Source organism: Pseudomonas sp. B424 (assembly GCF_055408345.1).
Genome location: NZ_JBUZTL010000007.1, coordinates 57106 through 114776, shown reverse-complemented (window position 1 = coordinate 114776; position 57671 = coordinate 57106). Strand labels below are relative to the sequence as shown.

At 56.0% G+C, this 57671-nt stretch carries 50 protein-coding genes (2 of these 50 only partly in view); 37 read left to right on the top strand and 13 right to left on the bottom strand.

Annotated elements, in window-relative coordinates; translation table 11 throughout:
• On the bottom strand, positions 1 to 293 hold the 5' portion of the coding sequence (locus ACZRMS_RS10900; protein WP_463995355.1) for a lysophospholipid acyltransferase. It extends 595 nt beyond the left edge of the window; 293 of the gene's 888 nt are visible here — the first part of the coding sequence; the start codon lies at positions 291 to 293; its stop codon lies off the left edge, out of view.
• Between the two features lie 140 nt (positions 294 to 433).
• The gene (locus ACZRMS_RS10895; RefSeq protein WP_463995354.1) at positions 434 to 991 is read right to left on the bottom strand and encodes a DNA-3-methyladenine glycosylase I; all 558 of its coding nucleotides are present in this window, start codon (positions 989 to 991) and stop codon (positions 434 to 436) included.
• Between the two features lie 81 nt (positions 992 to 1072).
• Between ACZRMS_RS10895 and glyQ the strand changes: the two genes are divergently transcribed.
• From glyQ to ACZRMS_RS10875, 4 genes are all read left to right on the top strand, one after another.
• Entirely contained in the window at positions 1073 to 2026 is a 954-nt protein-coding gene (gene glyQ / locus ACZRMS_RS10890; RefSeq protein ID WP_019828634.1) for a glycine--tRNA ligase subunit alpha, read from the top strand.
• Positions 2023 to 4077 (top strand): glycine--tRNA ligase subunit beta, encoded by a 2055-nt coding sequence (glyS, locus tag ACZRMS_RS10885; RefSeq protein WP_463995353.1) that lies wholly within the window; start codon positions 2023 to 2025, stop codon positions 4075 to 4077. The genes glyQ and glyS overlap by 4 nt, the downstream gene beginning before the upstream one ends.
• Positions 4078 to 4087: 10 nt before the next feature.
• Positions 4088 to 4621: a D-glycero-beta-D-manno-heptose 1,7-bisphosphate 7-phosphatase gene (gene gmhB, locus ACZRMS_RS10880; RefSeq protein WP_463995352.1), complete on the top strand. Its 534-nt coding sequence runs from the start codon at positions 4088 to 4090 to the stop codon at positions 4619 to 4621.
• A gap of 77 nt (positions 4622 to 4698) precedes the next feature.
• Positions 4699 to 5469, top strand: coding sequence for a lysophospholipid acyltransferase family protein (locus tag ACZRMS_RS10875; protein ID WP_463995351.1), 771 nt, complete (start codon positions 4699 to 4701; stop codon positions 5467 to 5469).
• Positions 5470 to 5851: 382 nt separating this feature from the next.
• Here ACZRMS_RS10875 and ACZRMS_RS10870 read toward each other — a convergent pair whose 3' ends face one another.
• The 3 genes from ACZRMS_RS10870 to ACZRMS_RS10860 all read right to left on the bottom strand — a co-directional run bounded on the left by ACZRMS_RS10870 (position 5852) and on the right by ACZRMS_RS10860 (position 10937).
• Entirely contained in the window at positions 5852 to 7069 is a 1218-nt protein-coding gene (locus ACZRMS_RS10870; RefSeq protein ID WP_463995350.1) for a class I SAM-dependent methyltransferase, read from the bottom strand.
• Positions 7070 to 7562: 493 nt separating this feature from the next.
• Positions 7563 to 9185, bottom strand: a complete 1623-nt coding sequence (locus ACZRMS_RS10865) for an MFS transporter (protein WP_463995349.1) — start codon at positions 9183 to 9185, stop codon at positions 7563 to 7565.
• Between the two features lie 90 nt (positions 9186 to 9275).
• Positions 9276 to 10937: a GMC family oxidoreductase gene (locus ACZRMS_RS10860; protein WP_463995348.1), complete on the bottom strand. Its 1662-nt coding sequence runs from the start codon at positions 10935 to 10937 to the stop codon at positions 9276 to 9278.
• Between the two features lie 132 nt (positions 10938 to 11069).
• Here ACZRMS_RS10860 and ACZRMS_RS10855 point away from each other — a divergent pair, with 132 nt between their 5' ends.
• The gene (locus tag ACZRMS_RS10855) at positions 11070 to 11957 is read left to right on the top strand and encodes a LysR family transcriptional regulator (RefSeq protein ID WP_463995347.1); all 888 of its coding nucleotides are present in this window, start codon (positions 11070 to 11072) and stop codon (positions 11955 to 11957) included.
• An 83-nt stretch (positions 11958 to 12040) separates the two neighbouring features.
• On the opposite strand, the gene gyrB is transcribed toward ACZRMS_RS10855, so the two are convergent.
• From gyrB to dnaA, 4 genes are read right to left on the bottom strand one after another with little or no spacing between them, the layout of a single operon-like run.
• Positions 12041 to 14458: a DNA topoisomerase (ATP-hydrolyzing) subunit B gene (gene gyrB / locus ACZRMS_RS10850; protein ID WP_463995346.1), complete on the bottom strand. Its 2418-nt coding sequence runs from the start codon at positions 14456 to 14458 to the stop codon at positions 12041 to 12043.
• Positions 14459 to 14463: 5 nt separating this feature from the next.
• Positions 14464 to 15567 carry a DNA replication/repair protein RecF gene (recF, locus tag ACZRMS_RS10845; RefSeq protein WP_019828642.1) on the bottom strand — a complete coding sequence of 368 codons (1104 nt, stop codon included), beginning with the start codon at positions 15565 to 15567 and terminating at the stop codon, positions 14464 to 14466.
• Positions 15568 to 15588: 21 nt separating this feature from the next.
• Positions 15589 to 16692, bottom strand: coding sequence for a DNA polymerase III subunit beta (gene dnaN / locus ACZRMS_RS10840; RefSeq protein WP_003437977.1), 1104 nt, complete (start codon positions 16690 to 16692; stop codon positions 15589 to 15591).
• A gap of 38 nt (positions 16693 to 16730) precedes the next feature.
• The gene (dnaA, locus tag ACZRMS_RS10835; RefSeq protein WP_463995345.1) at positions 16731 to 18239 is read right to left on the bottom strand and encodes a chromosomal replication initiator protein DnaA; all 1509 of its coding nucleotides are present in this window, start codon (positions 18237 to 18239) and stop codon (positions 16731 to 16733) included.
• A gap of 563 nt (positions 18240 to 18802) precedes the next feature.
• Here dnaA and rpmH point away from each other — a divergent pair.
• The 22 genes from rpmH to glmS all read left to right on the top strand — a co-directional run bounded on the left by rpmH (position 18803) and on the right by glmS (position 40884).
• Positions 18803 to 18937, top strand: a complete 135-nt coding sequence (rpmH, locus tag ACZRMS_RS10830) for a 50S ribosomal protein L34 (RefSeq protein ID WP_003213577.1) — start codon at positions 18803 to 18805, stop codon at positions 18935 to 18937.
• A 16-nt stretch (positions 18938 to 18953) separates the two neighbouring features.
• Positions 18954 to 19355, top strand: a complete 402-nt coding sequence (rnpA, locus tag ACZRMS_RS10825) for a ribonuclease P protein component (protein ID WP_019828646.1) — start codon at positions 18954 to 18956, stop codon at positions 19353 to 19355.
• Entirely contained in the window at positions 19348 to 19581 is a 234-nt protein-coding gene (gene yidD, locus ACZRMS_RS10820; RefSeq protein ID WP_019828647.1) for a membrane protein insertion efficiency factor YidD, read from the top strand. The genes rnpA and yidD overlap by 8 nt, the downstream gene beginning before the upstream one ends.
• 13 nt (positions 19582 to 19594) lie before the next feature.
• A complete protein-coding gene (yidC, locus tag ACZRMS_RS10815) occupies positions 19595 to 21280 on the top strand; it encodes a membrane protein insertase YidC (RefSeq protein WP_463995344.1) in 1686 nt (561 codons plus the stop codon).
• 80 nt (positions 21281 to 21360) lie between these two features.
• Positions 21361 to 22728, top strand: coding sequence for a tRNA uridine-5-carboxymethylaminomethyl(34) synthesis GTPase MnmE (gene mnmE / locus ACZRMS_RS10810; RefSeq protein ID WP_463995343.1), 1368 nt, complete (start codon positions 21361 to 21363; stop codon positions 22726 to 22728).
• Between the two features lie 190 nt (positions 22729 to 22918).
• Positions 22919 to 24535: an ABC-F family ATP-binding cassette domain-containing protein gene (locus tag ACZRMS_RS10805; RefSeq protein ID WP_463995342.1), complete on the top strand. Its 1617-nt coding sequence runs from the start codon at positions 22919 to 22921 to the stop codon at positions 24533 to 24535.
• Positions 24536 to 25038: 503 nt separating this feature from the next.
• Positions 25039 to 26931 (top strand): tRNA uridine-5-carboxymethylaminomethyl(34) synthesis enzyme MnmG, encoded by a 1893-nt coding sequence (gene mnmG / locus ACZRMS_RS10800; protein WP_463995341.1) that lies wholly within the window; start codon positions 25039 to 25041, stop codon positions 26929 to 26931.
• Entirely contained in the window at positions 26928 to 27572 is a 645-nt protein-coding gene (gene rsmG, locus ACZRMS_RS10795) for a 16S rRNA (guanine(527)-N(7))-methyltransferase RsmG (protein ID WP_463995340.1), read from the top strand. Before mnmG ends, rsmG begins: the two co-directional genes overlap by 4 nt.
• Positions 27573 to 27590: 18 nt before the next feature.
• A complete protein-coding gene (locus ACZRMS_RS10790) occupies positions 27591 to 28382 on the top strand; it encodes a ParA family protein (protein ID WP_463995339.1) in 792 nt (263 codons plus the stop codon).
• Positions 28383 to 28391: 9 nt separating this feature from the next.
• On the top strand, positions 28392 to 29264 hold the full coding sequence (locus tag ACZRMS_RS10785; protein WP_463995338.1) for a ParB/RepB/Spo0J family partition protein: 873 nt from the start codon (positions 28392 to 28394) through the stop codon (positions 29262 to 29264).
• A gap of 148 nt (positions 29265 to 29412) precedes the next feature.
• Positions 29413 to 29820 (top strand): F0F1 ATP synthase subunit I, encoded by a 408-nt coding sequence (locus ACZRMS_RS10780; protein ID WP_003437994.1) that lies wholly within the window; start codon positions 29413 to 29415, stop codon positions 29818 to 29820.
• 16 nt (positions 29821 to 29836) lie between these two features.
• Positions 29837 to 30706, top strand: coding sequence for a F0F1 ATP synthase subunit A (gene atpB, locus ACZRMS_RS10775; protein WP_463995337.1), 870 nt, complete (start codon positions 29837 to 29839; stop codon positions 30704 to 30706).
• Positions 30707 to 30826: 120 nt separating this feature from the next.
• Positions 30827 to 31084, top strand: a complete 258-nt coding sequence (gene atpE / locus ACZRMS_RS10770; protein WP_002555987.1) for a F0F1 ATP synthase subunit C — start codon at positions 30827 to 30829, stop codon at positions 31082 to 31084.
• 57 nt (positions 31085 to 31141) lie between these two features.
• On the top strand, positions 31142 to 31612 hold the full coding sequence (locus tag ACZRMS_RS10765; protein ID WP_003437998.1) for a F0F1 ATP synthase subunit B: 471 nt from the start codon (positions 31142 to 31144) through the stop codon (positions 31610 to 31612).
• Positions 31613 to 31624: 12 nt separating this feature from the next.
• Positions 31625 to 32161, top strand: a complete 537-nt coding sequence (locus ACZRMS_RS10760; RefSeq protein WP_463995336.1) for a F0F1 ATP synthase subunit delta — start codon at positions 31625 to 31627, stop codon at positions 32159 to 32161.
• Positions 32162 to 32182: 21 nt separating this feature from the next.
• Entirely contained in the window at positions 32183 to 33727 is a 1545-nt protein-coding gene (gene atpA, locus ACZRMS_RS10755; protein ID WP_463995335.1) for a F0F1 ATP synthase subunit alpha, read from the top strand.
• A gap of 50 nt (positions 33728 to 33777) precedes the next feature.
• Positions 33778 to 34638, top strand: a complete 861-nt coding sequence (gene atpG, locus ACZRMS_RS10750; RefSeq protein ID WP_048362225.1) for a F0F1 ATP synthase subunit gamma — start codon at positions 33778 to 33780, stop codon at positions 34636 to 34638.
• A gap of 27 nt (positions 34639 to 34665) precedes the next feature.
• Positions 34666 to 36045 carry a F0F1 ATP synthase subunit beta gene (gene atpD / locus ACZRMS_RS10745; RefSeq protein WP_463995334.1) on the top strand — a complete coding sequence of 460 codons (1380 nt, stop codon included), beginning with the start codon at positions 34666 to 34668 and terminating at the stop codon, positions 36043 to 36045.
• A 56-nt stretch (positions 36046 to 36101) separates the two neighbouring features.
• A complete protein-coding gene (locus ACZRMS_RS10740; RefSeq protein WP_133075339.1) occupies positions 36102 to 36521 on the top strand; it encodes a F0F1 ATP synthase subunit epsilon in 420 nt (139 codons plus the stop codon).
• 114 nt (positions 36522 to 36635) lie between these two features.
• The gene (gene glmU / locus ACZRMS_RS10735) at positions 36636 to 38003 is read left to right on the top strand and encodes a bifunctional UDP-N-acetylglucosamine diphosphorylase/glucosamine-1-phosphate N-acetyltransferase GlmU (protein WP_463995333.1); all 1368 of its coding nucleotides are present in this window, start codon (positions 36636 to 36638) and stop codon (positions 38001 to 38003) included.
• Between the two features lie 268 nt (positions 38004 to 38271).
• Positions 38272 to 39039, top strand: coding sequence for a DeoR/GlpR family DNA-binding transcription regulator (locus ACZRMS_RS10730; RefSeq protein WP_016782880.1), 768 nt, complete (start codon positions 38272 to 38274; stop codon positions 39037 to 39039).
• Positions 39040 to 39048: 9 nt separating this feature from the next.
• The gene (gene glmS, locus ACZRMS_RS10725; RefSeq protein WP_463995332.1) at positions 39049 to 40884 is read left to right on the top strand and encodes a glutamine--fructose-6-phosphate transaminase (isomerizing); all 1836 of its coding nucleotides are present in this window, start codon (positions 39049 to 39051) and stop codon (positions 40882 to 40884) included.
• Between the two features lie 206 nt (positions 40885 to 41090).
• On the opposite strand, the gene ACZRMS_RS10720 is transcribed toward glmS, so the two are convergent.
• Positions 41091 to 42053 carry a bifunctional GNAT family N-acetyltransferase/nucleoside diphosphate kinase regulator gene (locus ACZRMS_RS10720; RefSeq protein ID WP_463995331.1) on the bottom strand — a complete coding sequence of 321 codons (963 nt, stop codon included), beginning with the start codon at positions 42051 to 42053 and terminating at the stop codon, positions 41091 to 41093.
• A gap of 280 nt (positions 42054 to 42333) precedes the next feature.
• On the opposite strand from ACZRMS_RS10720, the gene ACZRMS_RS10715 reads away from it, so the two are divergent.
• The 7 genes from ACZRMS_RS10715 (at position 42334) to cfaB (ending at position 52120) form a co-directional block, all read left to right on the top strand.
• Complete coding sequence (locus ACZRMS_RS10715; RefSeq protein WP_463995330.1) at positions 42334 to 43248, top strand: LysR substrate-binding domain-containing protein; 915 nt, start codon at positions 42334 to 42336, stop codon at positions 43246 to 43248.
• 101 nt (positions 43249 to 43349) lie between these two features.
• Positions 43350 to 44684: a serine hydrolase domain-containing protein gene (locus ACZRMS_RS10710; protein WP_463995329.1), complete on the top strand. Its 1335-nt coding sequence runs from the start codon at positions 43350 to 43352 to the stop codon at positions 44682 to 44684.
• Between the two features lie 209 nt (positions 44685 to 44893).
• Positions 44894 to 46828, top strand: coding sequence for a protease modulator HflK (gene hflK, locus ACZRMS_RS10705; protein ID WP_463995328.1), 1935 nt, complete (start codon positions 44894 to 44896; stop codon positions 46826 to 46828).
• A gap of 12 nt (positions 46829 to 46840) precedes the next feature.
• Positions 46841 to 47854, top strand: coding sequence for a protease modulator HflC (gene hflC / locus ACZRMS_RS10700; protein WP_463995327.1), 1014 nt, complete (start codon positions 46841 to 46843; stop codon positions 47852 to 47854).
• Complete coding sequence (locus ACZRMS_RS10695; RefSeq protein ID WP_463995326.1) at positions 47851 to 48909, top strand: SPFH domain-containing protein; 1059 nt, start codon at positions 47851 to 47853, stop codon at positions 48907 to 48909. Before hflC ends, ACZRMS_RS10695 begins: the two co-directional genes overlap by 4 nt.
• A complete protein-coding gene (locus tag ACZRMS_RS10690) occupies positions 48906 to 50822 on the top strand; it encodes a heavy metal translocating P-type ATPase (protein WP_463995325.1) in 1917 nt (638 codons plus the stop codon). Before ACZRMS_RS10695 ends, ACZRMS_RS10690 begins: the two co-directional genes overlap by 4 nt.
• Before the next feature lie 113 nt (positions 50823 to 50935).
• A complete protein-coding gene (gene cfaB, locus ACZRMS_RS10685) occupies positions 50936 to 52120 on the top strand; it encodes a C17 cyclopropane fatty acid synthase CfaB (protein WP_463995324.1) in 1185 nt (394 codons plus the stop codon).
• 53 nt (positions 52121 to 52173) lie between these two features.
• On the opposite strand, the gene cls is transcribed toward cfaB, so the two are convergent.
• Positions 52174 to 53613, bottom strand: a complete 1440-nt coding sequence (cls, locus tag ACZRMS_RS10680) for a cardiolipin synthase (protein ID WP_463995323.1) — start codon at positions 53611 to 53613, stop codon at positions 52174 to 52176.
• A gap of 124 nt (positions 53614 to 53737) precedes the next feature.
• On the opposite strand from cls, the gene ACZRMS_RS10675 reads away from it, so the two are divergent.
• Positions 53738 to 54256, top strand: a complete 519-nt coding sequence (locus ACZRMS_RS10675) for a DUF3617 domain-containing protein (protein WP_463995322.1) — start codon at positions 53738 to 53740, stop codon at positions 54254 to 54256.
• Here ACZRMS_RS10675 and ACZRMS_RS10670 read toward each other — a convergent pair whose 3' ends face one another.
• Together ACZRMS_RS10670 and folE2 are read right to left on the bottom strand one after the other, a co-directional pair.
• Positions 54257 to 54817 carry a gamma carbonic anhydrase family protein gene (locus tag ACZRMS_RS10670; RefSeq protein WP_463995321.1) on the bottom strand — a complete coding sequence of 187 codons (561 nt, stop codon included), beginning with the start codon at positions 54815 to 54817 and terminating at the stop codon, positions 54257 to 54259.
• The gene (gene folE2 / locus ACZRMS_RS10665) at positions 54814 to 55710 is read right to left on the bottom strand and encodes a GTP cyclohydrolase FolE2 (protein ID WP_463995320.1); all 897 of its coding nucleotides are present in this window, start codon (positions 55708 to 55710) and stop codon (positions 54814 to 54816) included. Before folE2 ends, ACZRMS_RS10670 begins: the two co-directional genes overlap by 4 nt.
• A 149-nt stretch (positions 55711 to 55859) precedes the next feature.
• Between folE2 and zigA the strand changes: the two genes are divergently transcribed.
• Positions 55860 to 57068 carry a zinc metallochaperone GTPase ZigA gene (gene zigA, locus ACZRMS_RS10660; protein WP_463995319.1) on the top strand — a complete coding sequence of 403 codons (1209 nt, stop codon included), beginning with the start codon at positions 55860 to 55862 and terminating at the stop codon, positions 57066 to 57068.
• On the top strand, positions 57068 to 57671 hold the 5' portion of the coding sequence (locus tag ACZRMS_RS10655; protein ID WP_463995318.1) for a DUF1826 domain-containing protein. Its footprint extends 47 nt past the window's final position; the window shows 604 of its 651 coding nt (coding positions 1-604); its start codon is at positions 57068 to 57070; its stop codon lies off the right edge, out of view. The genes zigA and ACZRMS_RS10655 overlap by 1 nt, the downstream gene beginning before the upstream one ends.

The window sequence follows — 57671 nt, the reverse complement described above, 5'->3', positions numbered from 1 at the left end:
ACTTCACGCACCAGGTCGATGGAACGCTGGGCCGGCCAGATCCAGGCGCAAGCGCTTTCGGTCAGGCTTTTGCCGATGTCCTTGAGGCTTTGGCCTACCAGTTGCTCGCGGGCGACCGGGTCCATCTCGGGGAAACATTTGGCCAGGTTGATCCGCACCACATCGCGCGAACGATTGGGCAGTTTCCACATCAGCCAGCCGATGGCGGAACCAACGCGCTGCACCGCGCCCCACGGGAGCATGGCAAACAATCGCAAAGCCCCGACCAGCAAGGTGCCTTTAAACTTTTCCACAGGGTTTTCCCACAACAAATAATGACTTTGTGGGAGCGGGCTTGCTCGCGATCGCATCACTGCGGTCTTTCTGACAGACCGTGTTGCCTGCATCGCGAGCAAGCCCGCTCCCACATCAGGTTTTGCATATGGCCAGTATTCTAACCGCCGTTTGCCAGTTCGGCGTAACGGTCACAATACGTGGCGTGGTCCATGACCATCCCGCTGGCCTGCATGAAGGCGTAGCAAATGGTCGGGCCGACGAACGTAAATCCGGCTTTTTTCAGGGCTTTGCTCATGGCTTCAGCCTGGGGCGTAACCGCCGGGAACTCATGACGTTCGGTGAAATGGTTGATCTGCGGCTTACCGCCCACAAACGACCATAAAAACTCGACCGGGTTGTCCAGCGCCAGCCAGGCCCGGGCATTGCGCCGGGCGCCAGCCACCTTGAGACGGTTGCGGATAATCCCCGGATCGAGCAACAGTGCCTCTATTTCGGCGTCAGTCATGACCGCCAAACGCTGCACATCGAAGCCGAACATCACCTTGCGATAGTGTTCGCGCTTCTTTAAAACGGTGATCCAGGACAAACCCGCCTGGAACCCTTCGAGCAATAACAACTCGAACAGCCCATGCGCATCGCGCAACGGCACGCCCCACTCTTGATCGTGATACGCCACATACAGCGGGTCTTCTGAACACCAGAAACAACGTGCCATATAGGCTCCAAAGGGTGGAGGCGCGACCGAATCGGGTATACTCCCGCTCTTTAAATCGCAGCCCAAGAAACAGGTGAATTTGTGAGCCAGCCTACGCCAGCAGTGCGTACCTTCCAAGACTTGATCCTCGCCCTCCAGCAATACTGGGCCGAGCAAGGTTGTGTGGTGCTTCAGCCCTACGATATGGAAGTGGGCGCCGGCACATTCCATACCGCTACGTTTTTGCGCTCTCTGGGCCCAGAAACCTGGAACGCCGCTTATGTGCAGCCCAGTCGTCGCCCGACTGACGGCCGCTACGGCGAAAACCCGAACCGTTTGCAGCACTACTACCAGTTTCAGGTGGTATTGAAGCCAAACCCGCCCAACTTCCAGGAGCTGTACCTGGGTTCGCTGAAACATATCGGCCTGGACCCGCTGGTTCACGACATCCGTTTCGTCGAAGACAACTGGGAATCGCCAACACTGGGCGCCTGGGGTCTGGGCTGGGAAATCTGGCTCAACGGTATGGAAGTCACCCAGTTCACTTACTTCCAGCAAGTAGGCGGCATTGAGTGCTACCCGGTTACCGGCGAAATCACTTACGGCCTTGAGCGTCTGGCGATGTACCTGCAGGGCGTAGATTCCGTCTACGACCTGGTATGGACTGACGGCCCGTTCGGCAAAGTAACTTACGGCGATGTGTTCCATCAGAACGAAGTCGAGCAATCGACCTACAACTTTGAACACGCCAACGTCGACAAACTGTTCGAGCTGTTCGATTTCTACGAAAGCGAAGCCAAGCGCCTGATCGAGCTCGACCAGCCGCTGCCGTTGCCGAGCTACGAAATGGTGCTCAAGGCGTCCCACACCTTCAACTTGCTGGATGCTCGCCGGGCCATTTCCGTGACCGCGCGTCAACAGTACATCTTGCGTGTGCGTACCCTGGCCCGTGCCGTGGCGCAGGCCTATCTCGAAGCTCGCGCCAAGCTGGGCTTCCCGATGGCTCCACCTGATTTGCGTGATGAAGTGTTGGCTAAGTTGGAGGCTGCGCAATGAGTGCTCAAGATTTTCTGGTTGAACTGGGCACTGAAGAACTGCCGCCAAAAGCCCTCAATACCCTGGCGGATGCATTCCTGGCCGGGATTGAAAAAGGCCTGCAAAGCGCAGGTCTGAACTTTAGCGCCAAAAAAGTCTACGCCGCACCGCGTCGTCTGGCCGTGCTGCTGACCCAGCTCGAAACCCAGCAACCGGACCGCAGCATCAACATCGACGGCCCGCCACGCCAGGCAGCGTTCGATGCTGAAGGCAACCCGACACAAGCAGCCCTTGGTTTTGCCAAGAAGTGCGGCGTTGAGCTGAGCGAAATCGATCAGAGCGGCCCGAAACTGCGTTTCAGCCAGGTGATCGTCGGCAAGCCGACCGCCAGCCTGCTGCCGACCATCGTTGAAGACTCGCTCAATGACCTGCCAATCCCCAAGCGCATGCGCTGGGGTGCTCGCAAGGTCGAGTTCGTGCGTCCAACCCAATGGCTGGTCATGCTGCTGGGCGATGAAGTGATCGACTGCACGATCCTCGCGCAAAAATCGGGTCGTGATTCCCGCGGGCACCGTTTCCACCATCCGGAAAACGTGCGCATCACCGCGCCGGCCAACTACCTCGAAGACCTGCGCAAAGCCTACGTGCTGGCGGACTTCAACGAGCGTCGCGAGCTGATTTCCAAGCGTGTGGCCGAGCTGGCGACGATGCAGGAAGGTACTGCAATCGTGCCGCCAAGCCTGCTCGACGAAGTGACCGCCCTGGTTGAATGGCCGGTGCCGCTGGTGTGCTCGTTTGAAGAACGCTTCCTGGATGTGCCGCAAGAAGCCCTGATCACCACCATGCAGGACAACCAGAAGTATTTCTGCCTGCTGGACGTTGATGGCAAGTTGCTGCCGCGCTTTATTACCGTGGCCAACATCGAGAGCAAAGACCCTCAGCAGATCGTCTCGGGTAACGAAAAAGTGGTTCGCCCACGCCTGACCGATGCCGAGTTCTTCTTCAAGCAAGACAAGAAACAGACGCTCGAAAGCTTCAACTTGCGCCTGCAGAACGTGGTGTTCCAGGCTCAACTGGGCAGCGTTTACGACAAGGCCGAGCGCGTTTCCAAACTGGCGGCATTCATTGCCCCGCGCATTGGCGGCGATGCATCGCGCGCAGCCCGTGCAGGCTTGCTGTCCAAGTGCGACCTGGCCACTGAAATGGTCGGCGAGTTCCCGGAGATGCAAGGCATTGCCGGCTACTACTACGCCCTCAACGACGGCGAGCCAGAAGACGTTGCACTGGCGCTGAACGAGCAGTACATGCCGCGTGGCGCTGGCGCCGAGTTGCCAGGCACCCTGACCGGTGCTGCGGTGGCCATCGCCGACAAGCTCGACACCCTGGTGGGCATTTTCGGCATCGGCATGTTGCCGACCGGCAGCAAAGACCCGTACGCACTGCGTCGTGCCGCGCTGGGTATCCTGCGCATCCTGATCGACAAAAAACTCGACCTCGACCTGACTGAAGCCGTGAAGTTTGCGGTCAGCGCGTTCGGGGCCAAGATCAAGCCGGCCGGCTTGGCGGATCAGGTACTGGAATTCATCTTCGACCGCCTGCGTGCGCGTTACGAAGACGAAGGCGTGGACGTGGCCACTTACCTCTCGGTACGTGCCCTCAACCCGACTTCGGCGCTGGATTTCGATCAGCGAGTACAAGCCGTTCAAGCCTTCCGTCAATTGCCGGAAGCTGCTGCCCTGGCCGCTGTGAACAAACGTGTGTCGAACTTGCTGAGCAAGGTTGAAGGCACGGTTTCAACTCACGTTGAAGCCCGTTATTTCGACAATGCCAGTGAGTTCTCGCTGTTCTCGGCCATCCAGAAAGCCGACGAAGCCGTGCAGCCAATGGCGGCAGCTCGTCAGTACAACGAAGCCCTGACCCGTCTGGCTTCGCTGCGCGAGCCGGTGGATGCGTTCTTTGAAGCGGTGATGGTCAACGCTGAAGACGCGAGCGTGCGGGCTAACCGCTACGCATTGTTGGCGCGCTTGCGCGGTCTGTTCCTGGGCGTTGCCGATATTTCACTGCTGGGCTAAGGGGTTACCGTTGAAACTGCTGATTCTCGATCGGGACGGAGTGATCAATTACGACTCCGACGCTTACATCAAGTCAGTCGAGGAGTGGATCCCGCTCCCCGGCGCGATCGAGGCCATTGCGCAGTTGAGCAAGGCCGGCTGGACAGTCGCCATCGCGACCAACCAGTCCGGCATTGCCCGCGGCTATTACGATGTCGCCACGCTGGACGCCATGCACGCCCGTTTACGGGCGCTGGTGGAAGAGCAGGGTGGCGAGGTCGGGTTGATCGTTTATTGCCCCCACGGTCCCGACGAGGGCTGTGCATGCCGCAAGCCCAAGCCAGGCATGTTGCAAACAATTGCCACGCATTACGGCGCTGATTTGGCCCAATGTTGGTTTGTCGGTGACAGTTTGGGTGACTTGCAGGCTGCACAAACCGTCGATTCTCAGCCCGTTTTGGTAAAAACCGGAAAAGGCCTACAGACTCTGGCCAAAGCATTACCGGTTAATACCCTAATATTTGACGATCTGGCGGCAGTTGCCGCAGAACTTATCCACAAATAGAGCAGGTTTGAATACTCGCCAACACTCTGTGTAGCGGGCTGTTCAGTCGTGCTTTATCCGCAACGGTAAAAGTCGCTATGTCGATCCTGCAGGCCATCAGAACCTTCTTCTTTTACCTGCTGCTGGGCACCAGCTCTCTGCTGTGGTGCTCGCTGAGCTTTTTTGTCGCCCCTTTTTTGCCATTCCGTGCGCGTTATCGGTTTATTAACGTGTACTGGTGCCGCTGCGCGCTGTGGCTGACGCGGGTGTTTTTGAAAATTGACGTTCGCGTGACGGGTGCAGAAAACATCCCGCAGCAGCCCTGCGTGATTCTGGCCAACCACCAAAGTACCTGGGAGACGTTTTTTCTCTCGGCCTACTTTCAGCCGTTGAGCCAGGTACTCAAGCGTGAGCTGCTGTACGTGCCGTTTTTTGGCTGGGCGATGGCCATGCTGCGCCCGATTGCCATCGATCGCGACAACCCCAAGGCGGCGCTCAAACACATAGCCAAAAAGGGTGACGAACTGCTCAAGGACAACATCTGGGTACTGATCTTCCCGGAAGGCACCCGCGTACCGTTTGGCCAAGTGGGCAAGTTTTCCCGCGGTGGTACGGCATTGGCGGTCAACGCCGAGCTGCCGGTGCTGCCGATTGCCCACAATGCTGGCAAGTACTGGCCCAAGACCGGCTGGGCTAAAAAGCCCGGTACGATTGAGCTGGTGATTGGCGAACCGATGTACGCCAACGGCACTGGCCCACGTGCGATTGCCGAGCTGAACGACCGGGTTCAAGCCTGGAACGAGCAGACTCAGCGAGACATGGGCTCCCTGCCCCCACTGGCTGCACGGGCTGAGACGATTGTGAGCTAAGCAAATTGTGGATAACTTGTGCACAAGTTTTGTATTTTTTCCGAAAAACAGTCGTAAGCCCATGATTTAGATGCTTATTTCAAGTAGAGACTTTTTAACGAAAAACGTGCATAAGTTTTTCTAAGAACCATTTGGAAGTAGGGAATCATCCACGCTGAGCATTCGGCCAGCGAGGTTGAGGCCATGAAAATTAGCCTCGGAGCGTCAGATAGTTTGCCTCGGTTGAATGCCGTCCTCCCGCATAAGCTCGCACACTGCAGATCTGCAACCTCAACAATGGCACTGCACATTAAGGGGCCTTAAGGCTCCATGAATCTGGAGCCATAAGCGCTGAGCACTGTTTAAAAAGTAACCAGACCATCGCCAAATCTGCTCATTTTAATCAGGAGAAACTATTGCTACGCGTCAAATTCGGAATGGATGTAGTTTGGTATTTCAATTGATCGGATTTGAGTGTTGAGGCCGGATACACCAAGGTTTCCAGTTGCCGCGTGTTTTCGATCATTTTCTGATCACCTTTCACAAAATTTATCGAATACGCATTGTCTGGGCCCAAGCTGGTACGGGTGACCGTTACCGGAGTAAATCCGGCCTTGGAAGCCATGGAGATCAGCCTTTCTTGAGACATATAGTTAGCGGGTGTCTCAGCCTCCATATATTGATTGTATGTTCGTTCCAAATTATGGACCGATATGTCCGGAGAGTCGTGAAGCTTCTTATACAACTCAATAACTACATGCATCAGATCAATGTCGTCCCCACTTAAACGACTGGAGTGTTCCGTGATGGTGAGCACCCCTCCTTCTTTAAGAAGGTCAGCAGCTTGCTTAATACTGTACTGCTGAACTTCATCGGATGGAAAATGATGCAATGAATGCTGGTACATGACACAGTCAAACTTGTCACCTTCTACCAATGGGTTTTCTGAAGCACTACCAATTACTTTGCCACTGTTTATATCTGTGCCGTCATAAATGATCTTTTTGACGGGAGCACAATTTTTGTGGATGTCCAACTGGGCCGTTTTGCTATTTTCGTCCCACGTCGTTTCAGTATCAACTTCCAAGACATAAGGTTCGACATAGATACCTTTTGCTTCCGCCAAACTGGCTGACACGTAAGAGGTCAGCTTGCCGTCATTCCCGCCAATATCCAGAACCCTGATTTTGTTCGACCCACGGCCCAGCTCAGGATTCACCTCCATAACCATGGTGGCAATATCATTACCCTTTTTGCTGATATGCTTTGTCACATCAGCAGTAACTGACTGTTTGTTTAGTGCTGTTGCAGCTTTATACCACTCGCATAGCTTTTCTATAAAGACAGCGTTTGGGAGCTTGCGAGGGACATCTTTTGCGAGGGCAACCATGTCAGTGATCAGTTTTTCTTTGTATTCATTACTGATTGAAAATGAATCCGGATCGCAATGGTAGGTCAATATCTTGGCAAGGTCGGTGTTTCGGCCGATATTCTCGCCATGCAGGACTAAATAATCGTGGATGAAAAAATCGCTTTTTGAATCAAGCCTATACTGCACGGGCTCAAATTTTTCCAATGGCCGGTTGTATGTAGTTTGTAAGTTTGGAATAAGCTGTAACATACAGAGTTCCTTATTGACTCATCATTGTATTTAGTTCAATACCCGTGTGTATTTATCAAGGCGATAGAATCCAAATCAGAGTGTGTTAGTTTTAGTTCTTGCCTTAAGTTTTTTTCCCGAGCCCGCATGCCCAGGCCCGGCGTTTTTTGAGAAATGCTCGGAGGAGGGTATTGGGTTGGACCAGATCTGGATATAAAAACAAGCTCATGACCTCTCAAATACTTTGTATTAGGAAGTCATGTGCTTACTTCGATATAAACGACACGTCTACACCCAGATAGTAGATCCCTCAATACATGCAGCCTCCACTACATACCTGGGTATCAGTGGTATCGGCAACAAAGAAGGTTCCACCAAGTTTTGGCAGTTAACCAAAGGCCCTGGACGGTCCTGTAGCAATGCCAGAGAGGCGGGAAAGGCGGGAAAGGCGGTGATGCTATCGCGAGCAAGGCGAATTGTTGCACCACCGCTCCCTCAGTGAAAAAGGGTATCGCTATACCTTATCGATATCCACGTTCCTGGTCTCCTTGAGACACAGCAGGCCCACCACCAGGCTGACCCCGGTAATGACCACCGGGTACCACAGGCCGTAGAAGATATCCCCGGTGTAGACCACCAGCGCAAACGACACCGTTGGCAGGAAGCCACCAAACCAGCCATTACCAATGTGGTAAGGCAGGGACATTGAGGTGTAGCGGATGCGGGTCGGGAACAGTTCAACCATCACCGCGGCCAGCGGGCCGTATGTCATGGTGGCGATAAGGGTCAGCAGCACCATTATCAGTACCACCATCGGCTGGTTCACCATGCCTGGATCAGCCTTGGCCGGGTATCCCGCCTCGGTGATCGCCGCGCGCATGGCGGCCTCGTCAAAGCCCTTGATCTGTTGCTCACCCACCGAGACCATCACTTCAGACCCGGACGCGACGGACTGGGAGGTGTACGGCAACCCCTGTTTCACGAGGAAGGTTTTGACCTTGTCACACGGGCTGTCAAAACGCGCCTTGCCTACCGGGTCGAACTGGAAAGTGCAGGTGGCCGGGTCGGCCATCACCACAATCGGCGACTGGCGGCTGGCAGTGTCGATTTGCGGGTTGGCGTAATGGCTCAGGCCTTTGAACAACGGAAAATACAGCACTGTGGCCAGTAACAGGCCAAGCATCAAAATCGGTTTGCGGCCCACCTTGTCCGATAGCCAGCCGAAGAAGATAAAGAACGGCGCACCGATGATCACACTGATAATCAGCAACATGTTGGCCTGGGCCGGGTCAATCTTGAGCATCTGCGTGAGGAAGAACAGCACGTAAAACTGTGCGGTATAGAAGGTCACGGCTTGGCCGGCGTTGATCCCGAACAGCGCAATCAACACGATCTTCAGATTTTCCCATTTGCCGAACGACTCACGGATCGGCGATTTGCTGGTTTTACCTTCGGCCTTCATTTTCACGAACGCCGGCGACTCATGCATGCTCATCCGAATCCAGGTCGAGATGCCCAGCAGCACGATGGACAGCAGGAACGGCAGGCGCCAGCCCCAGACTTCAAACTGGTCACCGGTCAGGTAGCGGCAGCTCAGTACAACCACCAACGAAAGCAACAGGCCCAGTGTGGCAGTGGATTGAATCCAGCTGGTGTTAAAACCGCGCTTGCCGGGAGCGGCGTGCTCCGCCACATAGGTAGCGGCGCCACCATATTCTCCGCCCAGCGCCAGCCCTTGGAGCATGCGCAGCACCACCAGCATGATCGGGGCCGCGATGCCAATGCTGGCGTAAGTGGGTAGCAGGCCGACAGCAAAGGTCGATAAGCCCATCAGAATGATGGTCATGAGAAATGTGTATTTACGCCCGATCATGTCGCCCAATCGGCCAAACACCAGCGCCCCGAACGGTCTGACCAAAAAGCCTGCGGCGAAGGCCATCAAGGCAAAAATGAACGCTGTGGTGTCGTTTACGCCCGCAAAAAACTGCTTGCTGAGCACGGTCGCCAAAGCGCCATACAAGAAAAAGTCATACCACTCGAAAACCGTCCCGAGGGATGACGCAAAAATGATCTTTCGTTCTTCACGACCGGTTGTTGCCTTGGCGGGAGCCGCTTGTTCTGCAATTGCGTCTGACATGTTCAATGTCCTCAGCCCTGTGGGCCACAGTGATTATTGTTGTTGTCCACTGTCGGTTCCGGATGACTGCGCCCGAAACCACGATCGCGTTCAGGCGACCGGTGTTACTGCCGCGCGGCTAACGCCTGCTGATTTCTCCTGCGCGTCATGCAACGTTTGCAGAATTAACTGCGCGGCTTTTTCGCCAATCATCAGGGTCGGTGAACAGGTATTACCCGACACGATGTTCGGCATGATCGATGCGTCCGCCACCCTTAAACCCTCGACACCATGGACGCGTAATTGAGCATCGACCACTGCCTCGGCGTCCTGGACCATGCGGCAGGTTCCCACCGGGTGAAAAATAGTCGTACCAATACGGGCGGCAGCTTCGTACAGCTCTTGCTCAGTTTGCAGATCCTTGCCCGGGAGGTATTCCTCGGGCGTAAAGGCCTGCAGGGCAGGGCGGGTCACGATACGCCGGGTCAGGCGAATCGCATCTGCTGCGACCTTTAAATCGTCAGGGTGGCTCAGGTAATTGGGGTCGATCAGCGGCGCGTCATCGGGGTTGGCCGAACTGATGTCGACCCGGCCCCGGCTTTTAGGCCGCAAATTGCACACTGAAGCCGTAAAAGCTGGGAAGGTGTGCAGCGGTTCGCCAAAGCGCTCAAGGGACAGCGGCTGAACGTGGTACTGCAAGTTGGCCGAGGGCTGATCAGGGTCGGACTTGATAAACGCGCCCAACTGACTTGGCGCCATGGCCAAAGGACCACTGCGATCGTAGGCATACCGCAGGCCCATGCCGACTTTGCCCCACAGGCTATTGGCCACCTGGTTCAGGGTGCGGGCTTTGGTCAGTTTGAAAATCAGCCGCAGTTGCAGATGGTCCTGCAGATTGCCACCCACGCCGGGCAGTTCGTGCTGCACAGTTATCCCCAGGCTTTCCAGCAGGGACCGCGGGCCAATACCCGAGCGCTGCAAGATCCCCGGAGAACCAATGGAGCCCGCGCACAAGATAATCTCGCGACCCGCCGCGAAGCGATGCTCGGCACCTTGCCAGCAAGCGCTGACATGCGTCGCCCGGCCGTTCTCAAGCAGCACTTTATCGACCTGAACATCGGTCAATACGGTCAGGTTCGGACGTTTAAGCACCGGACGCAAAAAAGCCTTGGAAGCATTCCAGCGCACACCGGATCGCTGGTTGACCTGAAAGTATCCACAGCCTTGATTGTCGCCGCCGTTGAAGTCGCTGACGCTGGCAATCCCGCTTTCGGCGGCCGCGTCACGAAACGCATCCAGAATGGGCCAGGTATAACGCTGTTGTTCCACCCGCCACTCGCCATCGCTGCCATGCAGGTCGGAGTTGCCGGCAAAGTGTTTTTCACTGCGTTTGAACAGAGGCAGAACTTCTTTCCAAGACCAGCCTGTATTGCCTTGCTCGGCCCAGCGGTCGTAATCGCCCGCTTGGCCACGCATGTAGATCATGCCGTTGATCGAGGAACTGCCGCCCAACACCTTGCCCCGAGGATAACTCAGGCTGCGACCCTGCAAGCCGGCCTGCGCCTGGGTTTTGAAGCACCAGTCGGTGCGCGGGTTACCGATGCAATACAGGTAACCCACAGGGATATGAATCCATGGATAGTTATCTTGCCCACCCGCCTCGAGCAGCAACACGCTGTGACGGGGGTCGACAGACAGCCGATTGGCCAGCACTGAGCCTGCTGGCCCGGCGCCCACGACGATAAAGTCGTACACCTTCTTGGCTGATGGCATCCATCACCTCGCCTTTTATTGTTCTTGTCTTGCCTCATCGTATTGATTATTTTCGAGTTTGAAACGCGTGATTTCACCCATGGCTTGTGCGTTTTTGCACAGCCCGTTTACCACTATCGCTTGGGGGATGGCATGTTCGACTGGAATGACATGCGCTACTTTCTGGAGCTGCAGCGCAGCGGGCGTCTGCTGACGGCCGCCAAGCGCCTGAACACGACCCACAGCACCGTCGCCCGGCATATTGAAAGCATCGAGCAGCACCTTGGCGCAGCGCTGTTTGTGCAAAACGCCCAGGGCTACGAACTGACGCCCGCTGGCCAAACGCTACTCAAGCACGCCGAAGCCATGGAAAATGCCGCATTGTTGGCGCAGGAAGAAATCACCCAGGCCATCGCCCCCATGGGGAAGATCCGCCTTGGCGTAACTGAAGGTATCGGGATCATGTTCATCACTTCGCGGCTGCGCGGGTTATTTGAGCGCTACCCGGGGCTGGAAGTGGAACTGGTGGCGGTACCGCGCTTTGTCAGCATCCTCAACCGCGAAGCTGAAATCAGCATCCATCTGGACCGACCCAACGCTGACCTGTTGATCACTCGCAAACTCACCGACTACAGGCTCGCGCTGTATGCCAGCCGCCTTTACCTCGACAAGGCACCGCCCTTGAACAGCCGTGAGGACCTGGCCAATCACTACTGGATCGGCTACGTCGACGACCTGCTGTTCAGCCAGGAGCTGCTGTTCCTCAACAACTTCTGTCGCACCCCGACCGTGACCTTTCGCAGCACCAGCGTCATTGCGCAACAACAAGCAGCGCGTGCCGGGCTGGGCATCGCGGTGTTGCCCAACTACATGGGCAGTAACGACCCGGAGCTGGTGCGCGTGTTGCCCGAAGAGTCGGTGCAACGCAGCTACTGGATCAGTACCCGCCGCGAATTGCACAAGTCGGTGAGGTTGCGGGTGGTGTGGGATTTTTTGCTGGAGTTGTGCAAGGAAGAGCAGGGGGTTTTGCTGGCGCCGTAGCAAAAAAAAGCCCGCCAGGTCGTGAGACATGGCGGGCTTTTTTATTGGATTGAGGCCAAGGATCTGCCCCTACCCATCACACATCAGAAGTCCAGGTTGGACACTGCCAGTGCGTTGCTCTCGATGAATTCGCGGCGCGGTTCTACGGCGTCGCCCATCAAGGTGTTGAAGATCTGGTCGGCGCCGACCGCGTCTTCGATAGTTACCTTGAGCATGCGACGCACGCTTGGGTCCATCGTGGTTTCCCAGAGCTGATCCGGGTTCATTTCGCCCAGACCTTTGTAGCGCTGGATGGTGTGACGCTTGGTGCTTTCTGCCATCAACCATTCAAGTGCTTCCTTGAACTCGGTCACGGCTTTTTTGCGCTCGCCACGTTGGATGTACGCGCCTTCGTCCAGCAGAGTGCTCAGTTGAGCGCCCAGGGTGACTACGGTTTTGTAGTCGTTGCTGCCGAAGAAGTCGCGGTTGAACGTGATGAAGGTCGAGTGGCCGTGGGAGATCAGTTCGACCTCTGGCAACCAGACATTACGCTCATGGTCTTCACGCAAGCTGGCTTTGTATACCAGACCCGACTTCTCGACCAAACGCAGACGGTCTTCGAACTTGGCCATCCAGTCTTGCATGGCCGCGTGATCGCCCAACTGCTCAAGGGTAACGGCTGGCAGGTAGATGAAGTGCTCGGTCAGCTCCTGAGGGTACAGGCGTGACAAACGCTTGAGAGTCTTCATCACCATGCGGAAGTCGTACACCAGACGCTCCAGCGCCTCACCCGAGATGCCCGGGGCTTCGTCGTTCAAGTGCAGGCTGGCGTCTTCAAGGGCCGACTGGGTCATGTACTCTTCCATGGCCTCGTCGTCTTTGATGTACTGCTCTTGCTTGCCCTTTTTCACTTTGTACAACGGCGGCTGAGCGATGTAGATGTAGCCACGCTCGATCAGCTCCGGCAACTGACGGAAGAAGAACGTCAGCAGCAGGGTACGGATGTGCGAACCGTCGACGTCAGCATCGGTCATGATGATGATGTTGTGATAGCGCAGCTTCTCGATGTTGTACTCGTCGCGGCCAATGCCGCAGCCCAGCGCAGTGATCAAGGTGCCAACTTCTTGCGAAGAGATCATCTTGTCGAAGCGCGCCTTCTCAACGTTGAGGATTTTACCTTTCAACGGCAGGATGGCCTGGGTACGGCGGTTGCGCCCCTGCTTGGCGGAGCCGCCAGCAGAGTCACCTTCCACGAGGTACAGTTCAGACAGCGCCGGGTCCTTTTCCTGGCAGTCAGCCAGTTTTCCCGGCAAGCCTGCGATGTCCAACGCACCTTTACGGCGGGTCATTTCGCGGGCTTTACGCGCGGCTTCACGGGCGCGGGCGGCGTCGATCATCTTGCCAACAATCAGCTTGGCTTCGTTCGGGTGTTCCAGCAGGAAGTCGGAGAAGAACTTGCCCATTTCCTGTTCAACAGCGGTCTTCACTTCGGAAGAAACCAGCTTGTCTTTGGTTTGGGAGCTGAACTTCGGATCCGGTACTTTCACCGAAATGATCGCCGTCAGGCCTTCACGGGCGTCATCACCGGTGGTGGCGACTTTGTGCTTCTTGGCCAGGCCTTCTGCTTCGATGTAAGTGTTGAGGTTACGCGTCAGGGCAGAGCGGAAGCCCACCAAGTGCGTACCACCATCGCGCTGCGGAATGTTGTTGGTGAAGCACAACAGGTTCTCGTTGAAGCTGTCGTTCCACTGCAGTGCGATTTCTACGCCAATGCCGTCTTCACGTTGAACATTGAAGTGGAACACCTCGTTAACCGGAGTCTTGTTGGTGTTCAGGTAATCCACGAACGCACGCAGGCCGCCTTCGTACTTGAACAGTTCCTCTTTACCGCTGCGCTCATCCTTGAGGACGATGCCGACACCGGAGTTGAGGAAGGACAGTTCACGAATCCGCTTGGCCAGGATGTCCCAGCTGAAGTGGATGTTTTTGAAGGTCTGATCAGATGGTTTGAAATGGATCTGAGTACCGGTGGTTTCGGTTTCGCCGACGATAGCCATCGGTGCTTGCGGAACACCGTGGACGTAGGTCTGTTCCCAGATCTTGCCGCTGCGACGTACTGTCAGCACCAGTAGTTCGGACAGGGCGTTTACCACCGAAACACCTACACCGTGCAAGCCGCCGGATACTTTGTAGGAGTTGTCATCGAACTTACCGCCAGCGTGCAGCACGGTCATGATGACCTCTGCGGCGGAAACGCCTTCTTCTTTATGCACATCAACCGGAATACCACGGCCGTTATCGCGCACGGTGATGGATTCGTCCGGGTGGATGGTGATGGTGATGTCGTCGCAATGACCAGCCAGCGCTTCGTCGATGGAGTTGTCGACTACTTCAAACACCATGTGGTGCAGACCGCTGCCATCGTCAGTATCACCAATGTACATACCGGGACGTTTGCGTACGGCATCAAGGCCTTTCAGCACTTTAATGCTCGTTGAGTCGTACGTGTTTTCTTCGCTCAATGCCTTCACTCCCGATGGTCGTGGGTCTGGGTGATACAGCCCTGTTCCACGTGGAACAGGGCAACTGGCGTTTCCGTCTGCCAGCCTTCCCTCAATAATTCGTGGTCTACACAGGTAATAAATACCTGGCAGCGTAAGTCTTCCAACAAGCGACACAATGCATTGCGATGCTGCTCGTCCAGCTCGGACGGCAAGTCATCCACCAGATAAATACATTGGCCACGCCGGGCTTGGCTGACCAAGTGCCCCTGAGCAATGCGCAGCGCACAGACCACCAACTTCTGCTGCCCCCGCGACAAGATGTCTGCGGCGTTGTTTGCCCCCAGTTTAAGGCGCAAATCAGCACGTTGTGGCCCGGCCTGGGTATGACCCATTTGCTGGTCCCGGTGGACAGATGCGGCGAGTACAGCACTCAGCTCACGGTCTTTGTCCCAACCACGGTAATAGCTCAGCGTTAACCCTTCGAGATCAAGCAACTCACTCAGGGTCTGCTCAAAGACTGGTTTCAAGGCTTTGATGTAGGCGCGGCGGTATTCATCAATTTCAGCACTGGCCAGGCACAGTTCCCGGTCCCAGGCCGCTTGTGAAACGGCGTCAAGTGTACCATGCCGCAGCCATGAGTTCCGCTGCCGCAGGGCCTTCTGTAGCCGCTGCCAGGTCGACATGAAGCGCGGCTCTACATGAAACACGCCCCAGTCAAGAAACTGCCTGCGGATCTTTGGGGCCCCTTCCAACAGGCGAAAGCTGTCAGGGTTAATCAATTGCAGTGGCAAGATCTCAGCCAGTTGCGCAGCACTGCGCGCATTCTGGCCGTCGATACGAATCTGGAACTCCCCTTGCCGGTCCCGCGAAATGCCCAGCGCACTATGGCCGCCTTCCGCCAGTTCGACCTGGCCAAAAACAGTGCAACTCTGCTGTTCGTGTTGAATCACAGGGTTTAGCCGCACGCTGCGAAACGAACGCGCCAGCCCCAGCAAGTGGATAGCTTCCAGCACGCTGGTTTTTCCGCTGCCGTTGGCGCCGTACAGGATATTAATGCGGGGGGAGGGGGAGAAGGTCACCGGGTGCAGGTTACGCACCGCGGTGACTGTGACACGACTGAGGGACATCTAGCGTGGGCTGTGCATAAGTTACAGGCGCATCGGCATAACAACGTAGGCCGAGTCGTCGTTGTCCGACTCTTGCACCAGGGCGCTGCTGTTGGAGTCCGACAGGATCAGACGCACTTGTTCAGTGGTCATCACGCCCAGCACATCCAGCAGATAGCTCACGTTGAAGCCAATTTCCAGCGAGCCGCCGTTGTAGTCGACGCCCACTTCTTCTTCCGCTTCTTCCTGCTCCGGGTTGTTGGCCTGGATTTTCAGTTGACCATTGGCCAATTGCAGGCGGATACCACGGTATTTCTCGTTGGACAAAATCGCGGTACGGCTGAACGCTTCACGCAGTGCCTGACGGTCACCGATAACAATCTTGTCGCCACCTTTAGGCAGCACGCGTTCGTAATCCGGGAACTTGCCGTCTACCAGCTTGGAGGTAAAGGTGAACTCACCGGTGGTGGCACGGATATGGTGTGCGCCCAAGACGATGCTCACTTCGCCGTCCGGCTCGGTCAGCAAGCGGGCCAGTTCCAGAATGCCTTTGCGCGGCACGATGACCTGGTGACGGTCCGGTTGGCCGATATCGGCTTTCATCGAGCACATGGCCAGACGGTGACCGTCGGTGGCCACGGCGCGAATGATCCCGGCCGATACTTCCAGCAGCATGCCGTTGAGGTAGTAACGAACGTCCTGCTGGGCCATGGCGAAGCTGGTGCGCTCGATCAGGCGACGCAATTTGCTTTGCTGCAGGTTGCAGGTCAGCGAACCCGGGCCTTCTTCAACCGTCGGGAAGTCGTTGGCAGGCAAGGTGGACAAGGTAAAGCGGCTACGTCCTGCTTTGACCACCAGCTTGTTGTCGTCCAGCTTGATGTCGATCAGGGCATCGTTGGGCAGGCTTTTGCAGATATCCATCAGCTTGCGCGCAGGCACGGTGATTTCGCCTGGCTCGGCCGGCTCTTCAAGCTGCACACGGCCGACCAGTTCGACCTCAAGGTCGGTACCGGTCAGCGACAGCTGCTGGCCATCGACAACCAACAGCACGTTGGACAATACCGGCAAGGTCTGGCGGCGTTCAACGACGCCTGCGACCAGTTGCAGGGGTTTCAACAGGGCTTCGCGTTGAATGGTGAAATGCATGGTCTAGTCCCTTGCCTTAATAAGCTGCGCTGGTGTCATCAGGTTGTCAGTGTACGCAGCAGGTTCTTGTAGTCCTCACGGATGTCCGCGTCGGATTCCTTGAGCTCGTTGATCTTGCGGCATGCGTGCAAGACCGTGGTGTGATCGCGACCGCCAAACACGTCGCCGATTTCCGGCAAGCTGTGGTTGGTCAGTTCTTTGGACAGTGCCATGGCAACCTGACGTGGTCGTGCTACCGAGCGCGAGCGACGCTTGGACAGCAGGTCCGAAATCTTGATCTTGTAGTACTCAGCCACAGTGCGCTGAATGTTATCCACAGAGACCAGCTTGTCTTGCAGCGCCAGCAAGTCTTTCAGGGACTCACGGATCAACTCGATGGTGATATCGCGGCCCATGAAGTGCGAGTGAGCGATCACGCGCTTGAGCGCGCCTTCGAGTTCACGCACGTTGGAACGAATACGCTGGGCAATAAAGAACGCAGCATCGTGGGGCAGATCGACCTTGGCCTGATCAGCCTTTTTCATCAGGATCGCGACCCGGGTCTCAAGCTCTGGCGGCTCGACGGCTACCGTCAAACCCCAGCCGAAACGTGACTTGAGGCGTTCTTCGAGACCTTCGATTTCTTTCGGGTAACGGTCGCTGGTCAGAATCACTTGCTGACCACCTTCAAGCAGGGCGTTGAAGGTATGGAAAAACTCTTCCTGGGACCGCTCTTTGCGCGCAAAGAATTGAATGTCATCGATGAGCAAGGCGTCTACCGAGCGGTAGAAACGCTTGAACTCGTTGATAGCGTTGAGCTGCAGGGCCTTGACCATGTCGGCTACAAAACGCTCGGAATGCAGGTAAACAACCTTGGCATTCGGGTTCTTCTTTAACAGGTGGTTACCCACCGCGTGCATCAAGTGAGTCTTACCCAGGCCAACGCCTCCATAAAGGAAGAGCGGGTTGTAACCATGCTTGGGGTTATCCGCCACCTGCCACGCCGCAGCGCGAGCCAGCTGGTTGGATTTGCCCTCAACGAAGTTTTCGAAGGTAAAGGTGCGGTTCAGGTAGCTGGTGTGCTTGAGCGCACCTTCAACTTGAACGGTGCGCTGTTCGGCACGCACAGGCGCTTGCTGCGAGCTGGCGCCAGCCATTGGATCGAAGCTGGCTCGCGAAGGCTCTTCGCTCGCCTGAGCCGCCTGTTTAGGGGCCGGGGCGGGAGCAGAGGCTTGGCTGGTCGATGGACTCGCAGGCACAGGCGCTTGTTGGGAAGCCGCTGCGGCCAGTGGCGCATTGGGGGCAGCACGAGGCGCCGAGCTGCGTTTGCTGCCTATTAATAAGGACAACGCTGGCGCCATGCCATTGCTGTGCTCGTTCAACAGTTCAAGCAAACGGCTCAGATACTTTTCGTTAACCCAGTCGAGAACGAAACGGTTGGGTGCATACACGCGCAACTCGTCGCCTTCGGCTTCGACCTGTAGTGGACGGATCCAGGTGTTGAATTGCTGGGCAGGCAGCTCATCGCGCAAAAGCTCCACGCACTGCTGCCAAAGTTCCACTGACACGGATATCCCCTAAGTTGAAAGCCGGTGAGGCAAAAACAGGCGCCATTGTAACGGCCGCTGGCCTACTTATCCACATGTAGGTTGCCTGCAAATAAGGAGGAATCCGGCTTTTTACGGTAAACAAAGCGACAAATGGTATGTGCATAAGGTCTGTGGATAAGCGGGCCTAAGCCCATTGCACAAGTGGGGTCGAAACTCTGTGCATAACTGGCCTGTGGATAAGTAGGCCTTTCATGCACAGCTTATCCGCGGGTGCAGCACAGGCAGAGCACGGTTTTTGGACAACCTTTCTGATCGCTGAAAGCCTTTACCTGTAAGGGCTGTATCAAGTTATCCACAGAAAATGACTCCTGTAAGAGTAGTTACATCTTTAAAAGAGCTTTAAATACTTCATTTTTTTATTTCTATAGTTGGCAGGCGAAAGGCTTGTGCAAAACGCCAAACATCTATTTACCGGGAAACGTTGGTTGGAAATTGACCTATCGGCTTGCTTTCTCTAGAATCGCCGGTCTCTTAAAACGGGGGCCATTCCGGCCCGTTGTGGACGAACCAGGTAGCACGACATGAAACGTACTTTCCAACCAAGCACTATCAAACGCGCCCGCACTCACGGTTTCCGTGCACGCATGGCTACTAAAAACGGCCGTGCAGTCCTGTCGCGTCGCCGCGCCAAAGGCCGTGCACGTCTGGCAGTTTGATAATCAGACAATGGTGGTGAGTCAGGACTTCAGTCGGGAAAAGCGGTTACTCACTCCCCGACATTTCAAGGCAGTCTTTGACTCCCCCACCGGCAAGGTTCCGGGGAAAAATCTCCTGCTCCTTGCGCGTAGCAACGATCTTGATCACCCCCGCCTTGGGTTAGTGATCGGGAAAAAGAGCGTAAAGCTCTCCGTTGAGCGCAATCGCCTTAAGCGTTTGATGCGTGAATCGTTTCGTCTCCACCAGGATTTACTGGTTGGTTGGGATATCGTTATCGTCGCGCGCAAAGGTTTGGGTGACGTAGAGAACCCCGAATTGATTCAGCATTTCGGCAAACTCTGGAAGCGTCTGGCCCGTAATACGCCAGTTCCAGCAGTAAAAACCGAAACTGTAGGGGTAGGCAGTCCTGATGCGTAAACTGGCGCTCGTTCCGATCCAGTTTTATCGCTATGCCATTAGTCCTTTGATGGCCAGCCACTGCCGTTTCTACCCCAGTTGTTCCTGCTACGCGTTGGAAGCCATCGAAAATCATGGCCTTCTACGCGGCGGCTGGCTGACCTTTCGTCGTTTAGGTCGCTGTCACCCGTGGAATCCCGGTGGTTACGACCCGGTTCCACCTATCCCTACCTCCCGTTCTTCTTGATGGCCGAGTAATCATGGATATTAAACGCACGATCCTGATCGTCGCTCTCGCAGTCGTGTCCTACGTTATGGTTCTGAAATGGAACCAGGACTACGGCCAAGCTGCCCTGCCGACTCAGAATGTTGCCGCCAGCAGCACAACCGCGCCGGCTTTGCCCGACACGGCTTCAGGTAACAACGCTTCGAACAGTGCCGATGTACCCAGCGCCAATACTGATACCAGCACACCGACTGAAACTCCGGTGGCTGCAAGCAAAGATCTCATCCACGTAAAAACGGATGTTCTGGACATTGCAATTGATCCACAGGGTGGCGATATCGCCCAGTTGCGTCTGCCGCTTTATCCACGTCGCCAGGATCACCCGGACGTTCCGTTCCAGTTGTTTGATAACGGCAACGAACGCACCTATCTGGCCCAAAGCGGCCTGACAGGCGTTGATGGCCCGGATGCCCGCTCCACTGGTCGCCCGGTTTTCAGCACAGACAAAAAGACTTATGAACTGGCCCCAGGTCAGGATCAGGTCGTCGTTGATCTGAAATTCAGCGAAAACGGCGTCAACTACATCAAGCGCTTCACGCTCAAGCGTGGCCTGTACGATGTACAAGTCAGCTATCTGATTGATAACGAGAGCGGCAAGCCGTGGAACGGCAACCTGTTCGCGCAATTGAAGCGTGACGCCAGCTCCGATCCTTCTTCCAGCACCGCCACCGGCACCGCGACTTACCTGGGCGCTGCCCTGTGGACAAGTTCGGAGCCGTACAAAAAAGTGTCGATGAAAGATATCGACAAGGGCCAGCTGAAAGAAACCGTTCAAGGTGGCTGGGTTGCCTGGTTGCAACACTACTTTGTGACCGCGTGGATTCCACAGAAAGGCGATAACAACGTCGTTCAGACCCGCAAAGACAGCCAAGGCAACTACATCATCGGTTTTACTGGCCCAACCTTGACCGTTGAGCCGGGCAAAACTGCTGAAACCAGCGCTACGTTGTACGCCGGTCCAAAAAGCCAGGGTGTGCTCAAAGAGTTGTCCCCAGGCCTGGAGCTGACGGTCGACTACGGCATTCTGTGGTTTATTGCCCAGCCTATTTTCTGGCTGCTGCAACATATCCACAGCCTGGTGGGTAACTGGGGTTGGTCGATTATCTTCCTGACCATGCTGATCAAAGGGATCTTCTTCCCTCTGTCGGCCGCCAGCTACAAATCGATGGCTCGCATGCGCGCCGTGGCACCAAAACTGGCTGCTCTGAAAGAGCAGTTCGGTGATGACCGCCAGAAAATGTCGCAAGCGATGATGGAGCTGTACAAGAAAGAGAAGATCAACCCACTGGGCGGCTGCTTGCCGATTCTGGTGCAGATGCCGGTCTTCCTGTCCTTGTACTGGGTACTTCTGGAAAGTGTTGAAATGCGCCAGGCGCCGTTCATGCTCTGGATTACCGACCTGTCGATCAAAGACCCGTTCTTCATTCTGCCGATCATCATGGGCGCAACCATGTTCATCCAGCAGCGTCTGAACCCGACTCCGCCGGATCCGATGCAGGCCAAGGTGATGAAGCTGATGCCAATCATCTTCACCTTCTTCTTCCTGTGGTTCCCTGCTGGTCTGGTGCTGTACTGGGTTGTGAACAACTGCCTGTCCATCGCTCAACAGTGGTACATCACGCGTAAAGTTGAAGCTGCTACCAAAAAAGCAGCCGAGTAACTTACTCTGGTAAGCACCACTCAAAACGCCCCCTAGTGGGGCGTTTTGCTATCCGTCACTTTTGTTTTGAGGCCTGTTTTATGAGTGTTCCGGCTGAAACCATTGCCGCAGTAGCGACAGCCCAAGGCCGAGGTGGTGTGGGGATCGTACGTATTTCCGGCCCGCTCGCCAGTGTTGCGGCGCAAGCGTTCAGCGAACGCGAACTGAAACCGCGCTACGCCCACTACGGCCCTTTTTACGGTGAAAACCGTGAAGTCCTGGATGAAGGCATTACGTTGTACTTCCCGGGGCCCAACTCGTTTACCGGCGAAGACGTGCTGGAACTGCAAGGCCACGGCGGACCTGTGGTTCTTGATATGTTGCTGCAGCGTTGCATCCAGCTGGGTTGCCGCCTGGCTCGCCCGGGTGAGTTCAGCGAGCGCGCTTTTTTGAATGACAAACTCGACCTGGCCCAGGCCGAGGCCATTGCCGACCTGATCGAGGCAAGTTCTGCACAGGCTGCGCGCAACGCTTTGCGCTCCTTGCAAGGCGCATTCTCACAGCGTGTGCATAACTTGACCGAACAGCTGATCGGTTTGCGCATCTATGTCGAAGCCGCGATTGATTTTCCGGAAGAAGAAATCGACTTTCTTGCCGATGGCCATGTGCTTGGCATGCTGGACAAGGTTCGCGAAGAGTTATCCACCGTTCAGCGTGAAGCCGGGCAGGGTGCCTTGCTGCGTGATGGCATGACCGTGGTAATTGCCGGCCGGCCCAATGCTGGCAAATCGAGCCTGCTCAACGCCCTTGCCGGACGTGAGGCGGCCATCGTGACCGAGATTGCCGGCACAACCCGTGACGTCTTGCGCGAACATATCCACATCGATGGCATGCCGTTGCATGTGGTGGACACCGCAGGCCTGCGGGATACCGATGATCAGGTCGAGAAAATCGGCGTGCAACGGGCGCTTAAGGCCATTGGCGAAGCCGATCGGGTCTTGCTGGTGGTAGATGCAACTGCGCCTGAAGCCGATGACCCGTTTGCGCTGTGGCCGGAGTTTCTGGAACAGCGCCCGGACCCGACTAAAGTCACGTTGATCCGTAACAAAGCGGATCTGAGCGGCGAGAGCATCGGTCTGCAGGTGTGTGAAGATGGCCACGTGACGATAAGCCTGAGCGCCAGATCAACGGATGGCCTGGATTTGCTGCGTGAGCACCTCAAGGCCTGCATGGGTTATGAGCAGACCTCTGAAAGCAGCTTCAGCGCGCGCCGCCGCCACCTGGAGGCGTTGCAGCACGCCAGCAAGGCACTTGAGCATGGCAGGGCACAACTGACCCTGGCAGGCGCCGGGGAGTTGCTGGCTGAGGATTTGCGCCAGGCGCAACATTCCCTGGGCGAAATTACCGGGGCATTCAGCTCCGATGACCTGCTGGGGCGGATCTTCTCCAGCTTCTGTATCGGCAAGTAAGCCTCAGACCCCTGTGGGAGCTGGCTGCAGCTCCCCAGGTTTGCATTGTTCTGGTATCGACCTATAATTTTGGCGATCCATATTCCTACGAGGTATTAGTCCAATGCGCCATTGATGCCGCCGCGATGCTTGCGGCCAGTTCTTAATTCCCCTGCAACAGGGGGTAGATCTGTGCATCTCTGGAGTGCGTATGGCTCACGTTACCTGTTTAACGCTGGAAAGCGTTTCTTATCATCTGCCTGATGGCAGCCCGCTGTTCACAAACCTTGATCTGCATCTCGACCAACGACGTACCGGCATGGTCGGGCGCAATGGTGTGGGCAAAAGCCTATTGGCGCGTCTGATGGCTGGGGATATCTTGCCCTCCACAGGTCGCTGCATACGTAGTGGCACGGTGCATTACCTGACACAGCAAATCAGCCATGGACCTGACCAGACTGTTGCTGATCTGGTCGGTGTCCAACCTGTCCTCCGGGCACTTGAGCGTATTGAACAGGGCAGCACTGACCAAGCCGATTTTGACTGTGTGGGTGATCGATGGACTATCCGGCAACAACTGCTCGATCAGTTAGCCCAAAACAACCTCACTCACCTCACACCTTTCACCCCCACGTCGGCCCTCAGTGGGGGTGAAGCCATGCGCGTTGCCCTGTTGGGGGCTTTCTTGTCGCAAGCGGACCTGCTGATCCTGGATGAACCCACCAACCACCTGGATCGCCAACACCGGCTCGCCCTCCATGAGCAGCTGAAGCAATGGCCCAACGGATTGCTTGTGATCAGCCATGATCGTGACTTGCTTGAACACATGGAGCGCATTATTGAGCTCTCATCCCTGGGGCTAGTCAGCCATGGCGGTGGCTTCTCGTTTTATGCACAGGCCAAAGCCCGGCAACTCCAGGCGGCGCAGCAACAGCTGGCGTCTGCCAAGCTTGAGCGCAAGCGCGAAGAGCAAGCCTTGTGCGAGCAAAGGGAACGTCTTGAGCGCAGACAGGCCCGTGGAGACAAACAGGCCAACGATACAAATCAGGCAAAAATTCTGTTGGGCCGACAAAAGGAGCGTAGCCAGGCCAGCAGCGGCAAGCTGCGGGTACAACATGATGCAGCCCGTGAGCAATTGTCTGCCCTGGTTCGTCAGGCTGCGAACCAGGTAGAAGAGCAGCAGGCCATCTTTGTCTATCCGCCCCAGGTTTGTCTGAGCGCGCCGGGTCAAATCGCCGAGTTGATAGATGCTCGTCTGCCGCAGGGTCTGGAGCATCTGCGCGGGATCAATCTCACCATCACGCGCGGCCAGCGCATTGCCTTAACGGGCCCAAACGGCTGCGGAAAGTCGACCTTGCTCAAGGTCCTGGCCGGGCAACAGCCAGTTGTTTCAGGCCTGGCCCGAACCTTTGTAACCACCGCTTATCTCGACCAGCATCTGAGGCTTTTAGAGCCTGAGCGATCAGTTCTTGCACAGTTGCAGTCACTCAACCGCCAGCTCAATGAAGGTCAATTACGCACCCGTCTCGCTCAATTGGGTCTCAATGCGGATCGAATCAGCCTGCCCTGCAAGCAACTCAGTGGCGGTGAGCGCTTGAAAGCCGCCATGGCTTGCGTGTTTTATGCCGAATCCCCGCCACAGCTGTTATTGCTCGATGAACCGGACAATCATCTGGATCTGCCTTCGATTCAGGCGCTGGAAAGCATGCTCAAACTGTATCCAGGGACTTTGGTTGTCACCTCGCACGATGAGGTATTTCTGGCTGCTATTGGAATTACCCACAGGCTCCAGGCATCACCCACAGGCTGGCTGAATAGCCCTGTCTAAGGGCATTGGTTTGTACCGTTCATCACTTAAATTACTGACCGATCGTCCGCCTGCTTGATGGATTCACTCTGCAAGCGGCTTTCGGCTGCCTGTTTATTGGCTAAGTACACCGTAATCGATGGAATAAGCCCTGTGCATAAGTGCCCCTTAGCTCAGTGGGTAAGTAGGCTTGAAAACTGAAGATAACCACCCCTGTGGATAAGAACCTTCTTTATCCACAAGCTTAAAGCACTTATCCAAACCCCTCACAGGCACCTAACCACAGATTTTTGAATCTCTGTACAGTACGTAATTAAAGGCTTGTAGCAATCTATCCACAGATATGGCGCTCAGTAGTAATAAACATAAAAACAAAGCTTTATAAATTTCTTCTCTATTTATTTATCTATCTTGCCTTATCCACAGCTGGTTAAATTTTGTGCAAAGGGTTCTTTAAGAAGGGCGAAGTCCCTATACTTTGCGGTCTATCCAAAAAACCCCTAGAAACAGGCACGAGGTGCGTGGTGAATTTCCCTTCCCGTTTTGCAGTGATCGTCATCGGCGGCGGTCACGCCGGAACCGAGGCTGCACTTGCTTCAGCACGCATGGGCGTAAAAACCCTGCTGTTGACCCACAACGTGGAAACCCTCGGGCAAATGAGCTGCAATCCTGCGATTGGCGGGATTGGTAAAAGCCATCTGGTTAAAGAAATCGACGCCCTTGGCGGCGCGATGGCGATTGCCACCGATAAAGGCGGTATCCAGTTCCGTGTACTCAATGGCCGTAAGGGCCCGGCAGTGCGGGCAACCCGTGCACAGGCTGACCGCATTCTTTACAAGGCGGCGGTACGCGAAATTCTGGAAAACCAGCCCAACCTGTGGATATTTCAACAGGCTGCTGATGACCTGATCGTTGAACAGGATCAGGTGCGTGGCGTAGTGACCCAAATGGGCCTGCGTTTTATGGCTGATGCCGTGGTTTTGACGACGGGCACTTTCCTCGGTGGACTTATCCACATCGGAATGCAGAACTACTCGGGCGGCCGAGCCGGCGATCCACCTTCGATCGCCTTGGCACAGCGCCTGCGTGAACTGCCTCTGCGAGTGGGACGCCTGAAAACCGGTACACCACCGCGTATCGATGGTCGATCTGTGGATTTCTCGGTCATGACCGAGCAACCGGGCGATACACCGATTCCAGTGATGTCGTTCATGGGCAACAAAGAACAGCACCCGGCCCAGGTCAGTTGCTGGATCACCCATACCAACGCCCGCACCCATGAAATCATTGCATCTAACCTCGATCGCTCACCGATGTACTCGGGAGTGATCGAAGGTATTGGCCCGCGTTACTGCCCGTCGATCGAAGACAAGATCCATCGCTTTGCCGACAAGGAAAGCCATCAGGTCTTTATCGAGCCGGAAGGTTTGACCACACACGAGCTGTACCCGAACGGGATTTCCACTTCCTTGCCGTTCGATGTGCAAATCCAGATCGTGCAATCGATTCGCGGTATGGAAAACGCCCACATCGTGCGGCCCGGCTATGCCATCGAATATGACTACTTCGATCCGCGCGACCTGAAATACAGCCTCGAAACCAAAGTGATTGGCGGTTTGTTCTTTGCAGGACAAATCAACGGCACTACCGGTTACGAAGAAGCCGGAGCTCAAGGCTTGCTGGCTGGCGCCAACGCGGCATTGCTCGCACAGGGCAAGGAAAGCTGGTGCCCGCGTCGCGATGAGGCGTACATCGGAGTATTGGTCGACGACCTGATTACCTTGGGTACTCAAGAACCGTACCGGATGTTCACCTCCCGTGCCGAATATCGCCTGATCCTGCGCGAAGACAACGCCGACATGCGTTTGACCGAAAAAGGCCGCGAACTGGGCCTGGTCGACGATGCCCGCTGGGCGGCGTTCTGCACCAAGCGCGAAAGCATCGCGCTGGAAGAGCAACGACTCAAAAGTACCTGGGTTCGCCCGGGGACTGAGCAGGGTGATGCGATTGCGGCCAAGTTCGGCACGCCGCTGACCCATGAGTACAATTTGCTGAATCTGCTGACTCGCCCAGAAATCGACTATGCCGGTCTGGTTGAAGTGACCGGGCATGGCGCCGAAGATCCGTTGGTCGCCGAACAGGTTGAGATCAAAACCAAGTACGCCGGTTATATCGATCGTCAACAAGACGAAATTGCCCGTCTGCGCGCCAGTGAAAACACCAAACTGCCTGTGGATATCGATTACACGAACATCTCCGGACTGTCGAAAGAGATCCAGAGCAAGCTGGGGGCAACCCGTCCAGAGACCCTGGGTCAGGCTTCGCGTATCCCAGGCGTCACGCCAGCGGCGATTTCCCTGTTGATGATTCACCTGAAAAAGCGCGGCGCTGGCCGCACGTTGGAGCAAAACGCTTGAGTTCGCTGGTTACCGCACAACACGCCGAAGAGTTATCCACAGGTGCACGCCAGTTGGGCGTCGCACTGACCGAAAGCCAGCACCAGCAATTGCTGGACTACTTGGCCCTGTTGATCAAATGGAACAAGGCCTACAACCTCACGGCTGTGCGTAACCCGGACGAAATGGTGTCACGCCATTTGCTCGACAGCCTGAGCGTGATGCCCTTCATCGAAAATGGCCGCTGGCTGGATGTGGGTAGCGGTGGCGGTATGCCCGGCATACCTCTGGCGATCCTGTTTCCTGAGTCGCAAGTGACCTGTCTGGACAGCAACGGCAAGAAAACCCGTTTTCTGACCCAGGTCAAACTCGAGCTCAAGCTGGACAACCTGCAAGTTATCCACAGTCGCGTCGAAGAGTTTCAACCTGAACAACCATTCAATGGAATTGTTTCCAGGGCTTTCAGCAGCATGGAGAACTTCAGCAACTGGACGCGCCACCTGGGCAACAGCGAAACTCGCTGGTTGGCAATGAAGGGCGTTCATCCGGCCGACGAGCTGGTAGCATTGCCGTCTGATTTTCGTCTAGATAGCGAACACGCCTTGACCGTTCCAGGTTGCCAAGGCCAACGCCATCTGCTGATACTGCGCCGCACGGCATGATTGGGAACGCAAGCAAGAATGGCTAAGGTATTCGCAATAGCGAACCAAAAGGGTGGCGTGGGTAAAACCACCACCTGTATCAACCTCGCAGCATCGCTGGTCGCTACCAAGCGACGCGTGCTTCTGATCGACCTTGATCCACAGGGCAACGCCACCATGGGTAGCGGTGTGGATAAACATGGTCTCGAGAATTCGGTGTACGACCTGTTGATCGGCGAATGCGACCTGGCTCAGGCCATGCACATCTCCGAGCACGGGGGTTACCAGCTGCTACCGGCCAACCGCGATTTGACCGCGGCCGAAGTCGTGCTTCTCGAAATGCAGATGAAAGAAAGCCGTCTGCGCACGGCGCTGGCGCCGGTACGCGAAAGCTACGATTACATTCTGATTGACTGCCCGCCATCGCTGTCGATGTTGACCCTGAACGCTCTGGTTGCTGCTGACGGGGTAATTATCCCCATGCAGTGCGAGTACTTCGCGCTTGAAGGTTTGAGTGACCTTGTGGATAACATCAAGCGCATTGCCGAGCTGCTCAACCCGAACCTGAAGATCGAAGGCCTGCTGCGGACCATGTACGATCCGCGGCTGAGCCTGATGAACGATGTATCGGCCCAGCTCAAGGAACACTTCGGCGAGCAGCTGTACGACACAGTGATTCCGCGCAATATCCGTCTGGCCGAAGCGCCGAGCTACGGCATGCCGGCACTGGCCTACGACAAAAACTCCCGTGGTGCGATTGCTTACCTGGCCCTGGCGGGTGAAGTGGTTCGTCGTCAACGTCGCACCTCCCGTACGCCTCAGCCAACTTAAGGAAATCCCATGGCCGTCAAGAAACGAGGTCTCGGACGCGGACTGGATGCACTCCTGAGTGGTCCGACAGTCAGCTCGCTGGAAGAGCAAGCGGTCAAGGTAGATCAAAGCGAACTGCAACACTTGCCACTGGACCTGATCCAGCGCGGCAAGTATCAGCCTCGTCGCGACATGGACCCGCAAGCACTCGAAGAGCTGGCGAACTCGATCAAGAGTCAGGGCGTGATGCAACCGATCGTGGTACGCCCGATCGCCGGCAACCGCTTTGAGATCATCGCCGGTGAACGCCGCTGGCGCGCAAGCCAGCAGGCGGGCAAAGACACTATCCCGGCGATGGTCAAAGACGTCCCGGATGAAACCGCCATCGCCATGGCGCTGATCGAAAACATTCAGCGTGAAGACCTCAATCCAATTGAAGAAGCCGTGGCCTTGCAGCGCTTGCAGCAAGAATTCCAGCTGACTCAGCAACAAGTGGCCGACGCTGTGGGTAAGTCCCGGGTGTCTGTGGCTAACTTGTTGCGATTGATTTCCTTGCCGGAAGTGATCAAGACCATGCTGTCCCACGGTGACCTGGAAATGGGTCATGCGCGGGCATTGCTCGGTTTGCCCGAAGCTCAGCAGGTTGAAGGGGCGCGACACGTTGTCGCACGAGGCCTGACAGTACGTCAGACCGAAGCCCTGGTTCGCCAGTGGCTCAGTGGCAAACAAGAGCCGACTGAACCGGTTAAACCCGATCCGGACATTGCCCGGCTCGAACAGCGTCTGGCTGAGCGCCTAGGCTCTGCGGTGCAGATTCGTCACGGAAAGAAGGGAAAAGGCCAATTAGTGATTGGTTACAATTCTCTTGATGAGCTTCAAGGCGTGCTTGCTCACATCCGCTGAAACAATTCCTCTTGTAGCGCGCAGTCGGAAATCACTACCTGACAGTTGAATAGGGGCTTAAGCGCCCCTATACTCTGCGCGCATTTTGTCGGCACAAATTATGCCAAGTTTTTCACTTTTGGTAGCCGACCTTTGAGGAGCAGTTGTGATGGAAACCCGCACGCCAAACCGCTTGCCGTTCCATCGCTTGGCGGTTTTTCCGGTTTTGCTGGCTCAATTTGTCGTTTTATTGCTGGCTGCTTTGGGGCTCTGGCAATGGCATGGAGTCGTCGCCGGATATTCAGGACTCTGCGGAGGACTGATAGCTTTGCTACCCAATGTGTATTTTGCTCACAGGGCTTTTCGGTTTTCCGGCGCCCGAGCAGCGCAAGCCATCGTCCGGTCGTTTTACGCTGGCGAGGCAGGCAAGTTAATTTTGACGGCAGTGCTGTTCGCGCTGACGTTTGCAGGTGTGAAGCCATTGGCGCCGCTAGCAGTATTCGGCGTCTTCGTGCTGACCCAACTGGTCAGTTGGTTCGCTCCCCTGCTAATGAGAACAACACTTTCGAGACCTTAGGGCGTTTGAGGCAACCATGGCAGAAACAACCGCTTCGGGCTATATCCAGCACCACTTACAGAACCTGACCTTTGGGCAGCTACCTGATGGCGGCTGGGGCTTTGCTCACACCGTTGCAGAAGCTAAATCAATGGGCTTTTGGGCTTTCCACGTCGATACACTCGGCTGGTCGCTGTTTGTCGGTCTGATCTTCATCCTCGTTTTCCGCATGGCGGCCAAGAAGGCAACTTCCGGTCAGCCAGGCGCACTGCAGAACTTCGTCGAAGTACTGGTGGAATTCGTTGATGGCAGTGTTAAAGACAGCTTCCACGGTCGCAGTGCAGTTATCGCACCGCTGGCGCTGACCATTTTCGTTTGGGTGTTCCTGATGAACGCCATCGACCTGGTTCCAGTTGACTGGATTCCACAGTTGGCGATCCTGATCACTGGCGATGAGCACTTCCCATTCCGTGCCGTACCGACGACTGATCCTAACGCGACCATGGGCATGGCCCTGTCGGTCTTTGCGTTGATCATCTTCTACAGCATCAAGATCAAGGGTATCGGCGGCTTTATCGGCGAACTGACCCTGCACCCATTCGGCAGCAAGAACATTTTTGTTCAGGCGCTGCTGATTCCGGTGAACTTCCTGCTCGAATTCGTGACGTTGATTGCCAAGCCTATTTCGTTGGCTCTGCGTCTGTTCGGCAACATGTACGCTGGCGAACTGGTGTTTATCCTGATCGCCGTAATGTTCGGCAGCGGCCTGCTTTGGCTTAGCGGTCTGGGCGTGGTGCTGCAATGGGCGTGGGCTGTATTCCACATCCTGATCATCACCTTGCAAGCGTTCATCTTCATGATGTTGACCATCGTTTACTTGTCGATGGCACACGAAGATAACCACTAAGATACGCTTCGGCGAGTCTGGTGCCCCTCTCGCTTTCGGGTGAGAGGGTCGCAAAATGATTTTGTTTTACCGCTTTAATCTAAAAACCTAAACCATACGACGTAAAAGTCGGGAGGAAAGATGGAAACTGTAGTTGGTCTAACCGCTATCGCTGTTGCACTGTTGATCGGCCTGGGCGCACTGGGTACCGCAATTGGTTTCGGCCTGTTGGGTGGCAAGTTCCTGGAAGGCGCAGCGCGTCAACCAGAAATGGTCCCAATGCTGCAGGTTAAAATGTTCATCGTTGCCGGTCTGCTCGACGCCGTGACCATGATCGGTGTTGGTATCGCACTGTTCTTCACCTTCGCGAACCCCTTCGTTGGTCAACTCGCTGGCTAATCACTCGAATCTTCGAGTTGATTAGAGTGATGGACAACGAACGAGCGAGGTGTTGGCGTGAACATTAATGCAACCCTGATTGGCCAGTCCGTTGCGTTCTTCATTTTTGTACTGTTTTGCATGAAGTTCGTGTGGCCTCCGGTCATCGCGGCATTGCAAGAACGTCAGAAGAAGATTGCGGCTGGACTGGACGCTGCTAACCGAGCAGCTCGCGACCTGGAGTTGGCCCAAGATAAAGCGGGTCAACAACTGCGCGAAGCTAAGGCTCAAGCAGCTGAAATCATTGAGCAAGCCAAGAAACGCGGTACTCAGATCGTAGACGAAGCCCGTGAACAGGCTCGCGTTGAAGCTGACCGTGTGAAGGCTCAGGCTCAGGCCGAGATCGAACAGGAAATCAACAGTGTCAAAGATGCGCTGCGCACCCAATTGGGTAGCCTGGCCGTTGAAGGCGCTGAGAAGATCCTGGGTGCCACAATCGATCAAAACGCGCACGCGGAGCTGGTTAATAAACTGGCTGCTGAAATTTAAGCGAGGGCGATCATGGCAGAATTGACCACGTTGGCCCGACCTTACGCTAAGGCAGCCTTCGAGCACGCCCAGGCCCACCAGCAACTGGCCTCTTGGTCAGCCATGCTCGGCTTGGCTGCAGCAGTGTCGCAAGACGACACTATGCAGCGCGTGCTCAAGGCCCCGCGACTGACGAGCGCAGAAAAGGCCGCCACGTTTATTGACGTGTGCGGCGACAAGTTCACTGTAGAAGCACAGAACTTCATCAATGTTGTAGCCGAAAACGACCGTCTCCCGCTATTGCCGGAGATCGCCGCTCTGTTTGACCTGTACAAGGCCGAACAAGAGAAGTCGGTAGATGTTGAAGTGACCAGTGCTTTTGCATTGAACCAAGAACAGCAAGACAAACTCGCCAAGGTTCTCAGTGCACGACTCAACCGGGAAGTGCGCCTGCAAGTTGCGGAGGATGCCAGCCTTATAGGTGGTGTCATCATCCGCGCCGGCGACCTGGTTATCGATGGCTCGGTTCGCGGAAAACTCGCAAGCCTTGCCGAAGCATTGAAATCTTGAGTTTGAAGGGGCAGCAGAGCAATGCAGCAACTCAATCCTTCCGAAATAAGTGAAATTATCAAGGGCCGCATCGAAAAACTCGATGTGACCTCCCAAGCCCGTAACGAAGGCACCATCGTCAGCGTATCTGACGGTATTGTGCGGATTCACGGTCTGGCCGACGTAATGTACGGCGAGATGATCGAGTTTCCGGGCAGCGTCTTCGGTATGGCCCTCAACCTTGAGCAAGACTCTGTAGGTGCTGTTGTATTGGGCGCATACACGACTCTGGCTGAAGGCATGAGCGCCAAGTGCACAGGCCGCATCCTGGAAGTTCCGGTTGGTAAGGAACTGCTGGGTCGCGTTGTCGACGCACTGGGTAACCCAGTTGATGGCAAAGGTCCACTGAACAACACCGAGACTGATGCAGTCGAGAAAGTTGCTCCAGGCGTGATCTGGCGTAAGTCGGTAGACCAGCCTGTACAGACTGGCTACAAGGCTGTCGATGCCATGATCCCTGTCGGCCGTGGCCAGCGTGAGCTGATCATCGGTGACCGTCAGATCGGTAAAACCGCTCTGGCGATCGACGCGATCATCAACCAGAAGAACAGCGGCATTTTCTGTGTATACGTAGCAATCGGTCAGAAGCAATCGACTATTGCCAACGTGGTTCGCAAGCTGGAAGAAAACGGCGCGTTGGCTAACACCATCGTCGTTGCTGCCAGTGCATCCGAATCCGCAGCGCTGCAGTTCCTGGCACCGTACTCCGGTTGCACCATGGGCGAATACTTCCGCGACCGCGGTGAAGACGCGCTGATCGTTTATGACGATCTGTCCAAGCAAGCAGTGGCTTACCGCCAGATTTCCCTGCTGCTGCGCCGTCCACCAGGCCGTGAAGCTTACCCAGGCGACGTGTTCTATCTCCACTCCCGTCTGCTGGAACGCGCATCCCGCGTTTCGGAAGAGTATGTAGAGAAGTTCACCAACGGCGCAGTAACCGGCAAAACCGGTTCCCTGACCGCACTGCCGATCATCGAAACCCAGGCTGGCGACGTTTCCGCGTTCGTTCCGACCAACGTGATTTCCATCACTGACGGTCAGATCTTCCTGGAATCGGCCATGTTCAACTCCGGGATCCGTCCTGCAGTGAACGCCGGTGTTTCGGTATCCCGTGTGGGTGGTGCCGCGCAGACCAAGATCATCAAGAAGCTGTCCGGTGGTATCCGTACCGCTCTGGCTCAGTACCGTGAGCTGGCGGCATTCGCCCAGTTCGCATCTGACCTGGACGAAGCGACCCGTAAGCAACTTGAGCATGGTCAGCGCGTTACCGAGCTGATGAAGCAGAAGCAATACGCACCAATGTCGATCGCTGACATGGCGCTGTCGCTGTATGCCGCTGAGCGTGGGTTCCTGACTGACGTCGAAATCACCAAGGTCGGTAGCTTTGAACAAGCGCTGATTGCTTACTTCAACCGCGATCACGCCGAGCTTATGGCGAAGATCAACGTTAAAGGTGACTTCAATGACGAAATCGACGCTGGCATCAAAGCCGGTATCGAGAAGTTCAAGGCCACCCAAACCTGGTAAGCCGCAGCGGGAGCCGCAAGGCTCCCGCTTGCTAACCTGATAGGTGTTACATGGCAGGCGCAAAAGAGATTCGCAGTAAGATTGCGAGCATCAAAAGCACGCAAAAGATTACCAGCGCCATGGAAAAAGTGGCGGTCAGCAAAATGCGCAAGGCACAAATGCGCATGTCTGCTAGCCGTCCTTATGCGGAGCGCATCCGCCAGGTTATTGGGCATTTGGCTAACGCCAACCCGGAATACCGCCACCCGTTCATGATCGACCGCGAAATCAAGCGTGTAGGTTATGTGGTTGTGAGCAGTGACCGTGGTTTGTGCGGTGGTTTGAATACCAACCTGTTCAAGGCTTTGGTCAAGGACATGGCGGTAAACCGTGAAAACGGCGTCGAGATTGATCTGTGCGTGGTCGGCAGCAAAGGTGCGGCATTTTTCCGTAACTTCGGCGGTAACGTCGTCGCGGCTATCAGCCATCTGGGTGAAGAACCGTCGATCAATGATTTGATCGGCAGCGTTAAGGTGATGCTGGATGCTTACCTGGAAGGCCGTATTGACCGCCTGTCCGTGGTATCCAACAAGTTCATCAACACCATGACGCAACAGCCTACTGTGGAGCAATTGATTCCACTGGTGGCGACCCCGGATCAAGAACTCAAGCACCACTGGGACTATCTCTACGAACCGGACGCCAAAGAGCTGCTAGACGGCTTGATGGTACGTTACGTGGAGTCGCAGGTGTACCAGGCGGTTGTCGAGAACAGTGCAGCTGAACAAGCTGCGCGGATGATCGCAATGAAGAACGCCACTGATAACGCCGGTGATTTGATCAGCGATTTGCAGCTGATCTACAACAAGGCGCGTCAGGCTGCGATCACCCAAGAGATCTCGGAAATCGTCGGCGGCGCTGCCGCGGTTTAACGGTTCAAATATTCAGAGGATCCAGCTATGAGTAGCGGACGTATCGTTCAAATCATCGGCGCCGTGATCGACGTGGAATTTCCACGCGAAAACGTACCGAGCATCTACAACGCGCTGAAAGTACAAAGCGCGGCCGGGACCACTCTGGAAGTTCAGCAGCAGCTGGGCGACGGCGTGGTTCGTACCATTGCGATGGGTTCCACCGAGGGCTTGAAGCGCGGTCTGGAAGTCACCGACACTGGCGCAGCCATCTCCGTACCAGTCGGTAAAGCGACTCTGGGCCGGATCATGGACGTTCTGGGCAACCCGATCGACGAAGCTGGCCCGATTGAAACCGAAGAGCGCTGGGGCATTCACCGTCCTGCACCGTCCTTCGCTGAACAAGCAGGCGGCAACGACCTTCTGGAAACTGGCATCAAGGTTATCGACCTGATCTGCCCGTTTGCAAAAGGCGGTAAGGTTGGTCTGTTCGGTGGTGCCGGTGTAGGCAAAACCGTAAACATGATGGAACTGATCCGAAACATCGCCATGGAACACAGCGGTTACTCTGTGTTTGCTGGTGTGGGCGAGCGTACCCGTGAGGGTAACGACTTCTACCACGAGATGAAGGATTCCAGCGTACTGGACAAAGTGGCACTGGTTTACGGTCAGATGAACGAGCCGCCGGGTAACCGTCTGCGCGTAGCACTGACCGGCCTGACCATGGCCGAGAAGTTCCGTGACGAAGGTAACGACGTACTGTTGTTCGTTGACAACATCTACCGTTACACCTTGGCCGGTACTGAAGTATCCGCACTGCTGGGCCGTATGCCTTCCGCAGTAGGCTACCAGCCGACTCTGGCTGAAGAGATGGGTACTCTGCAAGAGCGCATCACTTCGACCAAAAACGGTTCGATCACTTCGATCCAAGCGGTATACGTACCTGCGGATGACTTGACTGACCCGTCGCCTGCGACCACCTTCGCCCACTTGGACGCTACCGTTGTACTGTCCCGTGACATCGCCTCCCTAGGTATCTACCCAGCGGTTGATCCACTGGACTCGACTTCGCGCCAGCTGGACCCGATGGTAATCGGCCAGGAACACTACGACACCGCTCGCGGCGTTCAGTACGTGTTGCAGCGTTACAAAGAACTGAAGGACATCATTGCGATCCTGGGTATGGACGAGCTGTCGGAAGTCGACAAGCAGTTGGTATCCCGTGCTCGTAAGATCCAGCGTTTCTTGTCTCAGCCGTTCTTCGTGGCTGAAGTCTTCACTGGCGCTTCGGGTAAATACGTTTCCCTGAAAGACACCATTGCTGGCTTCAAAGGCATCCTCAACGGTGACTACGACCACCTGCCAGAACAAGCGTTCTACATGGTCGGCGGCATCGAAGAAGCGATCGAGAAAGCCAAGAAACTGTAATTCCGGCGCCCGGCAACGGGCGCTAATCAGGTTGAGGCAATCAGATGGCTAATATGATGACAGTCCATTGCGATATCGTCAGTGCGGAAGGAGAAATCTTTTCCGGTCAGGTCGAGATGGTGATTGCGCACGGCAGCCTGGGTGATCTTGGTATCGCTCTGGGTCACGCTCCGCTGATCACTGAACTCAAGCCGGGCCCGATCCGCCTGATCAAGCTGGGCGGGGAAGCCGAGGTGTTTTACATCTCCGGTGGTTACCTCGAGGTTCAGCCGAACATGGTCAAGGTTCTTGCCGACACCGTGCAACGTGCTGCCGACCTGGATGAAGCCTCCGCTCAGGAAGCCGTCAAGGCTGCCGAGAAGGCGCTGAACGAAAGAGGCGCAGAATTCGATTACGGTTCTGCTGCTGCACGACTGGCCGAGGCTGCAGCTCAGCTGCGCACCGTCCAGCAAATCCGCAAGAAGTTCGGCGGCTAAGCCTCCTGTCTTATTGTGTGATTGATTAAAAAGGGTAGCCTCGGCTACCCTTTTTCTTTTTCCGCGAAAACTTTTTGGTCGCAACCGCTGACCACCCAGGATTGGTAGCCAGTCATGTCTCTCGATATCGTTATTCTCGCAGCAGGTCAGGGCACCCGCATGCGTTCCGCCCTGCCCAAGGTTCTTCACCCCGTGGCAGGCAACTCCATGCTGGGCCATGTTATCCACAGCGCTCGCCAGCTCAAGCCAACTGGCATCCACGTCGTCATTGGCCACGGTGCCGAATTGGTCCGTGAACGCCTGGCAGCAGATGACCTGAACTTCGTGCTGCAAGACAAACAACTGGGTACAGGCCATGCCGTGGCCCAGGCGCTGCCATTTTTGACTGCTCAAAACGTGCTGATCCTGTACGGCGATGTGCCATTGATCGAAGTCGAGACCTTGCACCGTTTGCTCAAGCAAGTCGGCCCAGAGCAATTGGGCTTGCTGACTGTCAACCTGCCTGACCCGACCGGGTATGGCCGCATCGTGCGTGATGCCGACAACAAGGTATGCGCCATCGTTGAGCACAAGGATGCCACCGAGGCTGAACGTGCTATCACCGAAGGCAATACCGGGATTCTGGCGTTGCCGATCCGGCGCCTGGCTGACTGGATGAGCCGCCTGTCGAACAACAATGCACAGGGCGAGTATTACCTGACCGACGTTATCGCCATGGCGGTGAGCGATGGCCTGGTAGTTGCTACTGAACATGCCCACGACCCGATGGAAGTGCAGGGCGCCAATGACCGCAAACAGCTCAGTGAGCTGGAACGTCATTACCAGCTGCGAGAAGGCCGTCGCCTGATGGCACTGGGTGTGACCTTGCGTGACCCGGCCCGTTTCGATGTGCGTGGTGAGGTGACTGTCGGCCGTGATGTGCTGATCGATATCAACGTGATTCTTGAAGGCCGTGTGGTCATTGAAGATGATGTGGTGATTGGCCCGAACTGCGTGATCAAGGACAGCACCTTGCGCAAAGGCGTGGTGGTCAAAGCCAACAGCCATATTGATGGTGCCGTGATGGGGGAGAACAGCGATGCGGGTCCATTCGCCCGTTTACGCCCGGGTAGCGTGCTGGATGCCCGCGCCCATGTGGGTAACTTTGTTGAATTGAAAAACGCCCATCTGGGTGAAGACGCCAAGTGCGGCCATTTGACTTACCTGGGTGATGCCGAGGTCGGCCCGCGCACCAACATTGGCGCGGGCACCATCACCTGTAACTACGATGGCGCCAACAAGTGGAAAACTGTGTTGGGGGCGGATGTGTTCATCGGTTCGAACAACTCGCTGGTCGCCCCTGTGGATATCTCCAGCGGTGCAACCACTGCAGCCGGTTCAACCATCAATCAGGATGTAGCTCCAGAGCAACTGGCTGTTGGTCGCGCACGCCAGCGCAATATTGATGGCTGGAAGCGTCCAGTCAAACAGCCAAAGCCATGATCTAAAGTTATCCACAGGTCACGACTGGTGATAGGTGGTTACTAACAGGTCATCCTATAACTGTTTTAAATCAATAAGTTACCTAAAGCCTTATCCGCATCCTGTGGATAAGGCTTTTTTATTTCAGCTTAAAATCATATTTTTAGCCCATGAATACGAGGCGATATTGAGTTATTCACAGTAAATAACGGACAAGAATTTCTTGACGGACATTTCGAGATAAGGTTTCATTGCTTTCGTTATCTTTCGAAACGAAACTTAAGCCGTTATGTCTAAACGTAATACGCCGCAACGCAGACACAACATCCTGGCCTTGCTTGCAGAGCAAGGTGAAGTCAGTGTGGATGAACTGGCCAAGCGCTTCGAAACCTCCGAGGTTACGATTCGCAAGGACTTGGCTGCACTCGAAAGTAACGGTCTGTTATTACGTCGTTACGGCGGTGCTATTACCATGCCGCAAGAACTGGTCAGTGATGTACCTCAACCGGTTTCTCTTTATAAGCAAGCCATCGCCCGTGCGGCGGTTGGCCTGATTAAAGAGCATGCGCGCATCATCATCGACAGCGGCAGCACCACGGCCTCGATGATTCCACAGCTAGGCTTGCAACCCGGCCTGGTAGTGATGACCAACTCCCTGCACGTCGCCAACGCACTCAGCGAACTGGAACATGAGCCTGTGTTGCTGATGACCGGGGGCACCTGGGATCCGCACTCCGAGTCCTTTCAAGGGCAGGTTGCCGAACAGGTGTTGCGCTCTTACGACTTCGATCAACTGTTTATCGGTGCTGACGGCATAGACCTGCAGCGCGGCACGACAACTTTTAACGAGTTGTTGGGTCTGAGCCGGGTCATGGCTGATGTCGCACGTGAAGTGATCGTAATGGTCGAGTCGGACAAGATTGGTCGCAAGATACCCAACCTGGAACTGCCCTGGAGCAGCGTCCATACCCTTATTACAGATGATCGCCTGCCGCTTGAGGCACGCGAACAGATTCAGGCCCGGGGCATAACGTTGTTATGCGCGGCCCTAAGCTAGGAGAAGTTTATGTGTGGAATCGTTGGCGCAGTCGCTGAACGCAATATCACGGCCATTCTGCTCGAAGGCCTGAAACGTCTTGAATACCGCGGTTATGACAGCGCAGGTGTTGCTGTTTTCACCAACAACGGCACCCTGGAGCGCACGCGTCGCAACGGTAAAGTTGCCGAGCTGGAACAAGCGCTGGCCGGTGAACCCCTGGCAGGGCGTCTGGGTATTGCTCACACCCGTTGGGCGACCCACGGCGCGCCGTGTGAGCGTAACGCTCACCCGCATTTCTCCGGTTCCGATCTGGCAGTTGTACACAACGGCATCATCGAAAACCATGAAGCCCTGCGTGCGCAGCTTAAAGGCCTGGGTTACGAATTTACTTCGGACACTGACACCGAAGTCATTGCCCACCTGCTCAATCACAAATTCAAAGACCACAGCGACCTGACTGCGGCCCTCAAAGCCACTGTTAAAGAATTGCACGGTGCGTATGGCCTGGCCGTGATCAGCGCCAAACAACCGGATCGCCTGGTGGCTGCACGTAGCGGTAGCCCGCTGGTGATTGGCCTGGGTCTGGGTGAAAACTTCCTGGCCTCCGACCAATTGGCACTGCGCCAAGTGACTGACCGCTTCATGTACCTGGAAGAAGGCGACATCGCTGAAATCCATCGTGACAGCGTGCAGATCTGGGATGTGAATGGTCAAAGCGTTCAGCGTGAAACAGTGCAATACAGTGATGGCGCCGAAGCTGCTGACAAGGGCGAATATCGCCACTACATGCTCAAGGAAATCCACGAGCAGCCAGCAGTAGTACAGCGCACCCTGGAAAACCGTTTGGGTCAGGACCACGTTCTGGTACAAGCCTTTGGTCCACAAGCGAAGGAATTGTTCGCCAAAGTACGCAATGTTCAGATCGTAGCCTGTGGTACCAGCTACCACGCCGGGATGGTCGCTCGTTACTGGCTTGAAAGCCTGGCGGGCATCCCTTGCCAGGTCGAAGTGGCGAGCGAGTTCCGTTATCGCAAAGTTGTGGTGCAGCCCGATACCCTGTTTGTTTCGATCTCACAGTCGGGCGAAACCGCTGACACCCTCGCTGCACTGCGTAACGCAAAAGAACTGGGCTTCCTTGGCAGCCTGGCGATTTGCAACGTAGGTATCAGCTCGCTGGTGCGTGAGTCTGATTTGACGCTGCTTACCCAAGCCGGTCGTGAAATTGGCGTGGCTTCCACCAAAGCGTTCACCACCCAGCTGGTTGGCTTGCTGCTGCTGACCCTTTCCCTGGGCCAGGTTCGCGGCACGCTGGAAGCGGGCGTTGAAGCACAACTGGTAGAAGAGCTGCGTCGTTTGCCTGCGCGTTTGGGCGAAGCACTGGCGATGGACTCGGTTGTCGAAAAAGTGGCTGAGCTGTTCGCCGACAAGCACCACACCCTGTTCCTGGGCCGCGGCGCTCAGTTCCCGGTGGCAATGGAAGGCGCACTCAAGCTCAAAGAAATTTCGTACATCCACGCTGAAGCGTATCCAGCGGGCGAGCTGAAGCATGGCCCTCTGGCACTTGTGGATAACGACATGCCGGTGGTTACCGTTGCGCCGAACAATGAGCTGTTGGAAAAACTGAAATCCAACCTGCAAGAAGTGCGTGCCCGTGGTGGCGAGTTGATCGTGTTTGCCGATGAACAAGCCGGTATGACCAATGGCGAAGGCACCCATGTGATCAACATGCCGCACATCCACGATGTGCTGGCGCCGATCCTCTACACCATCCCGCTGCAATTGCTGTCTTACTACGTGGCCGTGCTCAAGGGCACCGACGTAGACCAGCCGCGGAACCTGGCCAAATCCGTCACTGTGGAATAAATTCTGCTGCGACAATTGGTAGCTGTGGGTTTAGAGAATTAAAACTGTCGCAGGAGTCGGCTAGGTCTGTCCTACCGCCTCCTGCTTTCGCAACTGGCTGCGCTCCTGCCCTTGACCATCCAACGGGCCGCTCAGGCATGGTAAGCGAGGCTCCGTCCTTTGGGGATCCTCGCGCCTGATGGACGAACACTGAGCAAAAGGCGCGACTACAGGTGGAAATCGCCCGCAGCCTCCGGCTGGTAAAGCACTTTCCTTATCTCAATCCGTCGGGTCCGATCAGAAATTCGCCAGTCGATGGCGTCCCCCTCCTGATAGCCCAGGATGGCGGCGCCGATGTCCGAATACACGGAATGCTTCCCTGAGTTGCTGTCCGCGTCTTCAGGGTAGACCAAGGCCACTTCGATCTCTTCGTCGTCCAGCTGCAGCAAGGCCCTGGAATTCATCGTCACGACATTGCTCGCCACCTGCTGCGGCTTGACGACAATGGCTCGCTCAAGCTCATGTTCGAGTTCAACAACGGCCGGGCCTTCTTCGAGCGCGATTAGACTCTCGAGCCTGGCCTTGTCGATTTCAGTGATGTAGATCCTGCTGGAGTCGCCAATGGCACCTTCGCGCAAGAACTGGAGATAGCGCCCGGCCGTCATGGAAAATGACTTCAATGTCGGCGTTTCGCTCTCAAGCAGAAAGCCGCTGCGCAGAAAGGCTTTCACCGAGCGCGCGTTGTCCGGGTGAATCTTGGCGATGAGCTTCTTGGCCCGCATGTCGAGGAATGCCAGTTTCATGCCTTCGCGGATCGTGCGGGCGCCAAGGTTTCGGCCCCATTTGTCGCTGTCTCCGATGACCAGGACTATCTCGCAATTTGAGCCGGTCTTGATTAGACGGACAAAGCCCACCGGGGCGTCATGCCGGTCATAGGCCATGAAGAAGCGGCCGCCCTGGTTGAACAGATGAGTCAGGATCGGCAATTGAGTCCGATCGATGACTTGCTCGATGGAGCGGGAGACATGACGCGAATCGCTCAGATAGCAGGTGACGCGCTCATCCTCCAACCAATCCATCAGCGTCAGCGCGTGCGCCCGAGTAATTTCAGGGCACAGCGAAATGAAAGGCTTGTTCATCGTAACCACACTTATTTCTAAAGGTTGGAAGCCCTTCATGGTTATGGTCATGACGGTTCTTTCGGCAACCGGCTATTTTAAGACATAACGCGAGTAATGCCGAACCCGAACCAGTCAAACGCTCAAGCCTTGATGAAGCCGACTATCAGTCACAATGATCAGCGATGCATCGTTGTGCCCTTTAACCCGACCCAGAGGCCCCATCAAATGTATGTGGATGTCTTGTCATTACTGGGTGCAACAGTTTTAATCCTCAGGATTCACACCCACTCGACCCGCTCTGCGGGTCGAGTGGTTTCTGGCCTGTGGATAACGTAAGCAAGGAGGCGGCATGCTGTACACCAATGCGCTGAGACAACTGGATATGCAGGATATTTCGATTGTTTTGTTGTTGATCGAAAACCGCAGCGCCAAGCGGGTTTCAGAAATTTTAAATCTCAGTCAGTCGAGTATCAGCTACAGCCTGAAAAAACTCAGACACTGTTTCGACGACAAACTGTTCGAAAGCAGTGAGGGCGCGATGCAGCCCACAGCGCGAGTGCTGGCGATGAAGCCTTATCTGCAAAACATCATGCAGTGCATTAACCAGTGCGCCATAGAAGGGGCGGGGCAGAGCAGTGTGCCGCGCCAGTGGAATATCACGGCCCCCGAATACTTTGAAATTCTGATGTTGCCTATGCTGTTGCAGCAGGTGCGTTCAACCGGGCGCAACTGGTCGTTGAGCATGAGCCGTTTGGGCAAGGATTTGCCGATCAATGAGTTGCTGGCCTCAGACATCGATGTCTGTTTTGGCTTCGGCCCGGGGTATCACCAGCGACACCCGTTATTGAATTACCGCAGCCTGAAGGAAGATGCGTTTGTGTGCTTGTCCAGCGTGCCAAAGCATCAACCGAAAACCGCTTTGGATATCGACGAGTTTTGTGAAACCCCACAGATATTTCCAACACCATGGTTGTCGGAAAAAAACATGGTGGATGGCTGGCTGGAAAAGCAGTCCCGTAGGCGAACTATTTTAACCCGTGCCAATTCCTATCATGCGGGGGTCAATATTTTATTGGCGTTACCTGCGCTGATCGTGGTTCCGGAAAAAATAGTGGCGACGCTAAATGTTTCACCCAAAATTAAAGTTCTTAAACCGCCAGTTGGTTTTCCGACATTTACTCTGGACATGATCTGGAGCCGAGAAAGAAATATCCACAGCGACTTTCATCAGCTGGAAGCGCTGATTGAAAAAATAAAAATATGATTTCAGCGGCGCAGTCCAACCTGTGGGAGTGTGGTGCGCTATACATCCCTTTGTTTATATCGCAAGGCGGTGTGCGGCCTTGAACTGAAAAGGAATATTCCATGTTTAAACATTTTTTCAAACCCGCCCGCACCAGCGCGGTTTTTTTATTTTCTTGCCTGGCGGCTTCTGTTGCCTGCGCCGCCGATAAAACCACCTACCCCGATGCTGCCGCCAGTGATCCCAAAACCATGGGCTGGATGGTCGGTGCGCCACCACCTCCTGATCGCATCGTGCGTTTTGCCGACGGCAGTTATTTTAAGTTCCCGGCCATGCGCTGGAGCGTTTCCAACTTTCGCCAATTGATGCCCACCACCAATGTTTCCCGTGGCCTGGGGGCTCCTGTGGCGCTGGCGCAGGCGCTGCGCACGGATATTGACGGTTTGACCTTCGTGCCTCTGGGCAGCAAGCAACCGATGACCTGGGAGCAATCACTGGCCGCGAATTACACCGACGGTATTGTGGTGTTGCACCGCGGAAAAATTATTTATGAGCGTTACTTCGGTGTGTTGAACCCCGAAGGCCAGCACGGCGCAATGTCGATGACCAAGTCGGTGGTGGGCACCATGGGGGCCATGCTGGTGGCCGATGGCACGCTGGATGCCAGCAAAAAAATCGCAGACTACGTGCCGGAGCTGGCTGAATCAGCCTTTGGCAACGCCACTTTGCGCCAGGTGCTGGACATGACCACCGGGCTTAAATACAGCGAAGATTATGCCGACCCGAATGCTGAGGTCTGGAAGCACGCGCAGGCGGGTAGCCCGCTGCCCAAACCCAAGGATTACACTGGCCCGCAAAGCTACATGGAGTATTTGCAGACGGTTGAACCCCAGGGCGAGCACGGTGAAGCATTCGCTTATAAAACAGTGAATACCGATGTGCTGGGTTGGGTGATTGCGCGGGTAACCGGAAAAAATGTCGCACAGTTGATGTCAGAAAAAATCTGGCAGCGTATCGGCGCTGAACAGGACGCGTATTTCACCGTCGACTCCATTGGAACGCCTTTCGCAGGCGGCGGCCTGAATACCGGGCTGCGTGATATGGCGCGCTTTGGCGAGATGATCCGCAATGATGGCCAGTATCTGGGCCAACAAATCGTGCCTAAAACGGTTGTGGATGAAATTCGTGCCGGTGGTGACAAGTCGGCCTTTTCCAAAGCCGGTTATGACCTGCTCAAAGGCAGCAGCTATCGCAATATGTGGTGGGTGACCCACAACGCCGACGGTGCCTTCATGGCGCGTGGTGTGTACGGCCAACGCACTTACATCGACCCCAAAGCCGAGATGGTGATTGTGCGTTATGCGTCCAACCCGGTCGCCAGCAACTCAGCGAACGACCCGGTGACCATTCCGGCGTTTGAGGCCCTGGCCAAACAGTTGATTGCTCACCCCGAGTGATTCTGCTGACGGGGGTGTGGGAGCGGGCTTGCTCGCGATCGCCTCACCCCGGTTTTTTCAAACACACCGAGTTGCCTGTATCGCGTGCAAGCCCGACTCCCAGAGGGTTTGCGCGCTTTATCAGGCAAAGATGAAGAATGCGTAAGCTGGACAAAAGTTTCATCACTTCTGCGATATCGTTACTAGATATTTCATGAGTGAGAAATTCCATGCGCGTCGATTTAGATGCCGAGGAGGAGAGGCTTGAGTCTTTGCCTCGTTTTCAAAGTGCCTCTGCACAGGCCCGCCAGCTCTATCAACTGAGTGTAGTGCTGGCGGTTATAGTGATTCTGGCGTGGGCGCTGGCCTTTTCCATAGGGCTGTTCTCATCTGAGTCGCTGTGGCCGGCGCTGCTCAATAACAATGCGGCTGCCCTGCTGGTGCTGGCGGCTGGTGCTCAATCGGCTTACTGGGTGGCGCGCTGGCGTCGCGACGCACTCAACCCGGTACCTGAAGTGCCTCAGGTCGAACCTGACGAACAGCCCGGTGGCATTGACCGCTTGAACCAGCGGATCAATACAGGTGCACAACGCCTGTTAGCCACGATCGGTCAGCCGGTGTTGTGGCTTGCTGGTGTTGGCGGCGCTGCGTGGTGGAGCGTGCAGCACATCTGGAGCCTGGCATTGCCGGGTTATGCATTGGGGACGTGGGGCAGTGTCGCGGCAGGTATCGCCATTGCGCTCGCGTTTTCGCTGCTGGTGTTCGAGCGTTATCTGGCGCAGCAGCAAGTTGCGCAATGGCCGGAAGCACGTTTGCTTGCGCCGTTGGTTCGTGTCCCTATCCTGACTTTTTTAATGAGTGCCGTGTGCCTGTTATTCAGCAGCGACGATGCGCTGTGGCCAGCCCGTTTGGCAGTGTTAACGGGGCTGCTGCCTGCCGCTGTGGCGGTTGAATTGATCCTGCGTGCGGTAGCGGCGTTGTTCAGCCCGCGTCGCGACAAGCTCGAACCACGGATGATTGGCCAAAGTTTTGTCGCGGGCATGTTGCGCTGGCCGCCTCAACCGTTGCTGGCGCTGCAACACGAGTTGCATAACCGCTTTGGTATCGACCTGCGTCAAATCTGGGCGTTTACGTACATGCGTAAAGCGTTCTTCCCGGTGCTGGCGGTGGTGGTTGCGGTCGGCTGGGTACTGAGCGGCGTGAATGAAATCCCGCTCCAAGGTCGCGGGATTTATGAGCGCTTCGGTAAACCGGTTGAAGTGCTGGGGCCGGGACTGCACGCCGGTTTGCCTTGGCCATTGGGTCGGGTACTGGCGGTCGAAAATGGAGTGGTGCATGAATTGGCGACCAGCACTGAATCGGCCATCGATCCGTTGCTCACGCCTGCCGATGGCTTGCCACCGCTTACGGCCAACCGGCTGTGGGACGCCACCCACGTGAATGACAAGTCTCAGTTGATTGCCAGCGACAGCGGCGACAGGCAGGGCTTTCAGATCGTCAACATGGACGTGCGTTTTGTGTACCGCATTGGCCTGAGTGACCGTGCTGCCATTGCAGCGACTTATCACAGCAATGACGTCCCGACGCTGATCCGCAGTACCGCAAGTCGCATTCTGGTCCACGACTTTGCCTCGCGCACCCTCGATGGTGTGCTCGGTGAGCAGCGCAGTGCGTTGGCCGATGACATCGGTTGTGCCGTCCAGGCCGATCTGGATGCGCTCGACAGCGGAGTCGAAATTCTTGCCACCGTGGTTGAAGCCATTCATCCACCGGCCGGTGCGGCCAATGCGTATCACGGTGTCCAGGCTGCCCAAATCAGTGCGCAGGCCTTGATTGCCCGTGAGCGGGGTGCCGCCAGTGAACAAATCAACGTTGCGCAATTGCAGGCCAGTGTTGCGCTGGACCAGGCCCATGCATTGGCGCGTGAAGTGAACGCTACCGCACAGACGGCGGATCTGCGTTTTGGCGCTGAACAAAAAGCCTACGCCAGCGCCGGCCACGGATTTTTGCTTGAGCAGTATTTGAGTCAGTTAAGCCTGGGACTGAACAACGCCAGATTGCTGATCCTCGACCATCGCCTCGGGGGCAGCAGTGCGCCGACCCTCGATCTGCGTTCTTTCACGCTGCCGGCCGATCCTGTCGCGCCGCGTAAAGCTGCTCAGTAAGGAGCCCTTATTTTGTCTCAATCTCACGATCACAGCAGCCATCATCATGGCTGTTCACACCACGGCCATCACGCTCATGGTGACGACCATGAGCTGAGCCCTTTCCCATGGCGACGCATGGGCTGGGCCGCGCTGCTGGTGCTGTTTGCCATCGCCGCTGCCAGCCTGGTGCAAGTCCGCTCCGGTGAAGCGACGGTCATTACCCGCTTTGGCAACCCGGCCCGGGTGTTGCTTGAACCGGGGCTGGGCTGGCGCTGGCCGGCACCTTTTGAAGTCAGCGTGCCGGTGGATCTGCGTTTGCGCACCACCTCCAGCGGTTTGCAAGACGTGGGCACCCGTGATGGTTTGCGGATTATTGTGCAGGCCTATGTGGCCTGGCAGGTGCAGCCCGACGCCGAGAATGTGCAGCGATTCATGCGTGCGGTGCAGAACCAGCCAGACGAAGCTGCCCGGCAGATTCGTACCTTTGTCGGCTCGGCACTGGAAACAACGGCCGCCAGTTTTGATCTCTCAAGCCTGGTGAACACTGACTCCAGCCTGGTCAGAATTGCCGACTTCGAAGCGCAACTGCGCAAGCAGATCGAACAGCAACTGCTCAGTACCTACGGGGTACGTGTGCTGCAAGTGGGTGTAGAGCGGCTGACCTTGCCCTCGGTAACGCTCACGGCCACCGTTGACCGTATGCGCGCTGAGCGCGAGACCATCGCCACCGAACGCACCGCCGTGGGCAAACGTGAAGCGGCGCAGATACGTTCGGCTGCCGAACGCGATGCGCGGATTCTCCAGGCGGATGCCAGCATCAAGGCTGCCGGTATTGAAGCCCAGTCGCGGGTCGACGCGGCGCAGATTTATGGCCGGGCATACGCCAGTTCGCCTGAGCTGTACAACGAACTGCGCTCGCTCGATACGTTGGGCACGATGGTTAACCCGGGCACCAAAATTATTTTGCGTACCGATGCAGCGCCGTTTCGAGTACTGGTCGACGGCCCGCCGAAGCTGGATGCCAAGGCCGGATCGCAGCCATGAACCAGGAACCCGAAGCGATACAAGGGGTAAGCAGCCCGTGGCAGCAGGCCGGGCGCCTGGCATTTTTGGGCTTGTATGCCGTGACGGTTTTCGCGGCGGTGGCGTGGGTGGGGTCCAACGTGCGCCAGATCGATCCGCAAAATCGTGCAGTGGTGTTACGTATGGGCGCGCTGGATCGCATTCAAAATGCCGGCTTGTTGCTGGCGTGGCCAAGGCCCTTCGAGCAAGTGGTGATCGTCCCTGCTGCGGACCGCGTAAGTGAGCGCAGGATAGATAACCTCATGCGCTCAGATGCCGCGCTGCAGGCTGACCGGGTGGCGACATTTGCCACGCCGGTCAACGATGCTCTGGCCGGTTCCGGGTATCTGCTGACCGGCGACGCGGGTGTGGTGCAACTGGATGTGCGGGTGTTTTACAACGTCACCGAACCCTATGCCTTTGTGTTGCAAGGTGAGCACGTATTGCCTGCGCTGGACCGTCTGGTAACCCGCAGCGCCGTTGCCCTGACGGCGGCACGGGATCTGGACACGATCCTGGTGGCGCGTCCCGAACTGATCGGCAGCGACAGCCAGGCGGCCGAACGCCGCGAGCGTTTGCGCGGTGATCTGGTGCAGGGCATCAATCAGCAACTTGCCGCCCTGAGTGCAGCAGGCCAGAGCCTTGGCCTGGAAGTGGTGCGCGTGGATGTGCAATCCAGTTTGCCGGGCCCTGCGGTCAATGCCTTCAACGCGGTACTGACTGCCAGCCAGCACGCCGAACAAGCGGTGGCCGCAGCCCGCAATGAAGCTGCCAAAGTCACCCAGTCGGCCACCCAACAAGCCGACCGCAGTGTAGGGCAGGCGCAGGCTCAAGCCAGTGAACGCCTGGCCAAGGCGCAGGCGGATACGTCCACCATCATCAACCTGGCCAAGGTGCAGCAGGCCGGTAATGACCCGGGCCTCATGTTGCGTCTGTACCGCGAACGCATGCCGAAGATTTTGAGCCAGGCCGGCTCAGTCACCAGCGTTGACCCCAAAGATGATTCCCGCCTGATTATTCAGGGAGCCGAACAATGAGTACGTCCGCCACTCAACCCACCGTCAGCCTGCTCAGCAGTACCGAGCAACGCAGCGCCGCGCGCCAACTGACCCTGGCCATGCTGGCGCTGGGCTTGTTGGGTCTGGGGCTGGTGTGGCGCTGGTTGATGCCCGCACAAATCGGCGTCAGTCAGTTGCTGCCTGGCTTCGCTTCTCTATTGGTGGCCGTGCCTGTCATGCGTTCGGCCTGGTACAGCCTGCGCTATCCGAGCCTGCATGGGATCACTGACCAGCTGATTGCTCTGGCCATGCTCGGTGCCTGGGCCACGGGGGATTTGCTGACGGCGGCACTGCTGCCGATCATCATGATCTTCGGCCACGTGCTGGAAGAGCGCAGCGTGATCGGTTCACAAGAAGCGATCCACGCACTGGGCAAACTGACCCGCAGTCAGGCGCGCCTGTTTCTGGCCGACGGCAGTTTGCTGGAAGTCGACAACGCCACACTTGAAACCGGTGACCAGGTAGAAGTGCGCGCCGGTGATCGGGTACCCGCCGATGGTGTGGTGCTGGCGGGGCAGGCTAGCCTCGACACCGCTTCGATTACCGGTGAGTCGGTACCCCTTGAAGTCAGTGTCGGTCAGCCGATCTTTGGCGGGGCGATCAACCTTGATGGCTTGTTGCGGGTGGAAGTCACGCGCACCGGCCAGGAGTCGACCCTGGGTAAAGTCATCGCCTTGATGCAAAACGCCGAGCGCGCCAAACCGCCGATCACGCGTTTGCTTGAGCGCTACGCCGGCAGCTACATGGTGCTGGTGTTGATGATCGCGGCAGTGACCTGGTTTATCACCAACGATGCACAGGCGATGCTCGCTGTGTTGGTGGCGGCGTGCCCTTGCGCGTTGGTCCTGTCGGCACCGGCGACGGCGATTGCCGGCATTGCCGTGGCTGCCCGCCACGGGATTTTGATCCGCAGTTCGGCGTTCCTGGAAGAGCTGGCGGATCTCACGTCTTTGGTTGTGGATAAAACCGGCACTCTGACTTACGGCACCTTGCGGTTGCAAGGGATTGAAACGGAGCAGCCCGACCAGCAACCGTTACTGCTACTGGCCGCCAGTTTGGGCGCCGCCAGCAGTCACCCGGTGAGCAGGGCCCTGGCCGGTCTGGTGAGTCACGAACATATGCTGGCGCTGAGCGATGTTCGCGAGCGCCAGGGGTTGGGCGTAGTTGCCAGCACGGAGCAGGGCGAAGCGGCTCTGGGCCGCCCCGAGTTGTTCAGCCAGTTGGGTATCAGCACGACCACTGTGCCGAATCACGATGGGCCCATCGCAGGCTTGTCGCTCAATGATGTTTTTCTCGGCTGGCTGTTGTTGGCGGACAGCATCAAACCCGAAGCCCGGCAGGCGCTGGGTGAGCTGCGCGAACTGGGGCTTGGCCGTCAGGTCCTGCTGACCGGCGATCGCCAGAGCGTGGCACAGCATCTGGCACACAGGGTGGGCATCAGCGAGGTGCAGGCGCAGGCACTCCCCGAAGACAAACTCAACCGTGTACTGAGCGAAATCGACAGCGGTTTCCGGCCCATGGTAGTGGGTGACGGCATCAACGATTCGCTGGCGCTCAAGGCCGGTGTGGTCGGGGTTGCCATGGGTGCAGGGGGGGCGGATATCGCGTTGGCATCTTCGGACATTGTGCTGATCGGCAGTGACTTGCGGCGCCTGGGGACCTGCGTACGGCTGAGCCGCGAGTGCCGTCACACCCTGCATGTCAATGTGATCATTGGTCTGGGCTGGACCCTGGCCATTGTGGCCGCTGCGGCGTTTGGCTGGCTGGGCGTTGCGGGGGCAATGATTGCCGCCGTGTTGCATAACCTCAGTACTTTACTAGTGTTGGCCAATGCAGGGCGTTTACTGAGGTTTCATGAGTCGTTGGTGGCGCTCAAGCCGACCTCAGAATGATTCGGATAAGCGGTAGCGCACCCTCTAGCGTCTACCTCCGGTTCACGAAGCTGACAGTTTTGGTTAATCGTCTAACCTATAGTTTTCATATCTGAACTGAAGGAGGAACAAAGATGCTCGCGCAACTTCCGCCGGCCTTACAGAAACTTCAACTTCCATTACGGCTAAGGCTGTGGGACGGCCACGAGTTCAATTTCGGTCCGACGCCCAGCGTCACGATTGTGATCAAAGATCCGACCCTGGTGGCTCAGTTTACCAACCCCAGTCTCGACCTGCTGGGCAGTGCTTTTGTTGAGGGCCGGCTTGAACTGGAAGGCTCAATCAGCGAAGCCATTCGCGTATGCGATGAATTGAGTCAGGCACTGGTGGGGGATGACGAGGTCAGCGCCCCCGCTCGTGTTTATCACGACAAGGCTACTGATGCCGAATCCATTTCCTATCACTACGACCTGTCCAACGACTTCTATCAGCTGTGGCTCGATCGCGACATGGCTTATTCCTGTGGGTATTTTGAAACCGGGGAGGAGAGTCTGGATGAAGCACAGCAAGCCAAGTTCCGCCTGCTGTGCCGCAAGCTGCGACTCAAGCCAGGAGAGTACTTGCTGGATGTCGGCTGTGGCTGGGGCGGGCTGGCTCGTTTTGCAGCGCGGGAATATGGGGTCAAGGTCTTCGGGATTACCTTGAGCAAGGAGCAACTCAAACTGGCTCATGAACGGGTCAAAGCCGAAGGTCTGCAGGACAAGGTCGATCTGCAACTGCTGGACTACCGCGATCTGCCTCAAGATGGCCGGTTCGATAAAATCGTCAGCGTCGGGATGTTCGAGCATGTGGGGCACGCTAACCTGCGCGAGTATTGCGAAATTCTGTCCAGGGCCGTGCGCGAGGGCGGGCTGGTGATGAACCACGGGATCACGTCCAAGCACACCGATGGCCGTCAGGTCGGTCGTGGGGCCGGTGAGTTTATCGATCGTTATGTGTTCCCTAACGGTGAGTTGCCGCATCTGTCGATGATGACTGCCGAGATCAGCGAGGCGGGGCTGGAAGTCGTTGATGTTGAAAGCTTGCGCCTGCATTACGCGCGCACGCTGGAGCATTGGAGCCAGCGACTGGAGCACAACCTTGAGGCTGCCGCCAAGCAGGTGCCGGAACAGGCCCTGCGTATTTGGCGGCTGTATCTGGCGGGTTGTGCTTACGCCTTCGCTCATGGCTGGATCAACATCGATCAGATCCTGGCGACCAAACCCCATGCTGATGGCTCGCTGGAGTTGCCACCGACCAGGGCGGATATCTATCGCTGATATGTTTTTTCATGGGAGAGAAAGGCCGTGACGCCAGAGCGTCACGGCCTTTTTTATAGAACAGGCGAAACCAGGCGCGCAACCCGCATGGCCAGTTGCTGCAAGCGGTGAGTGGCCTTGATGTCCGCTTCCGTAATTTCACGGGCCAGTGCGAAGTCATCGAGCAGCATATGCTCGACCTGCCTGGCGAACGCATCGTCGACGGTGAGCAGCATCACTTCAAAGTTGAGACGGAACGAGCGGTTGTCCATATTGGCGCTGCCAATGGCGCTGATTTCGTCGTCGACCAACACCACTTTTTGATGCACAAACCCGGGTTGATAACGGAAGATCCGCACGCCTGCGCGCACAGCTTCGAAGGCATACAGGCTGGACGCGGCATACACGATTTTATGGTCAGGGCGTGACGGTATCAGGATGCGTACATCCACCCCGCGCAGCACGGCGAGTCGCAGTGCTGCGAACACAGCCTCATCGGGGACAAAGTAGGGGGTCGTAATCCATACCCGGCGGTTGGCGGCATGGATCGCCTCAACGAAAAACAGCGAGCAGGTTTCGTACGGATCTGCCGGACCGCTGGCCAGGAACTGGCAGAGCACGCCATCTTCCGGATAGCTCTGGGGCAGGATCAGGGGCGGCAATTTGCGAGCGGCCCAGAACCAGTCTTCAGCAAATGATTCCTGCAGGCAGGCAACCACAGGCCCGGTGACTTCGACGTGAGTGTCGCGCCACGGTGACAGCGGTGGTTTGGCGCCCAGGTATTCAACGCCTACGTTGTGCCCACCGACAAAACCTCGCACTCCGTCCACGACCACCACTTTTCGATGGTTGCGAAAGTTCACCTGGAAGCGACTGATCCAGCCACCACGGGTGGCGAATGCATAGGTTTGTACACCGCCTGCACGCAAGCTTTCCCCGTAACTTTTGGGCAGGGAGTGGCTGCCAATGCTGTCGTACAACACATGTACTGCGACGCCTTGGGCGGCTTTCTCAAGGAGCAGTGCGTGCAGCTTCATGCCCAGATCATCGTCGTGGATGATAAAGAACTGGACCAGCACCACCTCTTTGGCGGAACGAATGGCGTCGAAAATGGCGTCGAAAGTGGCCGTGCCATTGATTAACAAACGCACCGAGTTGTTTGCAAGGCAGGGCATGCGTCCCAACTTCGGCATTGCCCGCAACGAGGTATAGGCTTTTGAGTTGCGAGCCGAGAGTGCTTCCTCGACCCAAGGTCGCCAGTTCAGGTCGGTGATGGCGTCGCGCATTTCCTTGTTGGCATCACGGCGGGCGCGAATGTAATCGTCAAACGTGCTGCGACCAAATATCAGATACGGGATCAGGGTGAAGTAAGGAATGAAGAACAGTGACATGGCCCACGCGATCGAACCCTGCGCCGTCCTGACGGTTAATACCGCATGTACGGCGGCAATCAAGCCTAAGCTGTGGATCAGTAAAATCAGATAACCAAATACGTGCGGGCCTAGATAATCCATGCGTATCCTTGCTCCTCAATGTCCAATGCCAAGTCTTGACCGACCTGAATGTCTTGATTGGTTGCGGGTGCAACACTTACCCATTTTTGACGTCTAACGCGAACAATAGCGTAGGAGTAACTTGATGAATGTTCGTCTGCTTGGGTTGTTCATGGCCTGTGGTTTGTCGATCCCGGTGGCTCAGGCCCAAATGCTTCAGCCGGGTCTTTGGGAATTGACCTCCAGCAATATGCAGGTCGATGGCCAGCAGTTGCCTGAACTGCAGGTAATGTTAGGTCAATTACAGAACATGCTGACCCCGGAACAAAAAGCTCAGTTGGAGAACCAAGGGCTGACCATGGGGGGTAAAGGTGTTCGGGTGTGCCTGACACCCGATCAAGTGAAGTCAGACAACATTCCGCTGACAGATCCCAAGTCTGGTTGTAACCAGCAGATCACTGAGCGTAGTGGAAATCAGTGGAAGTTTCGCTTTAGTTGTCCAAAAGCCCAGGGCGCAGGTGTGGCAACCTTTGCCAGTGATCGTGAATTCACCACCCAAGTGAATGGCACCTTTAACGCGACCGGGATTCAGCAGAAGGGCAGCATGGATACCCGTGCTGTCTGGTTGGGACAAAACTGTGGAACAGTCAAACCGCGAGCCTGATCAAAACTCGTTTTGCAGCGCTTTATAGCCGCGCACCAGATCGACATTGGTGCGTGCTACATCCTCTGAAAATTCCGATGCACTGACACTGACCGGAGCGAATTGGCTCAGGTCAGTGCTTGGCCCGATACGGGTTGTGGACGGTACGTAAAAATTCTCAGGCAGGTCGCGGCCATCGACGACCGAGTTATGCCGCACCACACAGCCGTCACCCAGCTCGCAATTGAACAGCACACTGTTGAATCCGATAAAGACTCGATCGCCTACACGGCATGGCCCGTGGACGATGGAGCGGTGCGCTATCGAAGTATTTTCACCAATAGTGACGGCTGCCCCGGACTTTGAATGGATGACCACGCCGTCCTGAATATTCGAGTTTGCACCGATGGTGATCGGTTGCATGCCGCCGTCCTTGTCGACTTCGTCTGCGCGGATCACGGCATAGGGACCGACGAACACATTTTCGCCGATGACCACCTTGCCGCAAATAATTGCAGTTCTATCGACGTATGCCGACTCGGCTATGGAGGGTAAATCACCGGAGGGGTTCTTGCGGATCATGGTGCGCTCCAGTTCCAGCGGCTCTCGGCTACGGCGTCATGGCTGTGCAAGCTCTCAGCGTGAACCACTTTAATGTTGAAACCCTTCAGTCCTTGAGCAACCTTCAGCGCGACATTCAACCTTCGTACAGCATCCTCGCAGAACATTAAATTCTGGCCATTGGCTAACGCGAAGGCTTGTTCGTCTGCTCGTTTTACAGCGGTTTGTACCGCGGTCCCCAAAGCACTTTCAGCCTCATCGATCAGCGTATTGATCGGGAGATACTCCAGCTCAGTGTCAAGGCGGATTTGTAAAATAGCGGTACTTCTTTGGCTGTGTGGCGTAGCGACGATGCCTTGTGAACTACCAAGCCAGGTTAAAACTTCGGCGTGTAGCAACGCTTTGTTGGCAAAGTCGTTGACGAATTGTTGTTGGATTAATTGTCGAGCCAAGGCTGCCGAGCACGGGCAAGTTGATGAATATTCCACTTCTACTTTTAGTTCCACGTGGAACATTCCGTTTTTCAGAGAGGCATCGATGGTCAGCGGGTAGCTCTTCCATCCGTTCAAAGGGCTGACCAATGCGGGGCGTTTTAGTAGCAGGTGGGTATGAATACTCAGGTAGGCACAGATCGATAAATCGTCATGGCTGTCGAGAAATTGCTGTAAAACTTTTTTCAAAAGTAGAGGGTTCAGCCCCTGTGACTCGAGTACTTCTAGCGCTAGAAAAAGTCGTGACATGTGAATTCCGCGTGCCTGTGCGTCATCCAGACTGACTCCGGCATCAACCTTGGCGGTGAGCCGCTGGCCATCAATCACAATGGGCAGTGCAATCCCGCACATCCCGACCCATTCCAGCGGGACAACTTGGCGGGCATATTGAGACGCAATGTCGGGAAGGATAAGTGCATTCATAAAGAGCTTCCATCGAGGGAGTTGGCATTTTGTTACTCAATAACAATTCTAATCTTTTGTATTGTTATAATGTATCATTATCTGCGGTCTGAATTGGTCGCGCCAACAAGCGGGCGCTTTGACCTGCCAACCCTGATGAGGAAGCTCCCATGCCTAAACGTTTGCCGGTGACTGTGCTGTCCGGATTTCTCGGTGCAGGAAAAAGCACCCTGCTTAATTATATTTTGCGTAACCGCGACAACTTGCGGGTGGCGGTGATCGTCAACGACATGAGCGAAATAAATATTGATGGCGGTGAGGTTCAACGTGATGTGACTTTGAATCGGGCTGAAGAAAAACTCGTCGAAATGAGCAACGGCTGTATTTGCTGCACTCTGCGCGAAGACTTACTGCATGAGGTCAGCGCACTGGCGAAAGACGGCCGTTTTGATTATTTGTTGATCGAATCAACCGGCATTTCAGAACCGCTGCCGGTGGCAGAAACCTTCACTTTTCGCGATGAAGCGGGCCAAAGCCTGGCCGATATTGCCCGGCTGGACACCATGGTCACGGTGGTGGATGGCCTGAATTTTTTGCAAGATTATCAAGCCGCAGAAAGTCTGGATTCACGGGGTGAAACCCTTGGAGAATCAGACGAACGGTCGATTACCGATTTGTTGATTGAGCAAATAGAGTTCGCTGACGTCATATTAGTCAGCAAAATTGACCTTATCAGCAGTGACGAACGACAAGAATTAATCGCCATTTTGCAGCGCTTGAATGCTCAGGCAGAAATAATTCCGATGGTGATGGGCGAAGTTTCTCTCAATAAAATTCTTGATACCGGACGTTTTGACTTTGAGCGTGCGGCTCAAGCACCGGGCTGGTTGCAAGAGTTACGCGGCGAGCATGTGCCCGAAAGCGAAGAATATGGCATCGCGTCCAGCGCTTATCGCGCGCGCAGGCCATTTCACCCGGAACGTTTCTTTAATTTTATTGATCGCCCATGGACCAACGGTAAATTGCTGCGCTCCAAAGGTTTTTTTTGGCTGGCCAGTAAATATCAGGAAGCGGGCAGTTGGTCTCAGGCGGGCGGTCTGATGCGTTACGGGTTTGCCGGACGCTGGTGGCGCTTTGTGCCGCGTGATCAGTGGCCTCAAGACCCGGAAACCAGGGCAGAAATCCTTCAAAAATGGCTGCCGGATACCGCCGATTGCCGGCAGGAATTGGTGTTTATTGGTCAACACATCGACTTTGCCTTGCTGACGGCTGAGCTCGATGCCTGTTTGCTCAGCGATGCAGAGTTGGCACTGGGCGCAGAAGGCTGGAAACAACTGCGCGACCCGTTCGGTGAATGGCATGAAGAGGTGGCTGCGTGATGAATGCCTTTGTTCAGACGGCTCAACCTTTGATTCATCAGATGCGCGGGCAAACCCCGGATGCCATGACGCGAATCCTGGATGAAGACGTGAATCTGGCGATCTGGCAGCGTCAGTTGCCTGTGCAAATTGTCGATTTCGGCGCGTTATTGCTCTCGCTGGACGAGCCTTTGGCTGACGCCATCGTTCTGGAAATAGCCAACGAACAGGCTCGACCTAACCTCCACGGCCTGGCATCCAGGTTTAATGATCTGGAAGGCTATACAGGCTTTATTGCAGATGTTTCCTGGCTGGTCAGTGCCTATGCGTGCCTGTTGGGCGCAAAACGCATTGGGCTGCGTCTCAGGGCCCTGGATAAGGCAATGTGCCCACGCTTTCATGTGGATCACGTACCTGTGCGACTTATTACCACTTATGCGGGGATTGGTACTCAGTGGCTGGAAGAAGGCGTGATGGAGCGTCGTCAGCTGGGGCAGGTGCAGGCCGAGCCAACTGAGGGCGGGTTGATTCAGCAAATAAATGCCGGTGAGGTGGCCTTGCTCAAGGGCGAAAAGTGGCAGGGTAACGAGGGTGCGGGCTTGATTCATCGCTCGCCTGCTCTGG

What these genes read in the sequence shown, in the direction of transcription:
- glmS (WP_463995332.1), top strand. Translation starts at nt 39,049, where the DNA reads ATGTGTGGAATCGTTGGCGCAGTCGCTGAACGCAATATCACGGCCATT.
- rpmH (WP_003213577.1), top strand. Translation starts at nt 18,803, where the DNA reads ATGAAACGTACTTTCCAACCAAGCACTATCAAACGCGCCCGCACTCAC.
- cls (WP_463995323.1), bottom strand. Translation starts at nt 53,613, where the DNA reads ATGGATTATCTAGGCCCGCACGTATTTGGTTATCTGATTTTACTGATC.
- ACZRMS_RS10875 (WP_463995351.1), top strand. Translation starts at nt 4,699, where the DNA reads ATGTCGATCCTGCAGGCCATCAGAACCTTCTTCTTTTACCTGCTGCTG.
- ACZRMS_RS10895 (WP_463995354.1), bottom strand. Translation starts at nt 991, where the DNA reads ATGGCACGTTGTTTCTGGTGTTCAGAAGACCCGCTGTATGTGGCGTAT.
- folE2 (WP_463995320.1), bottom strand. Translation starts at nt 55,710, where the DNA reads ATGAATGCACTTATCCTTCCCGACATTGCGTCTCAATATGCCCGCCAA.
- ACZRMS_RS10710 (WP_463995329.1), top strand. Translation starts at nt 43,350, where the DNA reads ATGTTTAAACATTTTTTCAAACCCGCCCGCACCAGCGCGGTTTTTTTA.
- mnmE (WP_463995343.1), top strand. Translation starts at nt 21,361, where the DNA reads ATGAGTGTTCCGGCTGAAACCATTGCCGCAGTAGCGACAGCCCAAGGC.
- ACZRMS_RS10695 (WP_463995326.1), top strand. Translation starts at nt 47,851, where the DNA reads ATGAACCAGGAACCCGAAGCGATACAAGGGGTAAGCAGCCCGTGGCAG.
- cfaB (WP_463995324.1), top strand. Translation starts at nt 50,936, where the DNA reads ATGCTCGCGCAACTTCCGCCGGCCTTACAGAAACTTCAACTTCCATTA.
- ACZRMS_RS10740 (WP_133075339.1), top strand. Translation starts at nt 36,102, where the DNA reads ATGACAGTCCATTGCGATATCGTCAGTGCGGAAGGAGAAATCTTTTCC.
- atpA (WP_463995335.1), top strand. Translation starts at nt 32,183, where the DNA reads ATGCAGCAACTCAATCCTTCCGAAATAAGTGAAATTATCAAGGGCCGC.
- ACZRMS_RS10860 (WP_463995348.1), bottom strand. Translation starts at nt 10,937, where the DNA reads ATGCCATCAGCCAAGAAGGTGTACGACTTTATCGTCGTGGGCGCCGGG.
- ACZRMS_RS10785 (WP_463995338.1), top strand. Translation starts at nt 28,392, where the DNA reads ATGGCCGTCAAGAAACGAGGTCTCGGACGCGGACTGGATGCACTCCTG.
- atpB (WP_463995337.1), top strand. Translation starts at nt 29,837, where the DNA reads ATGGCAGAAACAACCGCTTCGGGCTATATCCAGCACCACTTACAGAAC.
- dnaN (WP_003437977.1), bottom strand. Translation starts at nt 16,692, where the DNA reads ATGCATTTCACCATTCAACGCGAAGCCCTGTTGAAACCCCTGCAACTG.
- ACZRMS_RS10870 (WP_463995350.1), bottom strand. Translation starts at nt 7,069, where the DNA reads ATGTTACAGCTTATTCCAAACTTACAAACTACATACAACCGGCCATTG.
- ACZRMS_RS10730 (WP_016782880.1), top strand. Translation starts at nt 38,272, where the DNA reads ATGTCTAAACGTAATACGCCGCAACGCAGACACAACATCCTGGCCTTG.
- yidD (WP_019828647.1), top strand. Translation starts at nt 19,348, where the DNA reads ATGCGTAAACTGGCGCTCGTTCCGATCCAGTTTTATCGCTATGCCATT.
- ACZRMS_RS10805 (WP_463995342.1), top strand. Translation starts at nt 22,919, where the DNA reads ATGGCTCACGTTACCTGTTTAACGCTGGAAAGCGTTTCTTATCATCTG.
- atpG (WP_048362225.1), top strand. Translation starts at nt 33,778, where the DNA reads ATGGCAGGCGCAAAAGAGATTCGCAGTAAGATTGCGAGCATCAAAAGC.
- ACZRMS_RS10790 (WP_463995339.1), top strand. Translation starts at nt 27,591, where the DNA reads ATGGCTAAGGTATTCGCAATAGCGAACCAAAAGGGTGGCGTGGGTAAA.
- glmU (WP_463995333.1), top strand. Translation starts at nt 36,636, where the DNA reads ATGTCTCTCGATATCGTTATTCTCGCAGCAGGTCAGGGCACCCGCATG.
- ACZRMS_RS10780 (WP_003437994.1), top strand. Translation starts at nt 29,413, where the DNA reads ATGGAAACCCGCACGCCAAACCGCTTGCCGTTCCATCGCTTGGCGGTT.
- atpD (WP_463995334.1), top strand. Translation starts at nt 34,666, where the DNA reads ATGAGTAGCGGACGTATCGTTCAAATCATCGGCGCCGTGATCGACGTG.
- ACZRMS_RS10670 (WP_463995321.1), bottom strand. Translation starts at nt 54,817, where the DNA reads ATGATCCGCAAGAACCCCTCCGGTGATTTACCCTCCATAGCCGAGTCG.
- yidC (WP_463995344.1), top strand. Translation starts at nt 19,595, where the DNA reads ATGGATATTAAACGCACGATCCTGATCGTCGCTCTCGCAGTCGTGTCC.
- recF (WP_019828642.1), bottom strand. Translation starts at nt 15,567, where the DNA reads ATGTCCCTCAGTCGTGTCACAGTCACCGCGGTGCGTAACCTGCACCCG.
- zigA (WP_463995319.1), top strand. Translation starts at nt 55,860, where the DNA reads ATGCCTAAACGTTTGCCGGTGACTGTGCTGTCCGGATTTCTCGGTGCA.
- ACZRMS_RS10720 (WP_463995331.1), bottom strand. Translation starts at nt 42,053, where the DNA reads ATGACCATAACCATGAAGGGCTTCCAACCTTTAGAAATAAGTGTGGTT.
- ACZRMS_RS10760 (WP_463995336.1), top strand. Translation starts at nt 31,625, where the DNA reads ATGGCAGAATTGACCACGTTGGCCCGACCTTACGCTAAGGCAGCCTTC.
- glyS (WP_463995353.1), top strand. Translation starts at nt 2,023, where the DNA reads ATGAGTGCTCAAGATTTTCTGGTTGAACTGGGCACTGAAGAACTGCCG.
- atpE (WP_002555987.1), top strand. Translation starts at nt 30,827, where the DNA reads ATGGAAACTGTAGTTGGTCTAACCGCTATCGCTGTTGCACTGTTGATC.
- ACZRMS_RS10690 (WP_463995325.1), top strand. Translation starts at nt 48,906, where the DNA reads ATGAGTACGTCCGCCACTCAACCCACCGTCAGCCTGCTCAGCAGTACC.
- ACZRMS_RS10675 (WP_463995322.1), top strand. Translation starts at nt 53,738, where the DNA reads ATGAATGTTCGTCTGCTTGGGTTGTTCATGGCCTGTGGTTTGTCGATC.
- ACZRMS_RS10855 (WP_463995347.1), top strand. Translation starts at nt 11,070, where the DNA reads ATGTTCGACTGGAATGACATGCGCTACTTTCTGGAGCTGCAGCGCAGC.
- ACZRMS_RS10865 (WP_463995349.1), bottom strand. Translation starts at nt 9,185, where the DNA reads ATGTCAGACGCAATTGCAGAACAAGCGGCTCCCGCCAAGGCAACAACC.
- hflK (WP_463995328.1), top strand. Translation starts at nt 44,894, where the DNA reads ATGCGCGTCGATTTAGATGCCGAGGAGGAGAGGCTTGAGTCTTTGCCT.
- ACZRMS_RS10715 (WP_463995330.1), top strand. Translation starts at nt 42,334, where the DNA reads ATGCTGTACACCAATGCGCTGAGACAACTGGATATGCAGGATATTTCG.